General features: G+C 46.9%; 61 protein-coding genes and 2 tRNA genes (2 of these 63 cut by a window edge). 43 read left to right on the top strand and 20 right to left on the bottom strand.

Translation table 11 applies throughout. From position 1 onward, the window contains the following. Positions 1–1,792: the 5' portion of an Rne/Rng family ribonuclease gene (locus tag QUD86_RS06435; protein WP_286296045.1), read on the bottom strand. The gene continues 806 nt to the left of window position 1, outside the view; 1,792 of the gene's 2,598 nt are visible here — the first part of the coding sequence; the start codon lies at positions 1,790–1,792; its stop codon lies off the left edge, out of view. A 452-nt stretch (positions 1,793–2,244) separates the two neighbouring features. On the opposite strand from QUD86_RS06435, the gene QUD86_RS06430 reads away from it, so the two are divergent. From QUD86_RS06430 to sppA, 3 genes are read left to right on the top strand one after another with little or no spacing between them, the layout of a single operon-like run. Then, on the top strand, positions 2,245–3,306 hold the full coding sequence (locus QUD86_RS06430; protein ID WP_286296043.1) for an RluA family pseudouridine synthase: 1,062 nt from the start codon (positions 2,245–2,247) through the stop codon (positions 3,304–3,306). An 11-nt stretch (positions 3,307–3,317) separates the two neighbouring features. Further along, the gene (locus QUD86_RS06425; RefSeq protein WP_502928897.1) at positions 3,318–3,986 is read left to right on the top strand and encodes an HAD-IA family hydrolase; all 669 of its coding nucleotides are present in this window, start codon (positions 3,318–3,320) and stop codon (positions 3,984–3,986) included. Positions 3,987–4,010: 24 nt separating this feature from the next. Then, a complete protein-coding gene (gene sppA / locus QUD86_RS06420) occupies positions 4,011–4,970 on the top strand; it encodes a signal peptide peptidase SppA (protein WP_286296039.1) in 960 nt (319 codons plus the stop codon). Between the two features lie 81 nt (positions 4,971–5,051). Here the strand turns inward: sppA and QUD86_RS06415 are convergent, their stop codons facing one another. Next, positions 5,052–5,825, bottom strand: coding sequence for an SAM-dependent methyltransferase (locus QUD86_RS06415; protein ID WP_286296036.1), 774 nt, complete (start codon positions 5,823–5,825; stop codon positions 5,052–5,054). 33 nt (positions 5,826–5,858) lie between these two features. After that, the gene (locus tag QUD86_RS06410) at positions 5,859–6,473 is read right to left on the bottom strand and encodes a Maf family nucleotide pyrophosphatase (RefSeq protein WP_286296034.1); all 615 of its coding nucleotides are present in this window, start codon (positions 6,471–6,473) and stop codon (positions 5,859–5,861) included. Between the two features lie 13 nt (positions 6,474–6,486). Here QUD86_RS06410 and QUD86_RS06405 point away from each other — a divergent pair, with 13 nt between their 5' ends. From QUD86_RS06405 to nagZ, 17 genes are all read left to right on the top strand, one after another. Beyond that, positions 6,487–7,068, top strand: a complete 582-nt coding sequence (locus QUD86_RS06405) for a YceD family protein (protein WP_286296032.1) — start codon at positions 6,487–6,489, stop codon at positions 7,066–7,068. A 102-nt stretch (positions 7,069–7,170) separates the two neighbouring features. Further along, positions 7,171–7,350 (top strand): 50S ribosomal protein L32, encoded by a 180-nt coding sequence (gene rpmF / locus QUD86_RS06400; protein WP_011902241.1) that lies wholly within the window; start codon positions 7,171–7,173, stop codon positions 7,348–7,350. A gap of 82 nt (positions 7,351–7,432) precedes the next feature. Next, positions 7,433–8,446: a phosphate acyltransferase PlsX gene (gene plsX / locus QUD86_RS06395; RefSeq protein ID WP_286296020.1), complete on the top strand. Its 1,014-nt coding sequence runs from the start codon at positions 7,433–7,435 to the stop codon at positions 8,444–8,446. Beyond that, entirely contained in the window at positions 8,443–9,429 is a 987-nt protein-coding gene (locus QUD86_RS06390) for a beta-ketoacyl-ACP synthase III (protein ID WP_286296017.1), read from the top strand. Before plsX ends, QUD86_RS06390 begins: the two co-directional genes overlap by 4 nt. Before the next feature lie 71 nt (positions 9,430–9,500). Continuing rightward, entirely contained in the window at positions 9,501–10,436 is a 936-nt protein-coding gene (fabD, locus tag QUD86_RS06385; RefSeq protein WP_286296015.1) for an ACP S-malonyltransferase, read from the top strand. A gap of 27 nt (positions 10,437–10,463) precedes the next feature. After that, complete coding sequence (fabG, locus tag QUD86_RS06380; RefSeq protein WP_286296014.1) at positions 10,464–11,207, top strand: 3-oxoacyl-ACP reductase FabG; 744 nt, start codon at positions 10,464–10,466, stop codon at positions 11,205–11,207. Between the two features lie 101 nt (positions 11,208–11,308). Next, positions 11,309–11,548 carry an acyl carrier protein gene (acpP, locus tag QUD86_RS06375; RefSeq protein WP_071464736.1) on the top strand — a complete coding sequence of 80 codons (240 nt, stop codon included), beginning with the start codon at positions 11,309–11,311 and terminating at the stop codon, positions 11,546–11,548. Between the two features lie 28 nt (positions 11,549–11,576). Next, complete coding sequence (gene fabF, locus QUD86_RS06370) at positions 11,577–12,824, top strand: beta-ketoacyl-ACP synthase II (protein ID WP_286296008.1); 1,248 nt, start codon at positions 11,577–11,579, stop codon at positions 12,822–12,824. Between the two features lie 70 nt (positions 12,825–12,894). Then, positions 12,895–14,343 (top strand): DegQ family serine endoprotease, encoded by a 1,449-nt coding sequence (locus tag QUD86_RS06365; protein WP_502928858.1) that lies wholly within the window; start codon positions 12,895–12,897, stop codon positions 14,341–14,343. 145 nt (positions 14,344–14,488) lie between these two features. Beyond that, entirely contained in the window at positions 14,489–16,294 is a 1,806-nt protein-coding gene (gene lepA, locus QUD86_RS06360) for a translation elongation factor 4 (protein ID WP_286298703.1), read from the top strand. Further along, positions 16,294–17,100, top strand: coding sequence for a signal peptidase I (gene lepB / locus QUD86_RS06355; RefSeq protein WP_286296006.1), 807 nt, complete (start codon positions 16,294–16,296; stop codon positions 17,098–17,100). The genes lepA and lepB overlap by 1 nt, the downstream gene beginning before the upstream one ends. Before the next feature lie 22 nt (positions 17,101–17,122). Next, complete coding sequence (gene rnc / locus QUD86_RS06350; protein WP_286298699.1) at positions 17,123–17,896, top strand: ribonuclease III; 774 nt, start codon at positions 17,123–17,125, stop codon at positions 17,894–17,896. A gap of 2 nt (positions 17,897–17,898) precedes the next feature. Next, on the top strand, positions 17,899–18,837 hold the full coding sequence (gene era / locus QUD86_RS06345) for a GTPase Era (RefSeq protein ID WP_286296003.1): 939 nt from the start codon (positions 17,899–17,901) through the stop codon (positions 18,835–18,837). Between the two features lie 5 nt (positions 18,838–18,842). Beyond that, on the top strand, positions 18,843–19,577 hold the full coding sequence (recO, locus tag QUD86_RS06340) for a DNA repair protein RecO (RefSeq protein WP_286296001.1): 735 nt from the start codon (positions 18,843–18,845) through the stop codon (positions 19,575–19,577). 12 nt (positions 19,578–19,589) lie between these two features. After that, the gene (pdxJ, locus tag QUD86_RS06335; protein ID WP_286295999.1) at positions 19,590–20,345 is read left to right on the top strand and encodes a pyridoxine 5'-phosphate synthase; all 756 of its coding nucleotides are present in this window, start codon (positions 19,590–19,592) and stop codon (positions 20,343–20,345) included. Between the two features lie 17 nt (positions 20,346–20,362). After that, positions 20,363–20,755: a holo-ACP synthase gene (acpS, locus tag QUD86_RS06330; RefSeq protein ID WP_286298697.1), complete on the top strand. Its 393-nt coding sequence runs from the start codon at positions 20,363–20,365 to the stop codon at positions 20,753–20,755. A gap of 38 nt (positions 20,756–20,793) precedes the next feature. Beyond that, complete coding sequence (nagZ, locus tag QUD86_RS06325; RefSeq protein WP_286295997.1) at positions 20,794–21,870, top strand: beta-N-acetylhexosaminidase; 1,077 nt, start codon at positions 20,794–20,796, stop codon at positions 21,868–21,870. A gap of 78 nt (positions 21,871–21,948) precedes the next feature. Here the strand turns inward: nagZ and efp are convergent, their stop codons facing one another. Together efp and earP are read right to left on the bottom strand one after the other, a co-directional pair. Beyond that, positions 21,949–22,509, bottom strand: a complete 561-nt coding sequence (gene efp, locus QUD86_RS06320) for an elongation factor P (RefSeq protein WP_286295994.1) — start codon at positions 22,507–22,509, stop codon at positions 21,949–21,951. Positions 22,510–22,596: 87 nt separating this feature from the next. Further along, the gene (gene earP, locus QUD86_RS06315) at positions 22,597–23,667 is read right to left on the bottom strand and encodes an elongation factor P maturation arginine rhamnosyltransferase EarP (protein ID WP_286295992.1); all 1,071 of its coding nucleotides are present in this window, start codon (positions 23,665–23,667) and stop codon (positions 22,597–22,599) included. On the opposite strand from earP, the gene uvrC reads away from it, so the two are divergent. The 5 genes from uvrC to QUD86_RS06290 all read left to right on the top strand — a co-directional run bounded on the left by uvrC (position 23,666) and on the right by QUD86_RS06290 (position 27,054). Further along, positions 23,666–25,582: an excinuclease ABC subunit UvrC gene (gene uvrC / locus QUD86_RS06310; RefSeq protein ID WP_286295991.1), complete on the top strand. Its 1,917-nt coding sequence runs from the start codon at positions 23,666–23,668 to the stop codon at positions 25,580–25,582. The two genes, earP and uvrC, sit on opposite strands and share 2 nt — an antisense overlap. 36 nt (positions 25,583–25,618) lie before the next feature. Further along, on the top strand, positions 25,619–26,194 hold the full coding sequence (gene pgsA, locus QUD86_RS06305) for a CDP-diacylglycerol--glycerol-3-phosphate 3-phosphatidyltransferase (protein WP_286295989.1): 576 nt from the start codon (positions 25,619–25,621) through the stop codon (positions 26,192–26,194). A gap of 116 nt (positions 26,195–26,310) precedes the next feature. Further along, positions 26,311–26,386 (top strand) — tRNA-Gly (locus tag QUD86_RS06300). Between the two features lie 49 nt (positions 26,387–26,435). Then, positions 26,436–26,509: transfer RNA gene (locus tag QUD86_RS06295), tRNA-Cys, on the top strand. Between the two features lie 83 nt (positions 26,510–26,592). After that, positions 26,593–27,054: a hypothetical protein gene (locus tag QUD86_RS06290; RefSeq protein WP_286295984.1), complete on the top strand. Its 462-nt coding sequence runs from the start codon at positions 26,593–26,595 to the stop codon at positions 27,052–27,054. Positions 27,055–27,113: 59 nt separating this feature from the next. Here QUD86_RS06290 and lexA read toward each other — a convergent pair whose 3' ends face one another. Continuing rightward, positions 27,114–27,833 carry a transcriptional repressor LexA gene (gene lexA, locus QUD86_RS06285; protein WP_286295982.1) on the bottom strand — a complete coding sequence of 240 codons (720 nt, stop codon included), beginning with the start codon at positions 27,831–27,833 and terminating at the stop codon, positions 27,114–27,116. A gap of 71 nt (positions 27,834–27,904) precedes the next feature. Between lexA and QUD86_RS06280 the strand changes: the two genes are divergently transcribed. From QUD86_RS06280 to dnaB, 6 genes are all read left to right on the top strand, one after another. Continuing rightward, entirely contained in the window at positions 27,905–28,981 is a 1,077-nt protein-coding gene (locus QUD86_RS06280) for an asparaginase (protein WP_286295980.1), read from the top strand. A 156-nt stretch (positions 28,982–29,137) separates the two neighbouring features. After that, a complete protein-coding gene (rpsF, locus tag QUD86_RS06275) occupies positions 29,138–29,524 on the top strand; it encodes a 30S ribosomal protein S6 (RefSeq protein ID WP_100378911.1) in 387 nt (128 codons plus the stop codon). A gap of 59 nt (positions 29,525–29,583) precedes the next feature. Next, positions 29,584–29,877 carry a primosomal replication protein N gene (priB, locus tag QUD86_RS06270; protein WP_100378910.1) on the top strand — a complete coding sequence of 98 codons (294 nt, stop codon included), beginning with the start codon at positions 29,584–29,586 and terminating at the stop codon, positions 29,875–29,877. Between the two features lie 13 nt (positions 29,878–29,890). Beyond that, a complete protein-coding gene (gene rpsR / locus QUD86_RS06265) occupies positions 29,891–30,163 on the top strand; it encodes a 30S ribosomal protein S18 (RefSeq protein WP_011902267.1) in 273 nt (90 codons plus the stop codon). A gap of 13 nt (positions 30,164–30,176) precedes the next feature. Further along, positions 30,177–30,629 (top strand): 50S ribosomal protein L9, encoded by a 453-nt coding sequence (gene rplI, locus QUD86_RS06260; protein WP_100378909.1) that lies wholly within the window; start codon positions 30,177–30,179, stop codon positions 30,627–30,629. A 24-nt stretch (positions 30,630–30,653) separates the two neighbouring features. Next, entirely contained in the window at positions 30,654–32,093 is a 1,440-nt protein-coding gene (dnaB, locus tag QUD86_RS06255) for a replicative DNA helicase (protein ID WP_286295955.1), read from the top strand. Positions 32,094–32,167: 74 nt separating this feature from the next. Here the strand turns inward: dnaB and QUD86_RS06250 are convergent, their stop codons facing one another. The 12 genes from QUD86_RS06250 to QUD86_RS06195 all read right to left on the bottom strand — a co-directional run bounded on the left by QUD86_RS06250 (position 32,168) and on the right by QUD86_RS06195 (position 43,624). Further along, on the bottom strand, positions 32,168–32,434 hold the full coding sequence (locus QUD86_RS06250) for a hypothetical protein (RefSeq protein ID WP_286295954.1): 267 nt from the start codon (positions 32,432–32,434) through the stop codon (positions 32,168–32,170). A gap of 30 nt (positions 32,435–32,464) precedes the next feature. After that, the gene (locus QUD86_RS06245; protein ID WP_286295952.1) at positions 32,465–33,286 is read right to left on the bottom strand and encodes a mechanosensitive ion channel family protein; all 822 of its coding nucleotides are present in this window, start codon (positions 33,284–33,286) and stop codon (positions 32,465–32,467) included. A gap of 211 nt (positions 33,287–33,497) precedes the next feature. Then, positions 33,498–34,094, bottom strand: a complete 597-nt coding sequence (locus QUD86_RS06240) for a C40 family peptidase (protein WP_286295950.1) — start codon at positions 34,092–34,094, stop codon at positions 33,498–33,500. Next, positions 34,024–35,688: a PhoH family protein gene (locus tag QUD86_RS06235; protein ID WP_286295948.1), complete on the bottom strand. Its 1,665-nt coding sequence runs from the start codon at positions 35,686–35,688 to the stop codon at positions 34,024–34,026. The genes QUD86_RS06240 and QUD86_RS06235 overlap by 71 nt, the downstream gene beginning before the upstream one ends. A 233-nt stretch (positions 35,689–35,921) precedes the next feature. Further along, the gene (locus tag QUD86_RS06230) at positions 35,922–36,389 is read right to left on the bottom strand and encodes a peroxiredoxin (RefSeq protein WP_286295946.1); all 468 of its coding nucleotides are present in this window, start codon (positions 36,387–36,389) and stop codon (positions 35,922–35,924) included. Between the two features lie 48 nt (positions 36,390–36,437). Next, positions 36,438–37,355 carry a polysaccharide deacetylase family protein gene (locus tag QUD86_RS06225; protein WP_286295944.1) on the bottom strand — a complete coding sequence of 306 codons (918 nt, stop codon included), beginning with the start codon at positions 37,353–37,355 and terminating at the stop codon, positions 36,438–36,440. A gap of 12 nt (positions 37,356–37,367) precedes the next feature. Then, complete coding sequence (locus QUD86_RS06220) at positions 37,368–38,414, bottom strand: bifunctional UDP-4-keto-pentose/UDP-xylose synthase (RefSeq protein ID WP_286295942.1); 1,047 nt, start codon at positions 38,412–38,414, stop codon at positions 37,368–37,370. 20 nt (positions 38,415–38,434) lie between these two features. Then, positions 38,435–39,307 (bottom strand): formyltransferase, encoded by an 873-nt coding sequence (locus QUD86_RS06215; RefSeq protein WP_286295941.1) that lies wholly within the window; start codon positions 39,305–39,307, stop codon positions 38,435–38,437. Then, positions 39,308–40,255, bottom strand: a complete 948-nt coding sequence (locus tag QUD86_RS06210) for a glycosyltransferase (protein WP_286298694.1) — start codon at positions 40,253–40,255, stop codon at positions 39,308–39,310. A gap of 99 nt (positions 40,256–40,354) precedes the next feature. Beyond that, the gene (locus QUD86_RS06205) at positions 40,355–41,536 is read right to left on the bottom strand and encodes a DegT/DnrJ/EryC1/StrS family aminotransferase (protein ID WP_286295938.1); all 1,182 of its coding nucleotides are present in this window, start codon (positions 41,534–41,536) and stop codon (positions 40,355–40,357) included. A gap of 19 nt (positions 41,537–41,555) precedes the next feature. Further along, positions 41,556–43,247, bottom strand: a complete 1,692-nt coding sequence (locus QUD86_RS06200) for a glycosyltransferase family 39 protein (RefSeq protein ID WP_286295936.1) — start codon at positions 43,245–43,247, stop codon at positions 41,556–41,558. Beyond that, the gene (locus QUD86_RS06195; RefSeq protein WP_286295935.1) at positions 43,247–43,624 is read right to left on the bottom strand and encodes an Mth938-like domain-containing protein; all 378 of its coding nucleotides are present in this window, start codon (positions 43,622–43,624) and stop codon (positions 43,247–43,249) included. Before QUD86_RS06195 ends, QUD86_RS06200 begins: the two co-directional genes overlap by 1 nt. 79 nt (positions 43,625–43,703) lie before the next feature. On the opposite strand from QUD86_RS06195, the gene QUD86_RS06190 reads away from it, so the two are divergent. The 6 genes from QUD86_RS06190 to moaE are packed head-to-tail and all read left to right on the top strand — an operon-like array spanning position 43,704 to position 49,783. Next, positions 43,704–44,963, top strand: coding sequence for a pyridoxal phosphate-dependent aminotransferase (locus tag QUD86_RS06190; RefSeq protein WP_286295934.1), 1,260 nt, complete (start codon positions 43,704–43,706; stop codon positions 44,961–44,963). Further along, positions 44,960–46,270, top strand: a complete 1,311-nt coding sequence (locus tag QUD86_RS06185) for a homoserine dehydrogenase (RefSeq protein WP_286295933.1) — start codon at positions 44,960–44,962, stop codon at positions 46,268–46,270. The genes QUD86_RS06190 and QUD86_RS06185 overlap by 4 nt, the downstream gene beginning before the upstream one ends. 19 nt (positions 46,271–46,289) lie before the next feature. Beyond that, a complete protein-coding gene (thrC, locus tag QUD86_RS06180) occupies positions 46,290–47,732 on the top strand; it encodes a threonine synthase (protein WP_286295931.1) in 1,443 nt (480 codons plus the stop codon). 28 nt (positions 47,733–47,760) lie between these two features. After that, the gene (locus QUD86_RS06175; RefSeq protein WP_286295929.1) at positions 47,761–49,005 is read left to right on the top strand and encodes a molybdopterin molybdotransferase MoeA; all 1,245 of its coding nucleotides are present in this window, start codon (positions 47,761–47,763) and stop codon (positions 49,003–49,005) included. Positions 49,006–49,059: 54 nt separating this feature from the next. Further along, the gene (gene moaD / locus QUD86_RS06170) at positions 49,060–49,317 is read left to right on the top strand and encodes a molybdopterin converting factor subunit 1 (protein ID WP_286295927.1); all 258 of its coding nucleotides are present in this window, start codon (positions 49,060–49,062) and stop codon (positions 49,315–49,317) included. Position 49,318: 1 nt separating this feature from the next. Next, positions 49,319–49,783 carry a molybdopterin synthase catalytic subunit MoaE gene (moaE, locus tag QUD86_RS06165; protein ID WP_286295925.1) on the top strand — a complete coding sequence of 155 codons (465 nt, stop codon included), beginning with the start codon at positions 49,319–49,321 and terminating at the stop codon, positions 49,781–49,783. A gap of 41 nt (positions 49,784–49,824) precedes the next feature. On the opposite strand, the gene QUD86_RS06160 is transcribed toward moaE, so the two are convergent. Beyond that, positions 49,825–50,445: an alpha-ketoglutarate-dependent dioxygenase AlkB family protein gene (locus tag QUD86_RS06160; protein ID WP_286295923.1), complete on the bottom strand. Its 621-nt coding sequence runs from the start codon at positions 50,443–50,445 to the stop codon at positions 49,825–49,827. Between the two features lie 81 nt (positions 50,446–50,526). On the opposite strand from QUD86_RS06160, the gene QUD86_RS06155 reads away from it, so the two are divergent. The 4 genes from QUD86_RS06155 to QUD86_RS06140 all read left to right on the top strand — a co-directional run bounded on the left by QUD86_RS06155 (position 50,527) and on the right by QUD86_RS06140 (position 52,066). Then, entirely contained in the window at positions 50,527–50,706 is a 180-nt protein-coding gene (locus QUD86_RS06155; RefSeq protein WP_286295922.1) for a hypothetical protein, read from the top strand. A 34-nt stretch (positions 50,707–50,740) separates the two neighbouring features. Beyond that, the gene (locus QUD86_RS06150; RefSeq protein ID WP_286295921.1) at positions 50,741–50,896 is read left to right on the top strand and encodes a hypothetical protein; all 156 of its coding nucleotides are present in this window, start codon (positions 50,741–50,743) and stop codon (positions 50,894–50,896) included. A gap of 37 nt (positions 50,897–50,933) precedes the next feature. Next, positions 50,934–51,362, top strand: coding sequence for a DUF2244 domain-containing protein (locus tag QUD86_RS06145; protein ID WP_286295920.1), 429 nt, complete (start codon positions 50,934–50,936; stop codon positions 51,360–51,362). Between the two features lie 131 nt (positions 51,363–51,493). Beyond that, entirely contained in the window at positions 51,494–52,066 is a 573-nt protein-coding gene (locus tag QUD86_RS06140; RefSeq protein WP_286295918.1) for an RrF2 family transcriptional regulator, read from the top strand. Positions 52,067–52,068: 2 nt separating this feature from the next. Here the strand turns inward: QUD86_RS06140 and QUD86_RS06135 are convergent, their stop codons facing one another. Beyond that, positions 52,069–52,311, bottom strand: a complete 243-nt coding sequence (locus tag QUD86_RS06135; RefSeq protein ID WP_286295917.1) for a GIY-YIG nuclease family protein — start codon at positions 52,309–52,311, stop codon at positions 52,069–52,071. A gap of 103 nt (positions 52,312–52,414) precedes the next feature. Between QUD86_RS06135 and clpB the strand changes: the two genes are divergently transcribed. Continuing rightward, complete coding sequence (clpB, locus tag QUD86_RS06130) at positions 52,415–55,009, top strand: ATP-dependent chaperone ClpB (protein ID WP_286295915.1); 2,595 nt, start codon at positions 52,415–52,417, stop codon at positions 55,007–55,009. A 19-nt stretch (positions 55,010–55,028) separates the two neighbouring features. After that, positions 55,029–56,091: the 5' portion of an MFS transporter gene (locus QUD86_RS06125; RefSeq protein WP_286295912.1), read on the top strand. It continues 185 nt past the right edge of the window; the window shows 1,063 of its 1,248 coding nt (coding positions 1–1,063); it begins with the start codon at positions 55,029–55,031; its stop codon lies beyond the right edge, outside the window.

The following is a 56,091-nucleotide window of genomic DNA, read 5'->3' as shown; positions in this document are numbered from 1 at the left end:
CGTTGTTATTACCATTGCGGTTATTTGGATTGCGACCGCGTGGTGCGCTAGCGGCAGGCTTCACTTCAGGCGCTGGTGATGATGAAAACAGTTTCTTAATAAAGCCAAATAAACCACCGGTACTCTCAGTAGCGGTCTTTTCTGTGCGAGCAGTGCGTGGCTGGCTCATTGGAGCTGGCTGATTAGGAGTAATTCCTTTGACAGCAGCTTCAGGGCGAGCTTTAACTTCCGCATCTTTACGACTCACAGCGGTATCAGTTTCAAGTTCGCGTGCAGCTTCTTCGGCCATGACATAGCTAGCCTTTTGATCGTCAAGACGGGGATCATCATGACGTAGGCGCTCTAACTTGTAATGTGGCGTCTCTAAGTGCTTATTAGGAATCATTAAGACGTTCACTTTGAAGCGTGACTCAATCTTGATTACCTCTGCGCGCTTTTCGTTTAATAAGAACGCAGCTACTTCAACTGGTACTTGTGTATGAATAGCGGCAGTATTTTCTTTCATTGCCTCTTCTTGAATGATGCGAAGCACTTGCAATGCGGAAGATTCTGTATCACGAATATGACCAGTGCCATTACAGCGTGGGCACGTTACGTGGCTACCTTCAGAAAGGGCGGGACGTAAACGCTGACGGGACATTTCCATCAGGCCGAACTTAGAGATCTTACCCATCTGAACACGTGCACGGTCATGACGGAGAGCGTCGCGGAGGCGATTCTCAACATCTTTCTGTGCTTTGCTCGATTCCATGTCGATGAAGTCAATGACGATTAAGCCACCCAAGTCACGTAAACGGGCTTGACGGGCGATTTCATCAGCGGCTTCTAAGTTAGTGCGCGTAGCAGTTTCTTCAATATCGGAACCGCGGGTAGCGCGCGCAGAGTTGACGTCCACCGAAACTAGGGCTTCAGTATGGTCAATAACGATTGCGCCACCAGATGGTAATGGGACCGTACGTGAATACGCAGTTTCAATTTGATGCTCAATTTGAAAACGTGAGAACAATGGAACATCATCCTGATAACGCTTTACTCTTGGCAAGTTATCCGGCATCACTACCGACATAAATGCAGCGGCTTGCTCATAGATATCATCGGTGTCGATGAGGATCTCACCGATATCGGGTTGGAAATAATCGCGGATTGCACGAATCACTAAGCTAGATTCGAGATAAATCAATAATGGCGCTGAATTTCCTTTGGCTGCCTCATCAATAGCACCCCATAACTGCATGAGATAACTTAAGTCCCACTGCAGTTCAGTGGCATCACGACCAATACCGGCTGTACGAGCAATGATGCTCATTCCCTCAGATACTTCTAACTGGGACATTGCTTCGCGCAACTCTTGACGGTCTTCGCCCTCAATGCGGCGAGATACGCCACCACCACGAGGATTGTTTGGCATCAACACCAAATAACGACCTGCTAGGGAGACAAAAGAGGTGAGGGCAGCGCCTTTTTGGCCGCGCTCTTCTTTTTCTACCTGAACAATGATTTCCTGACCTTCGCGTAAGGCTTCTTTAATAGACGCATTACGAACATCAACACCTTCTTTAAAGTAGGTGCGGGCAACTTCTTTGAATGGCAAAAAGCCATGACGCTCTTCGCCGTAATTGACAAAGCAAGCTTCGAGCGAGGGCTCAATGCGAGTAATAACACCTTTGTAAATATTGCCTTTGCGTTGTTCACGACCGGCAGCTTCGATATCGATATCGATGAGTTTTTGACCATCGACGATGGCAACTCGCAACTCTTCTTGTTGAGTTGCATTAAATAACATGCGTTTCATAACACTCTCCTGATGGGGAGTGCATCGTTGCGCGCTGCGTTAGGGACAATTTAGATGCCGCTTTGGACTGGGTCCAGTAGCGGTTTTTGAGTGTGGATCAAACAAACCTAGACATACTTTGTCTAGTACACCGAACAAACTGTTATTTACCGGTGCCACACTTGACGATCGCCGCAGAGACCTCCTTTAGGCCATCAATGCAGGCGCGCGCCTGAAAACTGTCTTCTAATGCGGGTCGCGGCATACGGCACACTAACCCTGCGCCTCATTAAACGGGGGAGGGGCAACCCCGGGAGTCAATTAAGGGCGACTCCAAACTCCCCGATCCAAACCTGACTTCAGGTTGTGATCCAAGCTGATATAAATTAGCTAGAACATTGATTATACGGCACAAGTTGAATGACAATGGGGTATTGTTAAGTCCCTCGTCGAGGTGGCGAGAGAGATAAATCATGAAATTCGAACCCATTTCCCAGTCTTTAGGGCCTAAAACCCCAATTTCTTCAGTTTCCCCAACGGCTCCCACCGTCCACCTTCAGACAATCGGCCCCGAAGAAGCTGGCCAGCGTCTAGATAACTATCTCTTACGCTGGGCTAAAGGGGTGCCCAAAAGCCATGTGTATCGGATTATTCGCTCTGGCGAAGTGCGGGTGAATAAAAAAAAGGCAGAGCCAACAACCCGCTTGGTCGAAGGTGATGTTGTTCGTGTTCCGCCTGTGCGACTAGCTGAACCCGCCCAAATGGCGATTGTCAATACTGCTCAAACCAAGTCTCGGGCACAGGGCTACTCCGACAAAATGCCAATTTTGTATGAGGATGACGCTTTATTAATTGTTAATAAACCTGCTGGTTTGGCAGTCCATGGCGGATCTGGGATCGCTCTTGGGGTCATTGAGACTTTGCGAATCACTCGTCCTGAACTCAAATTTATTGAGCTTGTACACCGTTTGGACAGAGATACCTCCGGTGTTTTGCTGCTGGCCAAAAAACGGAGTGCTTTGGTGGAGTTACACCGCCAAATTCGAGAGGGTCAGACTGACAAGCGGTATTACTTATTGGCTCATGGTGAAGTTACTCAGGGGGCAGGGGTGATGCAGCTGAAATACGCTTTGCATAAATACTTATTACCCAACGGGGAGCGTCGCGTCCGTGTTGATCCGGATGGCTTGCCAAGCCATACGGCTTTACGGGTCATTAAAACGCTTAAGCGCGAGAATGCCACTATTACTCTAGCCGAAGCTCAACTCAAAACAGGGCGCACGCATCAAATTCGAGTACACCTACAGAAGCTGGGGCATTCCATCTTAGGTGATGACAAGTATGGTTTTGAGGATCAGGATAAAATGGTGAAATCAAAGCGCTTGTACTTACATGCTCACCTTGCTGGCTTTACGCATCCTCGAACTGGAGAGAAGATGCGAATCGAGTCGCCACTTCCAGTGGAATTTACGGCAATGATGAAGTTGTTTGAAGTCGCCAGTGAGAAAAGTGAAACCATTAAAGCAGCCACATGATTGAGAAATTAATGCCGGAAAGACGTTATGAACTGATTGTGTGGGATTGGGATGGCACCATCATGGATTCCACGCCAACGATTGTGGAGTGTATTCAGCAGTCATGCCGTGATTTAGGCTTTAAGGAGCCTGACGACACCCTGGCAAGCTCAGTCATTGGCTTGGGAATTCATGATTCCCTGAGAAGGGCAGTCCCCTGGATTGAGCCAGCCCACTTTCCTAAATTAACTGAGCGCTTCCGTTTTCGTTATCTAGCCAAAGATCACGAGCTCCATTTATTCTCGGGTATCCGCGAGTTGCTGCAGGACCTGCGCGCAGAGGGTTATTTGCTTGGCGTCGCTACTGGAAAATCACGTGTGGGGCTCGATCGATCCCTAGACCATCATCAAATTGGTCATTTATTTCATGAAACTCGCACTGCGGATGAATCATTTTCTAAGCCCCACCCAGGGATGCTCTTGGAATTGTCTGATGTGATGCAGGTACCAACACGGCGAATGTTGATGATTGGCGACACCACCCATGATTTAGATATGGCCGCCAATGCGGGAGTTGATGCAGTTGCGGTAACGTACGGTGCGCACCCACCAAGCACGCTGAAAGAATCGGCCTCACTTACCCATGTGGATGATGTGTCACAACTGACCCGCTGGCTTAAACAAAATCTCACCGTTAACTAGTTTGCTTAAAAGGAATTATTAGAGATGGATCAAATGCAATCTGACAGCGCTAAGCAACCTTGGGAGCGACAAGCCCTCGAGCATTTATTACTTGAAAACTTAAAAGAGACTCGCAAGGCGCGTCGCTGGAAGGCGTTCTTTCGTGTACTGACCTTACTGGTTTTTGTGGGTGTTGTTCTTGCAATCTTTGATTTTCGTCTACCTGGGCATGGCATGGGTACTGAGAAGCACACCGCACTAGTTACCTTAGAGGGTGAGATTGCTGCAAGCTCAATGGCTAATGCTTTAGATATCAACTCTTCTTTGACCTCTGCATTTGAAAATGAAAACAGTGCAGGCGTAGTGCTACGTATCAATAGCCCTGGGGGCTCACCAGTTCAGGCGGGAATGATCAATGATGAGATTCATCGTTTACGCAAGCTGTATCCCAATAAGCCGTTTTATGTTGTAGTGGAAGATATTTGTGCCTCTGGTGGTTACTACGTAGCCGTTGCTGGGGATCAAATTTTGGTTGATAAAGCTAGTCTAGTCGGCTCTATTGGGGTCATCATGGAGGGTTTTGGATTTACAGGTCTGATGGATAAGTTGGGCGTGACTCGTCGCATGATTACTGCGGGCTCTAATAAAGGCATGATGGATCCTTTCTCCAAGGAAAATCCGAAGCAAGTAGATATGATCAAAGCAATGATCGATGAGATTCATCAGCAATTTATTACGGTGGTGAAAGAGGGCAGAGGTGATCGCCTTAAAGAAACCCCCGACATGTTTTCGGGTCGAGTTTGGAATGGTGAGCAGGCGATTAAAGTGGGCTTAGTTGATGGGTATGGCACCGTCGATACAGTGGCTCGCGATGTCTTTAAGGCCCCAGATATTTTGGACTACACCATGAAAGAAAACTTTGCAGAACGTGTTGCTAAAAGATTCGGTGCCGAGGTGGGTGCCTCTGCTGGCAAAGCCTTGTTAAAGATGCCGGATCTAAAGTAAGAAACTTAAATAAGGAAGTGAAATGAATCGAGCTCAACACAGCTCAGCCAAGCTGTGCCGGGTATGGCCCGATCCAATCGATTAGGCCAGCATTAAAAATACTGCTGGCCGGTTTTGCAATAAAGCACAGGCTGCTTCATTGGGATAGCGTTTACGCCAATCGGTTATGGACAATGTCGTAATCATCTCTGATGGGAGGCTCAGGTCCATACCAAGGCAAAGTAATGTTTGAGGCGACAAGGCATTGAGGCACGCCATTAGCATGGCCGTATTGCGATAAGGTGTCTCTATCCAAATCTGAGTCTGCTGTAATTTTTTTGATTCGATTTCCAACTGCTTGAGTTTGTTAATGCGATCTTGTGCATCGTGAGGAACGTAGCCTTGGAATGCAAAGTGTTGGCCATTTAAGCCGCTAGCCATTAAGCCCAATAGGATGGCGCTGGGACCCACCATGGGTTTAACTTTGGCGCCAAGCTTATGCGCTGCTAAAACCAATTCAGCGCCAGGGTCTGCAACTCCTGGAACCCCTGCTTCTGACATCAAGCCCATATCCTTACCGGCCATCAAGGGCTTTAATAAGTCCATGGGTTTGATCGCATCCCCATATTTTGCATTGCGAGCAACTCCACGCCATTCACTCATCTGCATTTCTTGAATAGTGCATGCAAGTGGTGACACCGTGTCTACTGCCTTTAAAAAAGCCCGCGCAGTTTTAGCATCCTCCACAATCCAGTGGGTCAGTTTGGCCGTTTGAGTTATCGTTTCCCTTGGAAGTACCCACGGCAATTGCTCTACTCGCGCTTCCTCTCCCAAAGTATTGGGGATTAAAAAAAGAGTGCCTAGGCTTGTGCTCATTATTTTTTACCTGTTTTTTTGATTCAATGATTTTTATGGAATGGAAAAACCAGCATCACGAAGAAGACCGCTTAAAGCAATTAGGGGCAGGCCAATCAATGCAGTGGGATCATCGCTGCGGATGAAATCAAGCAAAGCGATTCCCATCCCCTCTGATTTTGCGCTACCGGCACAGTCATAGGGTTCTTCTGCCCTTAAATAGGCCTCTAGAGTTTCGTCAGGCAAATTACGGAATTTCACTTCCGTTGGGATATTTAAGCTTGTCTCTGATTCACCATGCATGAGGCAAAGCGCCGTATGAAAAGTTACTTTGGCACCTCGCATCAATTGCAGCTGAGCCAACGCCCGCTCAAAGTTTCCAGGCTTACCAATCGCTGCCCCATAAAGATCAGCCACTTGATCAGAGCCAATAACCCAAGCTTGGGGATGATCTTTGCTAACCGCTGTAGCTTTTGCTATTGCAAGCCTTAAGGCCAGTTCTGCGGTGCTTTCATGAGGCAATGGGGTTTCATCAACCTGCGGCGCTATGACGGTAAAGGGGATGCCAAGGCGCATCAGAAGTTCGTAGCGATAGACGGAGGTCGATGCCAATATCAATTTTTTTTCAGAATTACTCATTACTTCTGGTGCTTTCATTAAGACCATCATTTAGACTCTCACTATGAATCGTAATCAAATTTCACCTCAAGTTGAACTATCTACAGATCCAAGCGCTTTGCGCAGGGTAGATTTTTGCGCTCCCGTGTCTTACAAAGGGGCTGGTTTCTTGGAGATATCGACAATGCCACGTTTACATGTTGAGGCATCATCTGTTGTGGTGGGGGATGGCTTTGATTGGAATATCAGTACACATTTTGTAGATTCTGCTATTGCGGAACGATCACAAGTGCTTAAGCTGGATCTAAAAGGGCGAATTCATTTAATTTGCCAACGCTGCCTTCAAGATTGCCCTGTGAACTTGCTGGAAAGGCGCCAATTTGTTCTAGTAGCCACGGAAGAGGAGGCGGACGCTTTTTCCATGGAGGATGATCAACAAGAGTCCTTAGTAGCCAGCCAGCATTTCGACCTTTTAGAGCTTTTGGAGGATGAAATACTCCTCTCCTTGCCTTTAATCCCCATCCACACCGATAGTGCCTGTAAGGCCCATGCCTCCTCTTTTGGAGATTTTGGTGAGACCTCGAGTAAGACCGAGAAACAAGAAAATCCTTTTAACATATTGAAAAATATGAAGAAAAATTCTTAAAAGGGAATTTTTTGGGGTGATAGTGACTCATTTGAGGTGGTGAAAAGTCGTAGATTAATTGAAATTTCCATGCTAGAATGTCGGCTTGCTTAGGAGTTCAATATGGCCGTCCAACAGAATAAAAAATCCCCATCCAAACGTGGCATGCACCGTGCACACGACTTTTTGACCGCACCTGCTACGGCTGTTGAGGCCACAACAGGTGAGGCGCATTTGCGTCATCACATCTCACCTAATGGCTACTACCGTGGCCGTAAAGTAGTAAAAACAAAAAACGACTAATTTTTTAGTCTAAAAGATAGAAGCGGCTCCATTTAAAGCCGCTTTTTTCTTAAACAAACCAATTGTTTCAATCCACGATTTTATGAGTGTCACACTTGCCATCGATGCTATGGGCGGAGATCATGGGTTAATCGTGACCGTCCCAGCCTGTTGTGACTTTCTTGAAAAACATGCTGATGTAAGCATGATCTTAGTAGGTGATGCTGATTTGATCAGTCAAGCCCTGGATCAATTTCCCAAAGCGCCTACCGAGCGCATTCAAATTGTTGCCGCTAGCGAAGTTGTCTTAATGGATGATTCGATTGAGATAGCTTTACGCCGCAAAAAAGACTCTTCAATGCGCGTGGCTATTGTGCAAGTGAAGAACGGCGTTGCTGATGCCATTATTTCCTCTGGAAATACCGGTGCCTTGATGGCAATTTCTCGTTATATTCTCAAAACATTGGATGGCGTTGACCGCCCAGCCATTGCTGCTGCGATCCCTAATGAAAAAGGTTTAGGCACCACCATGCTTGACCTTGGTGCCAATGCCGATTGCGAGCCAATGCATTTAGTGCAATTTGCGCAAATGGCTAACGTGATGGTGCAAGTGGTGGAAGGTAAGCAAAACCCTTCTATTGGCCTTTTGAATATCGGGGAAGAGTTGATTAAAGGTAACGAGGTTGTGAAGCGGACAGGGGAACTTCTTCGCGCAAGCAGCTTAAACTTTTATGGCAACGTTGAAGGCAATGATATTTTTAAGGGCACCACAGATATCGTAGTGTGCGATGGCTTTGTGGGTAACGCTGTGCTTAAGGCGAGCGAGGGTCTCGCAAAGATGATGAGCGGCTTGATTAAAAGTGAATTTAATCGATCTTGGCTTACTAAGCTAATGGCTATCTTTGCCATGGTGCCTTTGCTGCGCGTGCGCAAACGAGTAGATCATCGGCGCTACAACGGGGCGGTACTATTGGGGTTGCGTGGTTGTGTTATTAAAAGTCATGGCTCCGCAGATCGGATTAGTTTTGGTTTTGCTCTGGACCGCGCCTATGAAGCAGCAAAAAATCGTATGGTAGAGCGGATTGCGCAGGCTTTTGTTACGGATACATTGTTATGAATACCTATTCACGAGTAGCAGGAACAGGAAGTTATCTTCCAGAGCAACGGGTGAGCAACCAAGACCTTGTCGAGCGCCTAGCAAAGATCGGTATTGAAACGAGCGATGAGTGGATCATGACTCGCAGTGGGATTGCTGCTCGTCACTTTGCAGCTGACAATCAACTCACTAGTGATTTAGCGGTGAAGGCAGCGGAAGCAGCGTTGATGAGTGCAGACTGCACCTCTGCAGATCTTGACCTGATTATTCTGGCAACCTCGACTCCGGATCATTTGGGCGGATTTCCCAGTACCGCTTGTGTTGTTCAAGATAAATTAGGTGCTCATAATCATTGCGCAGCTTTTGATGTGCAGGCTGTCTGCGCTGGCTTTACTTATGCGCTAGCAATTGCAGATGCCTTTATTCGTACAGGTAGTTATAAAAAAGTACTGGTACTTGGCGCGGAAACGTTTTCTCGTATCTTGAATTTCGAGGATCGTACTACTTCAGTTCTATTTGGGGATGGTGCTGGCGCCGTAGTCTTGGAGGCGTCTACTGAGCCTGGCATATTGGCCACTGCTCTGCATGCGGATGGTTCCCAGCGAGATATTTTGTGTGTTCCTGGTCGTGCTGGCCACGGTCAAGTGCACGGCTCTCCATTTATGACAATGGATGGGCCGGCAGTATTTAAGTTGGCAGTGAAGGTACTTGAGCAAGTTGCCCATGAGGTTCTTGAAAAAGCGAATCTCAAGCCAGAGCAGATTGATTGGTTAGTGCCACATCAAGCTAATATCCGGATTATGGAGAGTACGGCTCGCAAGATGAACATGTCTATGGATAAGGTCATTGTGACGGTGCATGAGCATGGCAATACTTCGGCTGCCTCTATTCCACTTGCCCTGGATGCAGGTATTCGGTCTGGGCAAATTCAGCGCGGTCAACATCTTTTATTAGAGGGTGTTGGCGGTGGCTTTGCTTGGGGCGCAGTGGCCATTAAGTATTAAAGAGCTACGTTCGATCTATTTATTTATCTATCAATCTGCATAACCACCCATAAAGCTTAGCGACTAATCCTATGACATTTGCTTTTGTATTTCCAGGCCAAGGCTCCCAAGCTGTTGGAATGCTCAATTCAATTTCCAGTCGTCCTGAAGTGCGCGCCACCTTACAAGAAGCCTCTGAAGCTTTGGGCGAAGATATCGCAAAGATGATTGCGGAAGGTCCAGCAGAAATGTTGGCTTTAACTACCAATACACAGCCTGTCATGCTCACGGCGGCAATTGCGTTTTATCGTGCCTGGTTGGCGGCTGGTGGCGCAATCCCTAAAATAGTCGCGGGGCATAGCCTCGGTGAATACTCCGCTTTGGTTGCAGCCGGTGTTATTTCGTTTAAAGATGCGGTGCCTTTAGTGCGCTTTCGTGCAGAAGCAATGCAGTCGGCAGTACCAGTGGGTACAGGCGGTATGGCTGCAATTCTGGGCTTAGATGATGCCCTCGTAAGCACCCTTTGCGCAGAGGCGGCAGCGCTCTCTGGCGGAGTGGTTGAGGCGGTAAACTTTAATGCGCCAGGGCAGGTAGTGATTGCTGGCGGTAGTGATGCGCTTGCCAAGGCTTGTGAGTTGTTGAAAGCGGCTGGTGCAAAGCGTGCGCTGCCCTTGCCTGTCTCAGCCCCTTTTCATTCATCTTTATTGCAGCCAGCCTCTGAAAAGCTCAAATCCTATCTCGCCAATGTTGAGTTTAATGCGCCCACTATTTCAGTTATCAATAATGTAGATGTGCAAACGTTGCAGGATGTTAACGCTATCAAGGATGCCTTGGTACGCCAAGCTGCGATGCCAGTGAGATGGCATGAAACGATTAATGCGATGGTGCAACAGGGTGTGACTCAAGTGGTGGAGTGTGGACCTGGCAAAGTACTGGCAGGCTTAACCAAGCGTATTAATGACAGTGCTATCGGTGTACCAATGTTTGATGAGGCTAGCCTCAATGATGCGCTAGCAGTAGTGAAATAATCATTCAGTAAGAACGAAAGACAAAAAATGAATCTCGACTTAAGCGGACAAATTGCACTAGTGACCGGCGCATCGCGTGGTATTGGTCAGGCGATTGCAGATGAGCTTGTGAAATGTGGTGCTAAGGTGATTGGTACAGCCACCTCGGAGGATGGGGCTAAGGCGATCAGCGCTCGTTTACAAGCAAGCGGTGGCCGGGGCGAAGTATTAAATGTCACGGATCCAAAGGCATGTGAAGCCATCATTGATTTGATCGTGAAGGATTTCGGTGGAATTGGTATTTTGGTCAATAACGCGGGCATTACTCGTGATCAATTGGCTATGCGAATGAAGGCCGAAGAGTGGACCGATGTCATCGATACTAACTTAAGTGCGGTGTTTCGTTTGTCACAAGCAGTGATGCGGCCGATGATGAAGGCACGTACGGGTCGCATTATTAACATCACCTCGATTGTTGGTCATATGGGTAATCCTGGGCAGGCGAACTATGCTGCTGCCAAAGCAGGTGTTTCTGGTATGACTCGTGCTTTAGCTCGCGAAATCGGTAGCCGCAACATCACCGTTAATTGCGTGGCCCCAGGCTTTATTGACACCGATATGACACGTGCTTTAAGTGAAGAGCAGCAAAATGCCCTGAAAGCCAATATCCCCTTAGCGCGCCTTGGCAGCCCCGAGGATGTGGCACAGGCAGTGGCATTTTTGGCCTCTCCAGCTGCGGGATACATTACTGGTAATACCTTGCATGTCAATGGCGGCCTTTATTTAGCCTAAATTTAACTAGGAATTTGGTCATTTTTTGGCGGATTTACTAATTTAGCCCGCCAAGCTGATAAAATTCTTTCATCGTTTTTTTACAACCCTTGGGGGATTTAATGGATAACATCGAACAACGCGTTAAGAAGATCGTCGCTGAGCAATTGGGCGTCGCTGAAGGAGACATCAAGAATGAATCTTCTTTTGTGAATGACCTGGGTGCAGACTCTCTTGACACTGTTGAGCTCGTAATGGCTTTGGAAGATGAATTTGGTATTGAGATTCCGGACGAAGAGGCTGAGAAGATCACTACAGTTCAGCTCGCTATCGACTTCGCTCAATCCAAAGCTCAGGGTTAATTCCCTAGCTTAGTTCAAAGCAAATACTGTGTCAGCATCAAATGGCCGACGCCGGGTAGTTGTTACCGGCTTAGGTCTGATTTCTCCAGTTGGTAACTCTGTTGATGTAGCTTGGTCGAATGTCCTAGCGGGCAAATCGGGCATTGCTACCATCACTAAGTTCGACCATACACCGCTGAGCGTGCATTTCGCTGGCGAAGTTAAGGACTTCAACGTTGAGGAATACGTGTCCGCTAAAGAAGCGCGGCACATGGATACGTTTATTCATTTCGGCATCGCCGCTGGCGCACAAGCTATTCGTGACAGTGGGATTGTGGTCACAGAAGAAAATGCAGAGCGTATTGGTGTCATGGTTGGTTCCGGTATTGGCGGTCTGCCAATGATTGAGGCTACGGGTGCTGAATTGTTGGCACGCGGTCCTCGCCGTATTTCTCCATTCTTTGTGCCGGGATCCATCATTAATATGATTTCCGGGCACTTAAGCATCTTATTTGGGCTAAAAGGCCCAAATGTAGCGGCAGTCACCGCCTGCACAACGGGTTTACATAGTATTGGTTTGGCAGCACGCTTGATTCAATACGGTGACGCCGATGTCATGGTCGCTGGTGGCGCCGAATCTACTATTTCTGCTTTGGGTGTTGGTGGCTTTGCCTCGGCTCGCGCCTTGTCTACTCGCAACGATGACCCAGCAACGGCATCGCGCCCTTGGGATAAAGACCGCGATGGTTTTGTCTTGGGTGAGGGTGCTGGCGTCCTGGTTATTGAAGAGTATGAGCATGCCAAAGCACGCGGCGCAAAAATATACTGTGAGCTTTTAGGGTTTGGTATGAGTGGTGATGCATACCATATGACTGCCCCTAATATGGATGGCCCACGTCGTTGCATGGTTAACGCAATGCGTGATGCCAGCCTGAACCCAGATCAAATTCAATATATCAATGCCCACGGCACCTCTACGCCACTGGGTGATAAAAATGAGACTGGCGCTATCAAGGCGGCCCTTGGCGATCACGCCAAGAAGGTCCTGATTAACTCTACAAAATCTATGACCGGTCACCTTTTGGGTGGCGCAGGTGGGTTGGAGTCTGTATTCACGATCCTAGCCTTGCATCATCAGAAATCCCCGCCAACGATCAATATTTTCAATCAAGATCCCGAATGTGATTTGGACTACTGCGCCAACACCGCTCGTGACGTAAAAATTGAGCATGCCGTTAAAAACAACTTTGGCTTTGGGGGTACTAACGGCACCTTGATTTTTGGCAAATTGACCTAATATCTACCTTAGTTTCTTCCCTTAATTCATTTATTTATCATTGGTTTTTACCAAGTAGGCCTATTGCATCATGAAAAAGTACTTAATTGCGCTCTTAGTTATCGTTAGTTTTGGGCAAATCCCTATGGTTTCTTCATCCTTTGCGCAGGCGCCGAGGGTATCTGTACCGGATTTCGCTGATCTCGTTGAGCGAGCTAGCCCTGCAGTGGTGAATATCCGCGTGACAGAAAAGGTGGCTGCCCAGCAATCACAGGGTGGTATTCCGGGAATGCCTGAAGATCAAGCGGAATTTTTCCGTCGCTTCTTTGGCGTGCCCATTCCGGGGTTACCAGGGGGGCCAAAGCAAGCACAACCCAACTCTGGCAAGCCACAAGAGTCTGATCGCGGCGTTGGGTCTGGCTTCATTATTGACTCAAATGGTTTAGTTCTGACCAACGCCCATGTTGTTGAGGGCGCCAATACTATTTACGTCACCTTAACTGATAAACGAGAATTTAAGGCCAAACTATTGGGGATGGATAAGCGTACTGACGTAGCCGTTCTCAAAATTGATGCTCGTGATCTGCCTAGATTACCTTTAGGTGACTCCTCAAGGGTGCGAGTGGGAGAGTGGGTTCTAGCCATTGGATCTCCATTTGGGCTTGAAAATACTGTGACTGCTGGCATTGTGTCGGCTAAGAGTCGTGACACAGGCGATTACTTGCCATTTATTCAGACTGACGTCGCCGTGAACCCAGGTAACTCGGGTGGTCCTTTAATCAATACTGCCGGTCAAGTGATCGGTATCAATTCTCAAATTTTTAGCCGTTCTGGCGGCTATATGGGCATATCTTTTGCGATTCCGATTGATGAGGCAATGCGGGTTGCGGATCAGTTACGCTCTAACGGTAAGATGACTCGCGGCCGTATTGGTGTGGCCTTAGGTGAAATGACGAAAGAAATCGCAGAGAGCTTGGGCCTAGGTAGACCTCGTGGAGCCTATGTCCGCAATGTTGAGCCGGGCGGTCCAGCGGCTGCTGGCGGCATTGAATCGGGTGATGTCATTCTCAGTTTTAATGGACGTGATATCGCCAAGTCCACTGATTTACCCAGAACTGTCGGAGAGACAAAGCCTGGCACCAGCGCGGTGGTACAGGTTTGGCGCAAAGGGGCTACGAAGGACTTAATGGTGAGCGTTATTGATACGGATGCTGGTCAAAGCCCTGTTAAGAAGGCGGATAGCTCAAATTCCGGTGCTGGCAATGTTGGTGCCCTTGGTGTGGCGGTAGCAGAGCCATCCGACGGAAAGAGGCGAGAGCTCAATATTCGTGGCGGCGTCGAGGTTACCGGCATAGGTGAAGGCCCCTTAGTCCGGGGAGGGGTCCGTCCCGGGGACGTGATTATTCGAATTGCGGATACCGACATCACGGGGGTTAAGCAATTTGAGGCTCTATTAAAGGGTTTAGATGTCAATAAAACCGTACCTATTTTTGTGCGACGAGCTGACAGCACTTTAATCATTCCGGTCAAGCCAAAATAGGCATTAATAACCCTTTTTAAGTAAAAAAATGGGCTTGGCGCCAATTTGGCGCCACCCATTACAATCAACCTAAGACGACTTTTTGCAGCGCATCATTGGGGTGCGTTCTGAAAAAGCGTTTTTTTTGAATGACTATTTAGACGCTATGGATTTAATCCGCAATTTTTCTATCATCGCCCATATTGATCACGGTAAATCGACGCTTGCTGATCGGATTATTCAGTTGTGTGGCGGTCTTTCCGATCGAGAGATGGAAGCCCAGGTTTTGGATTCGATGGATATCGAGCGTGAGCGTGGTATCACCATCAAAGCCCAAACAGCAGCCTTGTCTTATAAGTCAAAAGATGGCAACACTTACAACATCAATTTAATTGATACCCCTGGGCATGTCGATTTTTCATACGAAGTGAGTCGTTCACTGTCTGCCTGTGAGGGTGCTTTATTGGTGGTGGATGCTAGTCAAGGTGTTGAGGCGCAAACCGTTGCCAATTGCTATATGGCCCTAGAGTTGGGCGTTGAGGTTGTACCAGTACTGAATAAAATTGACTTACCTCAGGCTGATCCAGATCGCGCCAAAAAAGAAATAGAGGATGTCATTGGGATTGATGCATCAGATGCAGTGACATGCTCGGCCAAAACGGGCTTAGGCGTTCAAGAAGTTATTGAAGAAATGATCGCCCTCGTCCCGCCTCCAAAAGGAAGCCCCACGGACCCATTGCAAGCACTGATTATTGATTCTTGGTTTGATAATTATGTCGGTGTAGTCATGCTGGTACGTGTCGTCAACGGTACTCTCAAAACAAAAGAAAAAATCACCCTTATGGCAAATGGCTCAAGCCATTTAGTCGAGCATGTCGGTGTGTTTAGTCCGAAGTCTGTTGATCGTCCAGAGCTATCCGCCGGTCAAGTAGGATTTGTCATTGCGGGCATTAAAGAGTTAAAAGCCGCAAAGGTGGGTGATACTGTCACCCATTCTCCTGGACAGCAAGGTAGAGTCCCTGCCACAGGCCCGCTGCCTGGCTTTAAAGAGGTTAAGCCACAAGTATTTGCAGGCTTATATCCTGTTGAGTCCAGTGAGTACGATCAATTACGCGAATCCTTAGAAAAGCTGCAATTAAATGATGCTTCGCTGCTGTACGAGCCAGAAGTTTCGCAGGCCTTAGGCTTTGGATTTCGTTGTGGGTTCTTGGGATTACTCCACATGGAGATTGTGCAAGAGCGCTTAGAGCGCCAGTACGGTATGAATCTCATTACTACTGCGCCAACGGTGGTTTATCAGGTCGAGCATTCTGATGGTTCGATCACGCTGGTGGACAACCCTTCGAAGATGCCAGAGGCGAGCAAAGTTAACACCATTCTTGAGCCGATAGTCACGGTTAATCTTTACATGCCGCAAGAGTATGTGGGCGCGATCATTACTTTATGTGTTGGTAAGCGCGGCGTTCAAATGGATATGAACTACCTTGGTCGCCAGGTGAAACTCACATATGAGTTACCTATGGCCGAGATCGTATTGGATTTCTTTGACAAAATGAAATCTATCTCACGCGGCTATGCCTCGATGGATTATGAATTCAAGGAATATCGACCGGCTGATGTAGTGAAGGTAGATATTTTGATTAACAGCGAACGAGTCGATGCTCTGTCAGTGATTGTTCACCGTAGCAATAGCCAGCATCGTGGGCGTGAGGTAGTTGCTAAGATGCGCAATATTATTCCTCGTCAAATGTTTGATGTCGCTATTCAGGCGGCAATTGGTAGCAATATTGTCGCCCGTGAAAACGTCAAAGCCTTACGTAAAAATGTTTTAGCTAAATGTTATGGCGGAGATATCTCCCGTAAACGTAAGTTGTTAGAAAAGCAAAAGGAAGGCAAGAAGCGCATGAAGCAAGTGGGTAATGTGGAAATTCCACAAGAAGCTTTCTTAGCTATTTTGCAGGTAGACGACTAATGAACTTTGCACTCATTCTGTTTATCTTGGTGATCATTTCTGGTATTGCCTGGGTTGCTGATCGACTTTACTTCGCTCCGCAACGACGTGCTGTAGGCATCGATCGCATGCCTTTGTGGCTCGAATATACGGCAGGATTTTTTCCGGTGATTTGCGCTGTCTTTGTATTGCGCTCGTTTATTGTGGAGCCATTCAAAATTCCTTCGGGATCGATGATTCCGACTTTGCAGATTGGGGACTTTATCCTGGTGAATAAATTCACTTACGGTATTCGCTTACCAGTAATAAACCAAAAGGTAGTGGAGTTGGGCTCACCAAAACGGGGTGACGTCGTCGTCTTTCGCTATCCCCGCGATGAATCAGTGGATTACATTAAACGTGTTGTGGCTCTGCCAGGCGATACGATTCATTATCAGGACAAGCGTTTAACGGTTAATGGTCAGCCTTTGCAGTACAGCGGTGGTGAACCTTATCTCGATCCTGAAAACATGCGTTATGCCAAGCGTTTTACAGAATCCTTCCCGGCGGATTTGGGGGGTAATCGGCATGAGATTTTGAATGATCCTGATCGCCCAGCCGGCAGCTTTCCGACCGAACGTTTTCCAGGGTTTGAGAACTGCGAATATCAAAATGCGGGCCTTACTTGTAAGGTACCAGCGGGGCATTACTTCGCTATGGGTGACAACCGGGATAACAGCGCAGATTCACGTTATTGGGGATTTGTGCCCGATAAAAACATTGTGGGTAGAGCTTTCTTTGTTTGGCTTAATCTCGGTAACTTAGGTCGTATCGGTGGCTTTGAGTAAGGCCATGAATGCTCGAGCCGTGATGGCAACTGGTCCTTTGCAGGCCCAGTTGGGCTATACCTTTAAAAAATTAGAGTTGCTTAATCAGGCCCTAACGCATCGTAGTCATAGCAAGAAAAATAATGAGCGTTTAGAGTTTTTAGGAGACTCCATTCTTAATTGCGTCGTCGCAGAAATGCTCTACGAGCGCTATGCAGATTTAGATGAGGGTGACCTTTCACGTGTGCGTGCTAACTTAGTTAAGCAGCAGGCTCTGTATGAGATCGCTCAATCACTCTCCTTATCAGACTATCTACGTCTGGGGGAAGGTGAGCTCAAGAGTGGCGGATTTCGTCGACCATCCATTCTGGCTGACACGTTAGAGGCTGTTACTGGGGCAATCTTCTTGGATGGTGGATTTGATGCTGCCAAAATCTGTTTGCGTCGGCTCTATTCGATTATTTTGGCTAATGTAGATCCTAAGACTTTAGGAAAGGATGACAAGACTTTGTTGCAAGAGTGTCTGCAGAGCTATCAGTTGCCTTTGCCAACCTATAACGTTACCGGAACTACTGGCGCGGCACACAATCAGCAATTCGAGGTGGAGTGTTTAATTCCCAGCTTGAAGGTATCGGTTAAAGGTGACGGCGCGTCACGTCGCGCTGCGGAACAATCTGCTGCAAAACTGGCATTAGTGCTGGCACAAAAAGCCTTGCTACAGGAGCTGGGTAAGCCGAAAAAAACGCGCGCTGCAAAAAAGAATGCAGCAAAAAAAGTAGCAACAGAAGAGCAGTTAAATCTTAAGCTGAAGGGCTAATCGTGTTTAGATGCGGCACCATCGCCATTGTTGGGCGGCCTAATATGGGTAAATCTACCTTATTGAATGCCTTGGTTGGCCAAAAAATAAGTATTACTTCTCGTAAGGCGCAAACCACACGCCATCGTATTTTGGGAATTCAGAATCGCGAGGAGGCGCAGTTTATCTTTATTGATACGCCGGGCTTTCAGACTAGGTTAATGAATACATTAAACAAGGCTTTGAACCGCACAGTGACCACTGCATTGCAAGATGTCAATGTTGCTTGTTATGTCGTTGAGGCTGGATACTTTGGTGAGGATGATAAAAAAGTATTGCGCTTATTGCCTAACGATTTGCCAGTGGTACTAGTGCTTAATAAATTGGATTTATTCAATAGTCGTTTTCAGACGCCTTCTGAGCGTGATCAAGCCTTGCTCAATTTTATGAAAGAAATGAGCCAGCCTTGGAGTGACCTTGGTGGTCACGAGGATCAAAACAAGTGTGAGTTTTCCGAGATTGTTCCGATGAGTGCAAAAAGCCTTGGGGACGTCCAGCGCTTACTTGATGTACTCGAGGGCTACCTGCCTGAAGGCGAAGCTGTTTACGATGGTGATACGGTCACTGACCGTAGTGAGCGTTTTTTGGCAGCAGAAATCTTACGTGAAAAAGTATTTCGTTTCACAGGTGAGGAGCTCCCTTACACCAGCTCAGTTGTGATTGATCAATTTAAGATGGATGGCAAAATGCGCCGTATTGCAGCAACCATTCTAGTAGATCGAGATAGTCATAAGGCGATGATTATTGGTGCAAAAGGTGAGCGCTTAAAAAAGATTTCTACCGATGCTCGTATTGATATGGAAAAATTATTTGACGGCAAGGTATTCTTAGAAACTTGGGTCAAGGTAAAGCGAGGTTGGGCGGATGACCGCGCCGAATTGCGAGCACAGGGTCTAGAGTAAATTCTATGGCTTCTATTCGGGTTGCTGATGAACCTGCTTTTGTCCTGCACAGCATTCCTTATAAGGAGACCAGTTTAATTCTGGATGTTTTTACGCGGCAGTATGGTCGTATGGCCTTGATTGCTAAAGGTGCTAAGCGCCCACACTCTGTATTGCGCCCAGTTTTACAGCGATTTCAGCCTCTGTTAGTTTCCTGGAGTGGTAAATCAGAGCTCAGAACGTTGACTAAATCAGAGTGGGTAGGCGGCACCCCCTCTCTGGTGGGCGATGCCTTACTTTGTGGTTTTTATCTCAATGAATTGCTGGTGAAATTTCTAGCGCGTGAAGATGATTACGAAAGACTGTATGACCACTACACCGACACCATCTCTGCACTGTCTAATCTCGAGTTTCAATCTAAGGGTTTAGAAGAAATTCTGCGTCCATTTGAGTTAACGCTGCTGCAGGAGACGGGTTATGCTGCAGCCTTAGATCGCTGCGTCGAGACCAACAGCGCCCCGATATCGAGTGAGCAGTATGTCTATCAACCCGAGCGTGGTGTGAGGCCAGCACAGAGTGATGATCCCGGCCATTGGCCCGTTCTTAGCGGCAGATCTTTGTTGGCCATTACTGTGGGTGACTTTTCTGATGTGGATACTCTTGCTGAGAGTAAGCAGCTGATGCGATTTTTACTGGGCCTACATTTGCAAGATCAAGTGTTGACAACCCGTCAAATTTTAATTGACCTCAAGAAAATCTAGTAATCTATTGATATGCATACGACATCAACTACTATCTCAAAACTAGAGCTCGGAATCAATATTGATCACGTGGCTACTGTGCGCAATGCACGTGGCACTGTTTATCCTGATCCTTTAAAGGCCGCTCGTTTGGCAGAAGAAGCAGGAGCCGATTTAATTACCTTACATTTGCGTGAAGATCGTCGCCACATTAAAGATGCAGACCTATTAGCCTTACGTCCTTTAATTAAAACCCGCATGAACTTAGAGTGCGCCGTTACTCCAGAGATGATTCGTATTGCCTGTGAGGTGAGGCCTGATGATGTTTGCCTAGTTCCTGAGAAACGCGAGGAAGTCACTACTGAGGGCGGCCTTGATGTGTTGACCCATTTTGATATTGTGAAAGCGGCTACCGCTCAACTCAAAGCAGCCGGTATTCGGGTATCCCTCTTTATTGATCCAGAACAAAAGCAAATACAAGCCGCTAAAGATGCGGGGGCTACTGTAGTGGAATTACACACGGGTCGTTATGCGGATTTGAATGGCGATCAACAGAAGCAGGAATTAGAGCGCATTCGTAAAGCCGCGCAGTTTGGTGTGAGTATTGGTTTAAGGGTTAATGCCGGGCACGGTCTGCATGAAGGTAATGTAATACCTATGGCCGGTATTCAAGAGCTATCGGAGCTCAATATTGGACATGCCATTGTTGCCGAGGCCTTGTTTAAGGGTTGGCAAAAGGCGATTACAGATATGGCGTTGCTCATGGCCCAAGGCCGCGCGCACGCTTAACGGATTTTTATCTCCCCATGATTATTGGTATTGGTACAGATATCTTGCAGATTGAACGCCTTCAGGCTGCTTATGATCGAACTCAAGGGCGTCTTGCTGAAAAGGTATTGGGGCCCGATGAGATGATCGTCTTCAAACAACGTCTTACTAGAAATCACAAGCGAGGCATTGCTTTTTTAGCCACACGCTTTGCCGCTAAGGAGGCTTTCTCCAAGGCTATTGGTCTAGGCATGAGAATGCCTATGACATGGCGCTCCTTGCAAACACTCAATGAGCCAAGTGGTAAACCGATCACCTCTTACCTAGGGGCTCTGGCAATATTTATGCAAGAGCGTAATTGGGAGGCTCAGGTAACTGTTAGTGATGAGTTGAATATGGCAATTGCGCATGTCATCGTTATTCAAAAGTAAACATAGATAAGCAATCCTTTTAATATTGAAGAGTATCAATGAGTAAATCTACTATGAAGCCGGGCCCTATTACCCTAGATGTCATGGGTCTTGAACTGAATGCAGAGGATTGCCGCCGCATAAAACATCCCCTGACTGGTGGCGTTATTTTGTTTGGTAGAAACTTTGCCAATCGTCAGCAGCTGAGTAAGCTGACGGCACAGATCAAAAGTTTACGCCCCGATGTATTGATCTCCATTGACCATGAGGGTGGACGGGTACAGCGTTGTAGGGTTGATGGTTTTACGCACCTACCAGCCATGCGTCGATTAGGTGATTTGTGGACGGCCAAGGCTAAAGGTATCTATCCTGCTCAATCTGCAGCTACTGCAATGGCTGCAGCCACTGCTTGTGGTTATGTTCTTGCTTCTGAATTGCGATCTTGTGGTGTGGACTTTAGTTTTACCCCAGTCTTGGATTTAGATTTTGGTCGTAGCGCAGTCATTGGCGATCGCGCTTTTAGTCGTGATCCACAAATTGTATTTGCCTTGGCTAAAAGTCTTAATGAGGGTTTGCGCTTGGGCGGCATGGCCAATTGTGGAAAGCATTTTCCGGGTCATGGTTGGGCTGAGGCCGATTCTCATGTGGCTATTCCAGTAGATGAGCGTTCATTAAATGAGATCCTCAATGATGATGCCAAGCCCTATGATTGGTTAGATTTAAGTTTATCGGCTGTCATGCCAGCGCATGTGATTTATCCAAAGGTAGATAAACATCCCGCTGGATTTTCTAAGGTTTGGTTGCATTCTGTATTACGTCAAGACTTGGGATTTGAGGGGGTAATCTTTAGTGATGATCTATCGATGGAGGGTGCTAGTGTTGCGGGCTCTGTTGTGAAAGGTGCCCAATTAGCGCTTGATGCTGGATGTGATGCGGTGCTCATTTGTAACCGCCCCGATCTCGCCGATCAATTACTCAATGAGCTCACGGTGACAAAAGCGAAGCAAGCTGAGTCGATGACTCGTTTAAATCGTCTGATGCCTCAATCTACAGCGCTATTGTGGAGTCCTCTACAGATGGAGGCTGAGTACCAACACGCTAAGGGCCTACTCAAGCAGCTTAAGCTTATTCAGTAATCAATAGTCGATAAGCCATGCAGCATTAAAAAAGCCCGGCATGCCGGGCTTTCTGCTGATGAGTTTAGGCGCTGCCGATCAGTTGGCGCGACTACGGTATTCACCGGTACGAGTATCGATTTCGATCTTGTCGCCTGTGTTGCAAAACAAAGGCACTTGTAGCTCGTAGCCTGTAGCTAATTTTGCCGTCTTTAGTACCTTGCCTGAGCTGGTGTCACCTTTGACTGCTGGCTCTGTATAAATAATTTCACGAACCAAAGAATTCGGCATCGCTACAGAAAGAGCCTTACCTTCATAGAATACAACTTCACATGGCATACCTTCTTCTAGGTAATGCAATGCATCACCCATGAAATCAGATTCCACTTCGTACTGGTTGTATTCGGTATCCATAAAGACATACATTGGATCTGCGAAGTAAGAGTAGGTGCACTCCTTCTTATCAAGGATCACAACGTCAAACTTGTCATCCGCTTTAAATACGCCTTCGTTTGGCGCTCCAGAAAGCAAGTTTTTAAATTTCATTTTCACAACAGAAGAGTTGCGGCCTGAGCGGCTGTATTCTGCTTTTAAAATGACCATGGCATCGGTGCCGATCATTACTACGTTACCTACGCGGAGTTCTTGTGCTGTTTTCATCGTGCTAGTCCTGATTGCAGAGTAAATGATCTGCGGTTTGTCTCAAAAACAAGATTGTAACCGCCCAGCAGCCTAATCTGCACAAGATCAGGCTACAAAGCTAAGTAGACGGGCAGCTAGACCACCATCAGCCTGTTTTTTCAGTAAATCAGCGCGCCAAGCCTGCGCATGGGTATTCCAAGGCTCTAAAGAGCGCATCCACTGGCTGGGTAGAGCCCATGTCATTGCAGCGGTAATTGCGATTCTCAGATCTGGCGGACTCTCCTTTAAATATAAATCCAGAAAAGCGGCCAGTTTGACTTCATGAGCGCGATCCTCTTGTGGGTAGATGTTCCATATAAAGGGCTTGCCTGCTAGTTGTGCCCGAATAAAGGAATCCTCCCCTCGAACGATGTTGAAGTCGCATTGCGAGAGTACCCAGTCGTATTCATCTTGGGATACAAAGGGAATAGAAATCAGTTTGAGGCAATCGGGGAGTGTGATGGTGTTGCCGGCACTCAGTCTTAATTGCTCTAACTGACCATGCGTTAAGACAATATCTATGTTTTCACCCAATGCGCCAAGGTCGCTTAGCCACTTTAGTAAAGGGGCGCTTGGATAGCAGAAGATGCTAATCCGCCTGGTATTAGGCCGTAATTTTGACCAGCCTTTTTTAAGACTTTGCGGTGTGGGCGCTTTAACTAATTCCGACAGATTCGGAATGGGGTCGAGCAAAATACCGCCGGCATTCGTCTGAAAGCCTGGAAAGAAAAAATATTTAGAAAGGCCGTGCCCCTGCGGGGAAGCCTTTCCATGAAAATCCACCACCCAAGGTTCGGCACTGAGATACTCTAAGTTAATGATGATGGGCTTTTTGGGGGCAATGAGAAGGCCTGCAACATAACGCTCGGGTAATTTGCATCCAAAAGCCTCTATAACAATATCGGGCGTAATAATGGGGCGGCGATTATGATCTAAGCTTGCTTCCCAGGGTAGTAATTGGATCGATCGTTTGAGTTGATCATCCACACCAGAAGCGAGTAAATTAAGAGTTTGCAGGTCGTCACAAAAAATACGCACTTCTTGGCCGTGAAGGCTTGTTAAGCTTCTCGCTAGACGCCAGCAAACACCAGCATCACCATAGTTATCGACGATTTGACAGAAAATATCCCAACGCATGAGTAATTCGCTTTTTGAAACCCTTTATCAGGATGTTAAACGGCTGCCCGGATTGCCGGGGGTCTATCGTTTCTTTGATGAAGCGGGACATATTTTGTATGTCGGTAAAGCGCGCCACCTCAAAAAACGGGTCTCTAGCTACTTTCAGCGAACGCAGCTTTCGCCCCGTATTCAGTTGATGGTGGGCAAGATTGCTCGCTATGAAACTACGGTAACACGCTCAGAAACAGAAGCATTAATTCTTGAGAACAATCTCATTAAGGAGTTGGCCCCGCCTTTTAATATCTTATTTCGAGATGATAAATCGTATCCGTATGTGATGTTAACAGGGCATCAATTTCCGAGATTAACTTCCTATCGAGGAAAGATTGACAAGCGGAATCAATATTTCGGGCCATTCCCCAATTCATGGGCGGTACGGAACAGTGTGCAAATTTTACAAAAAGTCTTTCGCCTGCGCACCTGTGAAGATTCAGTATTTAAGAACCGCAGTCGCCCCTGTTTGTTGCATCAAATTCATCGTTGTAGTGCACCATGCGTAGGGCGCTTGAGTGTTGAGCAATACGGCCAAGACGTAGCGCAAGCAAGTCGTTTCCTAAAGGGAGATCACGGCCGAGTCTTATCTGAGCTTGAAAAAGAAATGCACGTCTACAGCGAAGCAATGGAGTTTGAGATGGCTGCAGTCTTAAGGGATCGGATTGCTGATCTCTCTGGTGTCTTACAGCAACAATCGATGGATACAGTAGCTGATGGTGAGGGTGATGTGGATGTCATTGCCGTTGCGCAAATGGAGGGTGTCGTTTGTGTGAACTTGGCCATGATTCGAGGTGGGCGTCATTTAGGCGATCGCGCTTATTTTCCGAAAGGCTTACGCTCCCAAGCGGGTGAGTTACCTCCGCCCACAGAAATTTTAGAGGCGTTCATTGCTCAGCATTATTTAGAAGACAAAGTGGAGGATAGTGAAGCTACGACTAATCTCATACCCCCAGTCCTTATATTGAATCACCCTTTACAAAGAGCAGGCGATGATGGGGTGGTATTAGATGAGGCGCCTCCAGAAAGCTTGCATGATCTTCTGAATGCGCAGGCGGGTAAGCGCATTACGTTTTTACATCAACCTCAAGGACAGAGGCGCCACTGGCTTTCAATGGCAGAAGGGAACGCCAAGATTGCTATCGCTAAACGGCTAGTAGAGACTGGCGGTCAATTAGCCAGAGCAAGGTCGTTAGCTGATATTTTAGGGCTCGAGTTAGAAAGTCTAGAGCAACTTCGAATTGAATGTTTTGATATAAGCCACACCTCAGGCGAGGCAACGCAAGCTTCTTGCGTGGTGTATGCAAAAAATACGATGCAAAATAGTGAGTACCGTCGCTTTAACATTAACGACATCACGCCGGGCGATGACTACGCAGCGATGCGCCAAGTATTGCAGCGACGCTATGCAAATTTTCAGGAGCTGCCGGTTGAGAAATTGCCTCAAGTCATTCTGGTGGACGGAGGTAAAGGTCAGGTAGAGATGGCAAGACAAGTACTTTCTGAATTCGGTATGGATATTAGTTTGATTGTGGGTGTTGCCAAAGGGGAAGGGCGTAAGGTTGGCCTAGAAACCTTAATATTTGCTGATGGCCGTAAATCTCTAGAGTTGGGTATTGATAGCCCCGCCTTATTGCTGGCTGCCCAAATTCGAGATGAAGCCCATCGCTTTGCTATTACAGGGATGAGGGCGAAGCGCGCAAAAGCCCGAACGGTCTCACAGTTGGAGGAGATTGAGGGTATTGGCGCAAAGCGTCGCCAAAAGCTGCTCGCCCGCTTTGGAGGGCTGCGCGGTGTATCTAATGCCACGATTGAGGAACTAGCTGGTGTCGAAGGCATATCTACGGCCTTGGCTGGGCAAATTTATCGACAGCTACATTGACTTCCCCAGACCAGTCCATTGGTTTATCCTTGAGTTATGCCTTTTAATCTACCTATTGCGCTGACTTGGTTGCGCGTTGCCGCAATCCCGCTTTTGGTTGCAGTGTTCTATCTTCCCAATGGCTGGCTTTCTCCCTTTGAGAAAAATATTGTTGCCACGATTATTTTTGTATTCGCTGCACTGACTGATTGGTTGGATGGTTTCTTGGCGCGCCGCATGAAGCAGGAGTCGGCGTTTGGTCAATTTCTTGATCCTGTGGCGGATAAGCTCATCGTTGCTGCCTCGCTATTAGTACTGCTCAATATGGATCGCGTTCAGGTCTGGGTGGCCCTCATTATTATTGGACGTGAAATCACCATCTCCGCTCTTCGGGAGTGGATGGCGCTCTTGGGAGCTGGAAAAAGTGTTGCCGTTCATCTGGTGGGGAAGTTAAAAACGACTGCACAACTGATCGCCATTCCTTTTTTATTGCTGAATGACACTTTATTTGGTTGGCTAGATTGCGCCCGATTAGGGACTTGGCTTATTTGGATTGCTTGTTTTTTAACGCTTTGGTCGATGTTCTATTACTTGAAGAAGGCCTTACCTCAGCTGATTGATAAAGCCCAATAAAGGCTGTCGCCTCAATTTATAAAAGGCTCTAGCAAATAATGCAGGCCTAATGTTGCTTGTCTTTGCAAGTATTAGTGACCTTTGGCCAAATGTTTGTTAAACTGTCGCCCTGTTATGCGGGAATAGCTCAGCTGGTAGAGCGATACCTTGCCAAGGTATAGGTCGGGAGTTCGAACCTCCTTTCCCGCTCCAAGTTCGATGGGAAGCCCTGAAAAGCTTCCCATTTTTGATTTTAGTTTCTGGCGCGTTGGCCGAGTGGTTAGGCAGGAGCCTGCAAAGCTTCGTACGGGGGTTCGATTCCCTCACGCGCCTCCAGTGATTTAGTTTGGCGGTGATGATATTGCACCTAAAATATTTTAAGAAAAGTATTTCGTCATATCTATTATTGGAGCAAGAGCATGATTCAATTACGTCAATTAAAAACCATTGCTGCAATGGCAGTAGCTGCATTGCTGTTGCCTGCCTGTGTATCCTCAGGCGATTCGCCAACCGGCACTCCAAGTGAAGTACAAGAAATACAAGCACAACTGTTGGGTGACATGCCTTTACCTGCGGCATCCAGGATTATTGGCTCTGATTCGCTAATCATTGGGCGCGGCGATAGTTGGGTGGGTCGAGTTGTCTTATCGGGCGTGCAATCTCCCACAGACATTTACGCCTTCTTTCAGGCGGAATACCCCAAGGTAGGTTGGACGACGATTAGTGCGGTGAAGTCTAAGACTAGTATTTTGGTTTTTACTAAAGGTGATCGCACATCTACGGTGGAAGTGACTGAGGGTTCTTTTGCTGGTCCAAAGACCATCATCACTATTACCGCATCGCCTAAAAATGCCAATGTGATTGCGCCGATTAAAAAGTAACTTTTCCCTGCAATTGAAAAAGGCCTCTTAATGAGGCCTTTTGTTTTAGAGTCTGCGGCTTACAGCCCGCCAGCCCGAATTAACCCAACTGCCTGTCCTTCAATAGCAAAATTTGATTGACGGCTATCCACGAGAATATTTTTGAAGTCAGGGTTTTCAGCTTGTAGCTCCACCACCATACCGCCTGCAGTTTGCTTTTGGTTCCAACGTTTGACGGTAACTTCATCGTCTAGACGAGCAACAACAATATCGCCATTGCGAACTTCAGTAGTTTTCTTTACTGCCAAGTAATCGCCATCCAAAATCCCTGCATCACGCATGCTCATTCCGACAACTTTCAGCAAGTAGTCTGCACCCTTGCTAAATAAGCTTGGGTCAATCGGTACTTGTTTTTCAATATGCTCGATGGCCATGATGGGAGAGCCTGCAGCGACACGACCAATAAGGGGGAGTGTGAGTTGTTGAAGCGCGCCAGAGGGCAAAGACATCTGGCGATATTTATTTGGATTATGCGATTGATTAAAGCGCTGTGGAATCCGAATGCCACGAGAGGTTCCTGGGGTCAACTCGATATAGCCTTTTTTTGCCAAGGCTCGTAAATGTTCCTCGGCTGCGTTAGCCGATGCAAACCCTAGTTGGGTGGCAATTTCTGCCCGCGTAGGTGGGGAGCCGCTTTCATCAATGGCATTGGTAATTAAGTCCAGAATCTGACTTTGGCGTGAAGTCAGTTTTGGGAGGGCAGTCAGCTCCTCAGTAAATTCGACTGTATTTATATCCATACTGGGATTGTATACAGCACAAATTGATAATTCAAGGAGTTTAGAGGGGAAGAAGCAGAAGATAATGCGATATGAGTCTATATTCACCAAATACTGAGCAATCCCCCCATATCTTGATTTTAGGTATGGGCGGCACTATTGCAGGGATTGCCCCAAACCCTGAGCAGAACCCCTTGCAATACCGTGCTGGACAGGTCGATATTCAAGATCTAGTCAGTCAGATTGAAGAGGCTGTTCCTGCTGGCTTAAAGCTGATTACTCGCCAAGTCGCTAACATCAATAGCCGAAATATGAGCGAAGAGCTTATGACGGAGCTTGGTTTGGTGGTTCAGCAGGCCCTCAATGATGCTGCGGTAAAAGGGATAGTCATTACTCATGGCACCGATACGATGGAAGAGACGGGTCTATTTCTTCAGGCGACATGTGGAAAATTAGCGCTTAAGCAAAGTAAGAGGGTGATTGTGACTGGCTCTATGCTTCCGAGTAACGCACCACATGCTGATGGACCATCCAATCTACTGGATGCCCTAAGGTGGGCATCCACCCCGCCCGAAAACTGTCCGGGCGGAATTTATGCGGTGCTCAGTGGGCGCGGTTGTTTGGCGATGGATTTATCAAAACGCCATGCTACAGCCTTGAATGCCCCCATACAGAGCTCCCCCTCTAGCTCTGTAACCTTGATTAACCCCTCATGGCTTTCTGGAGTGAAGGCGGTTCAGGCTGCCTGGATCGAAGATTTTCCGATTCCTGGTGCGGGTGATTGGCCCTGGGTAGAGATTTTGACCAGTCATGCCGGTGCTCGCAGTCAAACTATTAGTCACTGGCTTACAAGCAAGGTTGAGGGATTGATTCTGGCGGGCTCTGGCTCAGGGGGGTTTCACGATGCCTGGAAAATCCCTTTAGAAGGGGCCCTTTCAAAACAAGTTGCCTTAGTTAGAACGAGTAGGACGGGGGCTGGGGATACTTTAGCCAATATCCCAGAAATAGATTTAGCGGGATGCATGGCTTCAGGGGCGCTTTCTGCTCCCAGGGCCAGAATTGCCTTGCAACTGGCACTCTACGCAGCACAGCAAGCAAAAATAGCCGGTAAAGCCCTGACTTGGCAGGATTTTTTTGCTAGAATAGCGAACTTACCAGTAATTCGGTAGGGCAGTAAAAATAGCAGTAAATATGCAGTAACAATGCAGTTAATTCGTTGTAAGCAATACCTACAATTTGTTACTACCTTGTCACACTGGCGCTCATTTCACAACCATCAGAAATGAGTAACAACACCAGGTGACTTTATCCTTAAGGAGTGTTTGATGCGTCATTATGAAATCGTCTTTATCGTCCACCCGGACCAAAGCGAGCAAGTACCTGCAATGATTGATCGCTACAAAGCGACATTAGCTGCAGCCGGTGGCAAGGTCCATCGTATCGAAGATTGGGGTCGTCGTCAGATGGCTTACATGATTGATAAGCTTGCTAAAGCCCATTACGTTTGTATGAATATTGAGTGCGACCAGAAAACACTGGATGAGCTCGAGCATGCATTCAAATTTAACGATGCTGTTTTGCGTCACCTCATTATCAAGACGAAGAAAGCTGAAACTGAGCCTTCGATCATGATGAAAGAAGTGAATCGTGAAGAAGCGCGCAAATCAGCTCAAACCGAAGCTCCTGCAGTTACTGCAGCAGCAGCGGCTTAAGTTAGAAATTTGAAGAGGAAGACAAGGATTAGAGAGCGGATCAGAGTATTGGAGCGGCTTTGAATCATTTCAGCCTTACTGCACTCTTGGTATCCAAAGACGCCATTCGATTTACCCCAGCCGGAATACCCGTCATGCATTGCCAGCTAGAACATAGCGGCGAAGTTAGCGAAGTAGGAGTAGCTAGGAAAATTCAGATGAACGTTGAAGCCATAGCAATCGGCCCAATACAAAAGGGTCTAGAGCAAATGGATTTAGGAGCCCAGGCAGTATTTGAAGGATTTTTAGCGCCAAAGTCTCTACGCAATCAAAGACTAGTTTTCCATATCACCCATATTCAATTGAAAAATTAAAGAGGAAATCATCATGGCGTTTGGAAAGAAACCCGATTTCAAAAAGAAACCAGCTCAGAACCCATTGTTCAAGCGTAAGCGTTACTGCCGTTTCACTGTTGCTGGTGTAGAGCAGATTGACTACAAAGATGTCGATACATTGAAGGACTTCATTGGCGAAAACGCCAAGATCACTCCTGCACGTTTAACAGGTACAAAAGCAAAGTATCAGCGTCAACTAGACACTGCTATTAAGCGTGCTCGTTACTTGGCTTTATTGCCATTCTCCGATCAACACAAGAAATAATTAGGAGCCCTCAATGCAAATTATTCTTCTAGAAAAAGTAATCAACTTGGGTAACCTTGGCGACATCGTTCGCGTTAAAGATGGTTACGCTCGCAACTTCCTTATTCCTCAACGCAAAGCCCGTCGTGCTACTGAAACAGCTATTGCTGATTTTGCAGTTCGTCGCGCCGAGTTAGAGAAGTTAGCTGCTGAGAAATTAGCTGCTGCGCAAGTGGTCAGCACAAAGCTCAAAGACTTAGTTCTCGAGGTTCGTCAAAAAGCGGGTGTCGACGGTCGTTTGTTTGGTTCTGTAACCAATCATGACATCGCTGATGCTTTAAAAGCTAAAGGTTTTGTGATTGAAAAGGCTTCTGTACGTATGCCTACTGGCCCATTAAAAATGGTTGGTGATCACCCTGTAGCGGTTGGAGTTCATACCGACGTTGTGGTCGACATCACTATTCGTGTTGTTGGTGAGCAAGCGTAATTTTTTAATCAGTAAGCTAGCCTCATGGCTGAATCCCGCACCCGTCCCCTTATGCCTAATTCCGGCATGATGGGGTCTGGGGATCCAGTCATTCAGGCTTTAAAAGTACCACCACATTCTGTAGAAGCCGAGCAGTCTTTGCTCGGCGGTCTGCTGATCGATAACGCAGCCTGGGATCGCCTAGGCGGAGTGTTAACAGATAAAGATTTCTATCGCCCTGAACATGCTTTGATCTATAAGGTCATTCAACGTTTGGTTGGTGATAATCATCCTGCTGACGTCATTACTGTTCATGAGGCTGTTAAGTCTGAGCAGGGTGGTGATTTGGTTGGGATAGATTACCTAAATTCCCTAGCGCAAAGCACACCAAGTGCCGCAAACATTAAAGGCTATGCCGATATTGTGCGTGATCGCAGTATTCTGCGTCGCTTGATTGAAGTATCTGACAATATTGTCAACTCCGCATTTGTCCCCGAAGGGCGTTCTGTCAGAACACTGTTGGATGAGGCGGAATCTCGTATTTTGCAAATCGGTGAAGAGGGTAGTCGCAAAGCTGACTATCTTGAAATTGAACCCCTTTTAAGAACTGTTGTTGCCCGTATTGATGAGCTTTACAACCGTCAAGGCGGCAGCGATATCACTGGTATTGCCACTGGTTTTATTGACCTGGACAAGCAAACGAGCGGCCTGCAAAAAGGTGACCTCGTCATTGTTGCTGGAAGACCCTCCATGGGAAAAACTGCGTTCGCCTTAAATATTGCAGAGAACGTAGCATTAGCCGAAGGTCTACCAGTCGTGGTTTTCTCGATGGAGATGTCAGGTGAGCAGCTGGCTTCTCGTTTGTTGGGCTCTGTAGGGCGCGTTGACCAAAGCAGAATGCGAACGGGAAAATTACAGGACGATGAGTGGCCACGCGTTACGGATGCGATCGCACGACTCAGTAATACCCAAATTTTGATTGATGAGACTGGCGCTTTATCGAGCCTAGAGTTGCGCGCGCGCGCGCGGCGGATTGCTCGCAATTTCGGTGGCACGCTAGGCCTCGTTGTCATTGACTACTTGCAGCTCATGAGTGGATCAGGTTCTGAGAATCGTGCAACAGAAATCTCTGAGATTTCACGCTCCCTCAAATCCCTGGCAAAAGAATTGCAATGCCCGGTTGTTGCCTTGTCACAGTTAAATCGTGGTCTTGAGCAACGTCCCAATAAGCGGCCAATCATGTCTGATTTGCGAGAGTCGGGTGCGATCGAGCAGGATGCTGACTTAATTATGTTTATCTATCGTGATGAGGTTTATCACCCAGATACGACAACTGATAAAGGAATGGCAGAGATCATCATTGGCAAGCAGCGTAATGGACCGATTGGTACTGTACGATTAAGCTGGCAAGGTCCTTATACCAAGTTTGATAATTTGGCAGCAGGTTCTATCGGCTACTCTAGTGGTGGGTACGAACCTTTCTAAGTTCCATGACCACGTAAAATAAAAAAAGCCTCGCATTGATAGCGAGGCTTTTTGCGACTAATATGCAATAAAGCTTAAGCGCCTTCGCATTTCTTGATGGAGGCTGCTTTAGCTGCGCCATAGAGTGGCTTTCCATCTTTGCTCACTGCCTTGGCTTCACAGCCTTTATCAATCGCTGCGCCACCCATACATTTTTTAATGGATGCATCTTTAGCGGCTCCGTATAAAGGCTTACCTTCCTTACTAACTGCATTCGCTTCGCAGGCTGCTTTATCGGCTAATGCTATAGAGGGAATGGCAAAGCTTAGGGCAATACTCAAAGCGATGATGATTTTCTTCATTTTGACTTCTCCTGGTTGGTTATTGCGAAATTAAATTTGTTTCATGATCATATTTTGTGAGGCAATCGGCGCCGGGAAGCCGGCAGCAGTCAATGATTCACTCATGACGCGATTGCTATCGAAATACACCTGCCAATAATGATCGTTACTGCAGTATGGCCGCACTGCCAATACCGGGCCAACCAGATTGAATTCTAAAATATTGACCTCCACGGCTGGATCTTGCAATACATTCGGTATGGCGGAGATCTTTTCACGTAATAGCTGCATTGCAGCTATTTGATCGGCAGCCCCAGAAATCTGGCATTTGAGATCAACGCGGCGATAAGGACTATGACTAAAGTTCTGAATAGTACCGCCCAAAATATTGGTGTTACCAATCATGGTGGCGATATTGTCAGGGGTATAAATAGTCGATGAAAACAAGCCAATCTCTTTGACTATTCCTGTAACACCACCGGCAGTAATAAAGTCACCGACTTTAAAAGGGCGAAGCACAATCACAAATACACCCGCTGCGAAATTAGACAGTAGGCCGGCCCATGCCGCGCCGATTGCAATACCGGCAGTTGCTATTAAAGCGGCAAAGCTGGTTGTCTGAATTCCAAAATAACCCAAGATGCCAATCACCAGCAGAATATTTAAGGTAACCGAAACAACGGAACCAACATAACGAAGAATCGTTGGATCTAGATGCTGCTGCTCCAATCCCCTGCGAAGAATGTTTAAGGCAACTCCAATTAACCATCTACCAATAACCCAAAAGATAATGGCGGCTAATATCTTGAGGCCAACATCTGTGCCAACTGTTACTAAAATCTGTTGAATGTGATTTAAATCAATGTCTTGCATTAGGATTTTCCTGATGATTAAGTAAGGAGTTTGTAAATAATAATAACTATTATTTCTGATTATTAGTTAAAGAGGTATTAGCCTTGGAGTGAATGGGCTCTTACCTTAAAACTCGAATATTTACTCTCTATGCATATAAGTAGCGGCATGTAGCTGTTATATGATCTAAACGGGAAGGCAGTCATTGCTACTTAGATGGCGGGCTTGTAATTTAGTTCAGTTGATTTGCTGAGGTTAATCTTCTGGCCTCAGTAAATCGAGCGGCCCAATAAGGTGTCGTGATGTATTCCAGGCGTACTGTTCCACCCGCGCTTGGCGCATGCACGAATCTACCTTGCCCAACATAAATTCCGGCATGGGAGTATTTTTCACCTGTCGTATTAAAAAAGATGAGGTCACCTGGTGCGGGGGCTTGGTTGTCGACACTTTTGCCTTTGCTGCTCATCTCCTGAATAGTGCGAGGCAGTTTAATGTTTGCCGATTTGTTGTAAACGTAAGCAATAAGACCGCTACAGTCAAATCCTGCCTTAGGATTATTCCCCCCATATCGATAGGGAACACCTACCAAGCCTATCGCAGCAATAGAAATATCTTCTGTTCCAGCGCTAGCATCTTGTTTAAATTGACTCACCTTGCTGGCATTGGAGCGGGCATTGAATGAGCTGCAGCCTTGTATTCCGAATATGAGACTGATGGTGATGCCGCACCCGATCAGAGTGCGGCATAAGGAGGTTTGCTTAGAGTGCTTCAGCAGCATGATCTGCAAGGCGAGAACGTTCACCACGGGCCAAGGTGACATGACCACCATGACGCCAGCCTTTGAAACGATCTACAACATAGGTCAGACCTGAGGAGCCTTCAGTGAGGTAAGGTGTGTCGATTTGAGCAATATTTCCAAGGCAAATAATCTTGGTTCCAGGTCCGGCACGCGTTACCAGAGTTTTCATTTGCTTAGGCGTTAAATTTTGCGCTTCATCAATGATGACAAACTTGCTTACAAAAGTTCTACCTCGCATAAAGTTCATGCTCTTCACTTTAATTCTTGAGCGAATTAATTCTTGGGTGGCAGCGCGACCCCATTCACCAGCATTATCTTCATTACGCTGTAAGACCTCAAGGTTGTCATCAAACGCACCCATCCAAGGCTGCATCTTCTCTTCTTCGGTGCCCGGTAGAAAGCCGATATCTTCGCCAACGGGGACAGTTGCACGCGTGATGATGATTTCGTTATAGCGCTTGCTATCCAGAACCTGTTCTAGACCTGCTGCCAATGCAAGAAGTGTTTTTCCGGTACCCGCTTGACCAAGCAAAGTAACGAAGTCTACCTCAGGGTTCATGAGAATATTCATCGCAAAGTTCTGCTCACGATTTCGTGCCGTCACACTCCAGACATTGTTTTTCTGGTGTGAATAATCCTTCAAAGTTTGTAGTAATGCAGTCTTGCCGTTGATCTCTCGTACCTGAGCATAAAAGGGTGTTGAGCCATCCGGATTTTCTTGGTAAACAAATTGATTGACCAGCATGCTTTGAACGGTGGGGCCGGATACTCTATAAAACATCGTGCCAGATCTTCCATCGGCCCAGCTTTCCATGTCTTTACCGTGCTTTGGCCAAAAGTCTGCTGGTAGCGCTAAAACACCCGAGTACATCAAGTCACGATCTTCGAGAACTTGGTCGTTAAAGTAGTCTTCTGCAGGCAATCCTAAGGCACGCGCTTTAATGCGCATGTTGATATCTTTTGATACCAACACTACCTCTTGGCCTTTACGTGTTTTTTGAAGTTCGCTCACTACTGCCAGAATAAGATTGTCCCCCTTACCCTCAGGAAGACCCTCTGGTAATGTCAGCGTAGTTAATTTAGTCTGAAAATACAGTCGGCCCGATACGTCTTGGTTACCTAGTTTATTCAGAGGGATACCTTCATCCAATGTGCCACTAGTTCCAGCCACTAATTGATCTAGTGACCTACTGACAGTGCGAGCATTACGAGCAACCTCAGTCATTCCTTTTTTGTGATTGTCTAATTCTTCCAGAGTGGTCATCGGAAGAAATAGATCATGCTCAGAGAACCGGAATAAAGAACTTGGATCATGCATGAGCACGTTGGTATCCAGGACAAACAGACTTGGAGGCCCGGAACGAGTCATGCGCCTTTGTTTTTCTGGGGCAATGACAGGTTTATTTCCAGTACGCTCTATTCGTGGGGGACGTTGATCACTCTTCATTTGCTCGAGCACAACCTCTACCTCAGAAAAATCTTCAGCATCATTCGCCCAAGCCGGACTATCGCTTTCCAGCACAAGTGTTTTTACCGGGGCGGGAGGCCTCTTCAAATTAGGAGTGTCCTTAGCGCTCAGCTTGACTTGACCAGCAATTTGAGTGGGAATGGGGGGTAATGGCATGTAACTCTCCTAAAAGAAAAAACCGCCATGCAAATTGCAGTGACGGTTTATAGCGAAATTCACTTTAAAACGATCGATTAAACGGGGTGAGGCGCTCATTAGGCTTGTACTGTGATGTCCAAGCTGCTGAGTTAAGCGAACCACTGATCTTCCACATCGCTTTCGGTGCATATTACTAACTTTACCCCAAATCGAAGTCTTTGCAAGTGCCCCGGATGAAATTGTTCTAAAAATTAATTTGTTTCCTGAGCTGCCTGTAATACCTCTGTCACATGTCCCGGAATCTTGAGGCCGCGCCACTCTCTCACTAAAGTACCTGAGGAATCAAAAAGGAAGGTGCTACGCTCAACACCGCGTACCTGCTTGCCATACATATTTTTCATTTTCATAACGCCAAAAAGTTGGCAGAGGATTTCTTCTGTATCGGCGGCTAACTCAAAAGGCAGTTCTAACTTACTACGAAAATTTTCGTGAGATTTTAGGGTGTCTCTAGAAACGCCAACGATCAAAGTATTAGCTTGAGTAAAGGCTTCAATGTTGTCTCGAAACTCACCAGACTCGGCCGTACATCCTGGCGTCATATCTTTAGGATAAAAGTAGATTACTAACTTCTTGCCTTTCGCAGAATCTGGCGTAAAGGTTAGATTCGACGTTGCTGGAATTGCGCATGGAGGCATTGGCTTACCAATTGCTACAGTCATGATAATTTCTTTCTTTAATTTTTTCTAATGTTGTATTTTTACTGTAACTTAAGTTGCTTGCAAAATCAGCTCACCACTTCGATTGGCAATCTCACCCCACGTTACCGGTTGAACGGCGAGTTTATCAAGTTGTTTAGTTGCTTCCCAGGACTGATGAAGCTCTCCCACTGTGACTAAATCATGCCCTTGATTTAACCAGCCCGCCAATAGCTGCTCGAATGCGGGTAATAGTTTCTGCCCCTCAAGCTCGGCATGCAGGGTGAATACTTGATCATTCGGATTGCTTTGGGTGATCTTCAGTAGCTTTTGAACAGCGTCGAATGCGTTATCGCCATCAATTCCAATGAGCTCATCAAAGGTTGGCAAAGTGGTTGGATACTGTACATGCTTAGCTTTCCCTGATGGCAACATCAAGCGATAAGGCATGAGATTGGGTGCAGATCTTCCATCTGAGGAGTACTTCAGCCCCCATTGATCCAGTTGCTCAAATGCGGCTTCATTCATTTGCCAGCCGGCAGCGCCATAGGTAGCGGGTACATGCCCAAAGATCTTTACAAAGCGATCCCAGCTTTTTTGCATTTGGGTTTTTGTCCAATGGGCATCTTTGTTACGGACAGCATCATGCCAGGCAGTATGGTCCCAGGTATGAATCCCGGTTTCATGCCCAGCCAAATCGATTGAGCGCATTTCATCGGCCGCTTGCTTGCCGATATCGGGACCGGGGAGCAGAACGCCATAAAGCAGTGTTTTGATGCCGTAATGCTCAACAACAGAGGTTCTGCTGACCTTTTTCAAAAATCCTGGACGAAAGACCCGCTTAAGGGCCCAACCGGTATGATCTGGTCCCAAGCTAAATAGAAAGGTAGCCTTTAGGCCAAAGTGCTTGAAGGTGCGCGCTAAATTAGGGGCGCCTTCTTTAGTCCCGCGTAAGGTATCAACATCAACCTTGAGTGCAATTTTTGCCATAGACCGGTTTACTTATTCGCTGTCGACTAGGTGGCGTGCTTTTTCTACATCGTTTCGATAAGCTTCAAAAATATTCTTGAGGGCATCGTCCATGGAGGTAGTTGGCTTCCAGTCGAGTTCATTCATGGTGTTGTCGATAGCAGGTACTCGGTTTTGTACGTCCTGATAACCCTCGCCATAGTAAGCGCCTGAGGTCGTCTCTAGAACCTTGACATCATTTGCCGTCTTTGCATACTCTGGAATACTGCGTGCAATCGCTAACATTTGATTAGCGAGATCACGAACAGAAAAATTATTTTTTGGATTGCCAATGTTATAGATTTTGCCGTTAGCAACACCATCTTTATTATCGATAATGCGCATTAATGCATCAATACCGTCGTCAATGAAAGTAAAAGCGCGCTTCTGGGCACCACCATCTACTAAGTTAATGGGTTCACCACGAACAATGTGACCTAAGAACTGAGTGACAACACGTGAGGAGCCTTCCTTGGCAGTGTAAATACTATCGAGGCCGGGGCCGATCCAGTTAAATGGGCGGAAGAGCGTAAAGCGCAAGCCTTCCATGCCATAGCCCCAGATGACCCGATCCATTAGCTGCTTGGAGCAGGCATAGATCCAGCGTGGTTTATTGATGGGGCCGTAAACCATATTCGATTCAGCGGGATCAAATTCACCATCTTCACACATGCCATAAACTTCAGACGTAGATGGAAAAACTAAATGTTTTTTGTACTTCACTGCTGAGCGAACGATAGGTAAGTTGGCTTCAAAATCGAGCTCAAATACTTTCAATGGCTGCTGAACATAGGTAGCGGGTGTAGCAATAGCTACCAAGGGCAAGATCACATCGCATTTACGAATGTGATACTCAACCCATTCCTTGTTAATTGTGATGTCACCTTCGAAGAAATGCATCCGTGGATGGTTGACTAAATCACCAAGACGATCATTTTGCATATCCATGCCGTAAACATCCCAATCGGTTGTCTCTAGGATGCGCTTAGATAGATGATGTCCAATAAAGCCGTTTACACCAAGAATGAGTACTTTTTTCATTTTTACTGCCTCGTTTTAAGCTAATGTGTTTTGCTGGGAGACCACTCTAATATTGCTATCGATCTTTGGTCGCCACAAACGCCGAATACTTGATTATCAACCACTTGGATACCGGGTGTCCCAAGATCTAGCTCGGCCGGAAAAGGCCCCTCCAGGCTTGTTTTAGCAACAATCATCGTTCTTCCTTGCCAGTCTGTAAAAGCACCTGGATAGGGTGGGGCGACAGCTCTGACGAGATCATGTATCTGTTTAGCTGTCTGCGCCCACAAAATCTGCCCATCGGAGGGCTTGCGGCCACCGAAATAACTACCCTGGGACAGATGATTGTGTTTTCTTGGAACCTGGCCTTGCATGAGTTCCGGCAGCGCTTGCTTGAGAACCGTTACTGCTGCCTGACTCACCTTGCTAAAAACTTCAGTAGCGTTTTCATCATGTCCAATAGTTACCGCAGATTGACCAACAATATCGCCCGCATCTGGCTTGGATTCCATGACGTGTAGCGTGGCACCAGTTCGGGTTTCACCATGCAAAATGGCCCAATTGACTGGCGCTCGTCCTCGGTATTTCGGGAGTAGGGAGCCATGCATATTCAGGGCGGCAATCTTGGCGCAAACTAAAATATCGGCTGGAATCATATAGCGATAATAAAAAGAGAATACATAATCCGGGGCCAATGCAGTAATCTGCGGAATAAGTTTTTTGAGTTCGCTCGCTTCTGGCGTGACATAAGGAATATGCCGTTCTTGGCAGAGTGCTAGAACACTCCCAAACCAAATATTCTCATCGGGATCATCCTGATGAGTAATAACAAGGCCTACCTCAACCCCTGATGCAAGGAGCTCCTTCAGGCAATTGACGCCAACGTCGTGATAAGCAAAAACGACTGCGCGCAATTATTTTTTCTCTAAAACAGTTTGTACAACATAGCGGGGACGCTGTCGTACTTGTTGATAGATGCGGCCAATGTACTCACCGAGTAAGCCTAAGCCAAATAGCATGACGCCAATCAAAAAGAAGGTTAGAGCAAATAAGGTAAAGACCCCCTCTACCTCCGCACCTAAAATAAATCGGCGCACGAGTAAGTAGATGAAGAGACTGCCAGCGGCCATGGCCAGCAACATACCTAAAATAGAAAAGATTTGCAGTGGCATTACAGAAAAGCCTGTAACCAAGTCAAAGTTTAAGCGTATCAATTGATAAAGGCTGTACTTAGATTCACCGGCGAAGCGCTCTTCATGCTTGACGGAAATCTCTTTAGGATTAGCGGAGAAGGTATAGCCGAGCGCTGGAATAAAGGTATTGCTTTCATCACATTGTCGAACGAGGTCAACAATACGTCGGCTGTAGCCGCGCAACATACAGCCTTGGTCGGTCATTGTGATGCGGGTAATTTTTTCACGTAAATGGTTCATTGCGCGTGAGGCAATTTTTCTAAAAAAACTATCTCGGCGATCGGCGCGAATGGTGCCAACATAATCATGGCCATTGAGCAGCTCATGGGTAAGAGCATCAATCTCTTCGGGCGGATTTTGCAGATCAGCATCTAGAGTAATGATGTATTGACCGCGGGCATATTCAAAGCCAGCCATGATCGCCATGTGTTGGCCAAAGTTGCTATAAAAAAGCACGGCGCGAGTTACATCAGGTCTAAGCTCGACTTGCCTAGCTAAAATCCCTGCCGAACGATCTTTACTGCCATCATTTACAAAAACAACTTCATAGGCAAGATTGCGCTTAGAGGCAAGCGTATCTAGGGCGGGATATAGGCGGTCAAAGAGTGCTTGTAAGCCATCCTCCTCGTTATATACGGGGATCACAATGCTCAGTACGGGATTGCTCACTTGGGTCGCTAAATTTGCAGTCATCCCCTAATTTTGCCTGATCTTAGTATTTCCACTCAATTCTGAAGAATTCGCCGTCTCAGAACTCACTTCCAGCGCTTACTTATTTGTATATTTCTTCAAAATGCCTACCAGGGCAACGGCGATGCGACCGATATCTTCATCAGCCATTCCAGGGAAGAGGGGTAGGGTCAAAATGGAGCGACCGATACGCTGCGCAATCGGAGTATCGCTAAGTTGATAACCTAGATTGTTGTAGAGCGTAAATCCAGTAATGGCTGGGTAATGAACGCCGGTACCGATACCAAGGTCTTTCAGCTCCGTCATCACTTGTGCGCGATCCACTTGTAGTTGCTCTAGCGGCAACACGACCTGAAACATATGCCAGTTCGTATCGCCAAAGTTTTCTACCGGCAATTCTAAGGGGAGGTTCTCCAAACCAGCAGCTTTGAGTTCACTGCGAATCGCATCAAAATATTGGCGGGCTAGCGCACCTCTTCTTGCTTGAAATTTGGGAAGCTCTAAAAGTTGATGTAGGCCAATCACGGCGTTAACGTCAGTGAGGTTATCTTTACCGCCCAGCACGTCTACATCCATTGCGTCGATACCATGGCGAGTAAGACCCTGTAATCGAAACTTCTCGGCGAGCTTGGCTTCTTCAGTGTTATTAAATACGAGGCAACCTCCCTCAATAGTCGATAAGTTCTTATTCGCCTGAAAACTAAAGCTCACCAGATCACCGATACTCCCGATTTTCTGTCCATGCCATTGCGATCCAAATGCTTGCGCTGCATCTTCAATCACCCGTAGCTGATGCGTTTTTGCAAGGCTATACAGTTGATCCATATCAACGGGCAGCCCTGACAAATAGACTGGCATGATGGCACGTGTTTGGGGGGTTATCGCCTGTTCTACCTTATTCAAATCAATATTGCGGGTCACGGGGTCAATATCTACAAATACTGGCGTTGCCCCAACACTGAGAATCACATTTGAGGTGGCAACCCAGGAGATTGGGGTAGTGATGACTTCATCACCCGGCCCAATACCGGCTACCTGTAGTGCAATTTTCATCGTGGCCGTGCCATTGGCGAAGCAACGTACGGGACGCCCGCCAAAGTAGTCACTCAAGGCTGCTTCAAACTCCGCTAATTTAGGGCCAGAAGTAACCCAGCCTGAGCGTAGTACCTCAGCAACGGCATCGATCGTCTCTTGGTTGAAATGCGGCCTAGTAAAGGGGATGAAGGGAGTAATGGGAAGTGTTTTTTCGTGACTCGACATGGCGGGCTTTCAGATTGAATTATGGAGCAGGGTTAACAGCTTCAGGATGCTTCACAATCACTCGTCGCGAGTCTCTACCCACCTCTTGCATCGGCACATTGAGCTTTTGCAATTCCGTATATTGCTCGGGAACCATCAATGCATACGCTGTTACGTCTTCTTTCCATCGCTCAATAAATGATGCCAGTGTTGGCATCCATAAATCGGGTTGCTGTTGCACGCCAAATGTAAGCTCATCTGAAAACTCCACCATGATCATGGTCTTGCCTAAATAAAAAGGTACCGTGTGATCGAGGATTCTGACGGAATAAAAATTAGTATTTTCAGGGATGCCTGCTTTCACCTGCTTAACTAAGTCGATCCCAGAGACAGCGCGCCCCAGAGTTTCGTGTCCCGTACCCGCAATAAGAGCGCACAAGAAAAAGCCACTTGCAAAACTGCTGATGCTGGCCAAGCTATTACGCTTACTTTGCGCGAATGCCAGCAAACTAAATGACATTAGCGTGATCAGTGCCGCAATAACCCAGTAGGTGTATTGAGCGTATGACTCAACTTCATCAGGTCTGGCTTGTCTACCAACTTCACCTAAGAAGAAAAATCCAACACCGCCCAGAACAACAAAGCACAGGGTTTGCACTTGCCAAGGTAGCCCGAGCCCTTTGTTAAGCTCCAAGCGGCGATCTAAGCTGTTGCCTACTAAAAGGGCTAGGGCTGGGAAAATGGGGATGATGTAACCGGGAAGCTTGGATTGAGAAATACTAAAGAATCCAAGAATGACAACAAACCAGCAAGTTAACAACCAGGCGCTAGAAAACTCGCGATTGCGCTCTTGCCATGCCTGCTTAATGGACCCAGGAATTTGGGCTATCCACGGCAAAAATCCCAGTAGAAGTAAGGGGAGAAAATAGTAGATCGGGCCAGTTCTGCTGTGTGCAGTTTGCGTAAAGCGCTGCAGGTGCTCATGAATAAAAAAGAACTCTAAAAACTCGGGATTGCGTTGCGCAATCAATACAAACCAAGGTGCAGTAATCACGAGAAACAGTAATGTCCCGCTAACAATATGAAGGCGTTCCCAAATTTTCCAGTCCCATGCCGTAACGGAGTAGAAGACAAAAACCATGCCTGGGATAGCTACGCCAATTACCCCCTTAGATAGCGTTGCTAGGGCCATAAATGCCCAACAAGCCCACATCCAATTTCGACGAGCGTGCTGATGCGCGGAAGTTTGAGCCAATAAAAGACTGCATAAAGCGGCGACCAAAAACGCTGAAAGCCCCATATCCAAAGAATTCACATGACCGCTGATGACCCACATTGGGCTAGATGCCAGTACGAGTGCCGCTAAGTAGCCCGCCCGAGGGCTAAAGATGCGGGCACCCGTAAAACCGACAAATAGGATGGTGAGAAAACCAGTTAATGCAGTCCAAAGTCGAGCTTGCCAGTCGCCGATTCCAAAAAGATTGAATGCGGCGGCAGTAGCCCAAATTTGGAGGGGGGGTTTCTCAAAATACTTGTAGCCGTTGTACCTAGGGGTAACCCAATCGCCCGTCACGAGCATCTCTCGAGCAATTTCAGCATAACGGCCCTCATCAGAGGGGATGAGGTGGCGAAAATTAAGGGTTCCGAACCATAGCAAGCCGTAGATCAGAACCAGAATCAAGAGGGTTGCTGGATTGAAGGCGGCAGACTGCCTACTTTGGCCAAATTGCATTAGTCGGCTTCCACAATTAGCGCCAACAGCACTTGGCGGCTTTCACCTACCAAGATGTTGTAGGTTCGGCAGGCTGCCTGAGAATCCATCACTTCAAAACCAATTTTGGCATCAATAAGTGTTTTTAGGAGCTCTGGCTTAGGAAAGCGCTGGCGTTTACCGGTGCCGATGAGGATTAATTCGGGCTTCAAACTAGCCATTTGAGAGAAATCAGTTGCAGTGAGGTCATCAAACGTAGTGACCGGCCAATCCAATATGCCCCCGCCTGAGCTGACTAAAACCGCATGGCTGTATGGGGTCTTATTGATCTCTACATAGCCATCACCGTAACCGGTAATAGTATTAATACCAGAATGGGGGTCTGATTGAAGCTTCATAAGGGACTCTCTGTCATAATTAAGGGATTATAGCCAGCTGTTTTTTCCTAGATTTCAAGAACTTAACTCTGAATTTACTGTGAAACCGATCCTTAAGTCCGAAAAACTCAATCATGTCTGTTATGACATCCGTGGACCTGTGCTGGAGCTTGCTCAGCGTATGGAGGAAGAGGGTCATAAGATCATTAAATTAAACATCGGCAATGTAGGTGTTTTTGGCTTTGATCCCCCTGAAGAGATTCAGTTGGACATGATTCGTAATTTGGGTAATGCCTCAGCCTACTCCGATTCCAAGGGAATTTTTGCTGCTCGCAAGGCAATCATGCATTATTGCCAAGAAAAAGGGATTCGAGGCGTCACTTTGGACGACATCTATACCGGCAATGGAGTTTCTGAATTAATCGTTTTAGCAATGAATGCCTTGCTTAACAATGGCGATGAAGTGTTGGTGCCAGCCCCTGACTACCCTTTATGGACTGCCGCAGTAAGCTTATCTGGCGGCACACCGGTTCACTATCTCTGTGATGAGTCAAAAGATTGGGCGCCAGATTTAGCCGATCTGCGCAAGAGAATTACGCCTCGCACTAAAGCGATTGTGGTGATTAATCCTAACAATCCAACGGGCGCCATTTACTCTACTGAGGTTTTAAAAGAAATCACGGAAATTGCTCGTGAGCATGATTTGATTCTGTTCGCTGATGAGATTTACGACAAGATGTTGTATGACCAAGAGAAGCATGTTTCCCTAGCGTCGTTATCTACCGATGTTGTCACCATCACCTTTAATGGCTTATCCAAAAACTACCGCTCCTGCGGCTATCGCGCTGGTTGGATGGTTGTCTCCGGTGATAAAGAAATGATTCGTGACTATGTTGAGGGCCTGAATATGCTCTCATCTATGCGCCTTTGTGCCAACGTTCCTGGCCAGTATGCGATTCAAACGGCTTTAGGTGGCTATCAAAGCATTAATGATTTGGTGGCTGAAGGTGGTCGCTTAGCGAAGCAGCGTGATCTTGCCTGGAAGCTCATTACCGAAATACCCGGCGTCACTTGTGTGAAGCCAAAGTCTGCCCTGTATTTATTCCCTAAGCTTGATTCGCAAATGTATCCAATTGAAGATGACCAGCAATTTATTGCGGACTTACTTAAAGAAGAAAAAGTGTTGCTGGTGCAAGGTTCCGGATTTAACTGGGGCAAACCAGATCATTTCCGTTTAGTGTTCTTGCCCCATGAGGATGTACTTAAAGAGGCGATAGGTCGTCTTGCACGTTTTCTGGAGCGTTATCGTCAAAAACATAGCCGCAAAGTAGCTAACTCAACAGTATCAAAGGCGTTATGAAACCGATTCAAGTAGGCCTATTAGGCATTGGCACTGTAGGTGCTGGCGTATTTACAGTATTGGAACGCAATCAAGAGGAAATCGTGCGTCGTGCAGGTCGCGGTATCCGAATCCATACGGTTGCCGATCTCAATGTCGAGCGCGCAAAAGAATTGGTTCAGGACCACGCTCAAGTAGTCAGTGATGCGCGTGCAGTCATTAATAATCCTGAAATAGACATTGTTGTAGAGCTTATCGGCGGCTACGGTATTGCCAAAGACTTGGTGCTTGAAGCGATTGCAGCAGGCAAGCATGTCGTTACGGCGAATAAGGCCCTGATTGCCGTTCACGGTAATGCTATTTTTAAAGCAGCGCATGCAAAGGGTGTAATGGTGGCATTTGAAGCGGCAGTGGCTGGCGGAATTCCGATCATTAAATCGCTACGCGAAGGCCTCACTGCAAATCGCATCGAGTGGATTGCCGGCATCATTAACGGCACTACCAACTTTATTTTGTCAGAGATGCGTGACAAAGGCTTAGATTTTGCAACTGTCCTTAAAGAGGCTCAGCGCCTAGGTTATGCAGAGGCAGATCCCACTTTTGACATTGAAGGTGTAGATGCTGCTCACAAAGCGACCATCATGAGTGCGATTGCTTTTGGTATTCCTATGCAATTTGAAAAAGCACATGTGGAAGGCATTACGAAGTTAGATGCGATCGACATTAAATATGCCGAACAGCTGGGTTACCGCATTAAGTTACTAGGTATCGCTAAGAAAACTTCAACAGGTGTAGAGCTACGGGTGCATCCCACACTCATCCCAACCAAGCGTTTAATTGCAAACGTTGAGGGTGCGATGAATGCGGTGCAAGTGTTTGGTGATGCGGTAGGTACCACTTTGTACTACGGCAAGGGTGCTGGCTCAGAGCCAACTGCCTCAGCAGTGATTGCTGACCTGGTAGACATTGCCCGTTTACACAGTGCAAGCCCTGAGCATCGCGTTCCTTATTTAGCCTTCCAGCCAGATGCAGTGCGTGATATTGCCGTCTTGCCAATAGGTGAAATTACTACCAGCTACTATCTGCGATTACGCGTAGCTGATCAGGCCGGAGTGTTGGCTGACATTACCAAGATCTTAGCTTCCCACAATATTTCGATTGATGCTCTATTGCAAAAAGAGGCAGATGAAGGCGAAAGTCAAACTGATCTTGTAGCGCTGACGCACGAGACTAAAGAAAAGCATATGTTGGCAGCTATTCGTGAAATTCAGAATCTGAAAACAGTAGCGGGTGAGGTTATTAAGATCCGTTTAGAAAATTTGTCATAGAAAAGATTGATTACAAAACATGCGTTACCAATCTACTCGGGGCAATAGCCCACAGCAATCCTTCCTAGAAATTCTGCTTGGCGGCTTAGCCCCAGACGGAGGCTTGTACTTGCCAGTGGAATACCCACAAGTGAGCCCAGCACAATTAGATTCATGGCGAAGCTTGTCTTACGCAGACCTGGCATACGAAGTATTAAGCTTGTATTGCGATGACATCCCTGAAGAGGATTTACGTGCTTTGTTGCGTAAGACCTATACAGAGCAAGTCTATTGCAATGGACGTAAAGCGGACAATGCAAAAGATATTTCACCCTTACATTGGCTGGGAGAAGAAGGTGGTACTCGCTTAGGTTTGTTAAGTCTCTCTAATGGACCTACTTTAGCTTTTAAAGATATGGCGATGCAGTTGCTTGGTAATCTTTTCGAGTATGCCCTGAGGCGCTCAGGACAAAAACTGAACATCTTGGGTGCAACCTCTGGTGATACTGGTAGTGCGGCTGAATATGCCATGCGTGGCAAAGAAGGCGTGAACGTTTTCATGCTTTCACCTCGTGGCAAGATGAGCGCGTTTCAATCTGCGCAAATGTATTCTTTGCAAGACCCCAATATTTTTAACCTGGCAGTTGCCGGTGTATTTGATGACTGTCAGGACATTGTTAAAGCCGTTAGTAACGATCATGCCTTTAAAGCGAAGTATCGTATTGGCACAGTTAACTCGATTAATTGGGGCCGTGTTGTTGCGCAAGTGGTGTATTACTTCCAAGGTTACTTACTAGCTACTCAATCAAGTTCAGAAAAAGTATCGTTTACGGTGCCCTCAGGAAACTTTGGCAATATTTGTGCAGGACATATTGCCCGTATGATGGGATTGCCAATCGCCCATTTAGTTGCGGCCACTAACGAAAACGATGTACTGAATGAGTTTTTCACTACTGGCGTGTATCGCGCACGAAAGTCAGCAGAGACCTTGCATACTTCAAGTCCATCAATGGATATTTCTAAGGCCAGTAATTTTGAGCGCTTTGTGTTTGATCTCGTTGGTAAAGACGGCGCACAAACTGCGGCGATGTTTAAACAAGTGGATACCGCTGGTGGCTTTGATATTTCTCAAGAAGTCATTTTTCAAGAGATGGGGCAGTACGGTTTTCAATCTGGCCGAAGCACCCATCAAAATCGCCTAGATACGATACGAAATGTAGATCAGCAATACAACATCATGATTGATACGCATACTGCCGATGGTGTGAAGGTCGCAAGAGACTACCTAGAGCCCGGGATTCCGATGATTGTTTTGGAAACGGCACTTCCTATTAAGTTTGAAGAGACGATCGAGATAGCTTTAGGTCGCCCTGCCGAGTGCCCAGAAGCGTTTAAGGACATCAAGTCTAAACCTCAGTGGGTCGAAAATATAGATGCAGATGTCAATCAAGTCAAAACATTCCTTGCGACGCATCTCGATTAATTTAGTAAGCCAGTTTACTCATTAACTCATGACCAAAAAGCCCCCGATGTTGACTGCGCATGAGGCCTTAGAGCATCTTCTGTCACAGGCCAAACCAGTAGAAGGGCAAGAAACCGTTGCGATGCAATCGGCTTTGGGTCGAGTTCTTGCGCAAGACGTCAATAGCTTAGTGGATGTACCGCCAGTCGATAACACTGCCATGGACGGCTACGCAGTGAGTAGTCTTGATACGGCGACACCAGGAAGCATGCTCAAAATTGGGCAGCGTATTCCTGCGGGGTCAATGGGGGTTCAATTAACTCCCGGCACTGCTGCTAGGATATTTACAGGCGCCCCAATACCCTTGGGTGCCGATGCAGTAGTGATGCAGGAAGACTGCATCATCTCTGAAACGCATTCCGATCAGGTTCAGGTAACAATCGCACCAACTGCTGGTCAGTGGATTCGGCGTCGTGGTGAAGATCTCACAGCAGGGAAAACGGCGCTTACTGCAGGTACTTTTTTGCGTCCTCAAGAGTTGGGTGTAGCAGCTTCGGCTGGTTTGACCCACTTGGATGTCAAGCGCCGCGTGAAGGTAGCCGCTTTTTTTACAGGGGATGAGTTATCGCTTCCTGGGCAGCCGCTCAAGCCGGGGGGTATCTACAACTCCAATCGCGACACTTTATTGGCCTGCCTTAAATCACTGGGTTGCGAGCCAACGGACTTAGGCATTGTTCCGGATCGTCTTGAGTCCACTCGTGACGCTTTGCGAAGAGCAAGTCAGGATCATGATTTGATTATCACCTCTGGCGGCGTATCGGTTGGCGAGGAAGATCATATTAAGCCAGCAGTTAGCGCTGAAGGCCGTTTAGATTTATGGCAAATTGCGATTAAGCCAGGCAAGCCTTTGGCTTTTGGTGCGGTACGTAAGTCGGGTCAGTTAGATGGTGGTGAGGCCTGGTTTATGGGTTTGCCGGGCAACCCCGTTTCTAGCTTTGTCACCTTTTTATTGTTTGTGAGGCCCTTCATTCTGAAGCTTCAAGGGCGCCCAGTAGTGACACCGCAGTCTTATCCTATGCGCGCTGATTTTAATTGGCCCAAGGCTGATCGTCGTAATGAGTTCTTGCGCGTAAAAATCAATGCCCAAGGCGGCTTAGATTTGTTTCCTAATCAGAGCTCTGGGGTGCTTACCAGCGCCTCGTGGGGCGATGGATTGCTTGATTGCCCGCCGGGTCAGATGATTCAGGTTGGTGATATGGTTAAGTACATTCCATTTAATGCGCTACTGACTTAGCAAAACCCCGACTCCGACCTCAACCCCAACCCCGATCTGAACCCTAAGCTTTCCATGAAACTCCAATTACGATTCTTTGCCTCTTTGCGTGAAGGCCTTGGCCTCTCAGAAGAAAGTATTGTCGTTGCTGACCACATCAAAACGATTGCAGACTTAAGGGCCTTTTTAATACTTCGCGGTGACCCATGGGCTGAAGTGCTGGCGAGCAGCAAAGTGATTCGCTGTGCCCTGAACCAGCAAATGGTCAATGACACTACTCCTTTGGAGGAGGGGGCTGAAGTAGCCTTCTTTCCTCCAGTGACTGGCGGATAGGATGTCAGGGACCATCATTCGTATTCAGGAGGCGGACTTTGACCTTACTGGTGAAATCTCAGCATTGCGTAAAAATGATCCCCAGGTAGGTGCAGTGGTCACTTTTTTAGGCACCGTCAGAGATATGAATGACGGCAGCCAAGTGCAAGGCATGACTCTAGAGCACTATCCCGGGATGACTGAAAAAGCCCTTGAAGACATCGTTACGCAAGCAAGATCGCGTTGGGATATTCGTAAAGCATTAATTATTCATCGCGTGGGCCCACTACTACCGGAAGATCAGATCGTTTTGGTGGCAGTAACTAGCGCACATCGAGGTGAAGCCTTTTCAGCCTGCGAGTTCATCATGGATTACCTCAAAACCGAAGCTCCTTTTTGGAAAAAAGAAGAGACGCCTGAGGGTGGTCGATGGGTAGATGCCCGAGTGTCCGATGACACTGCAATCGCTAAATGGAATAAAGCTTAAAAACTAAAGCCAAAAACCGAAAGACCAGTCATTTATTAATCTCACCGTATTTTTCGGAATGTCAGATTAATTCGGGGAGCCACCAGTGTCTTTGTTTTTAATAGGCTATGGCGCCAGTGCTCCTGAATCGGGGAGCGCATGATCAGCAAGCTGCCATGCTCTAAAAATAAAGCAACGGTTTCTTGATCATCTCGATGACGAAAGGCGAGCTTTCTTCTTCCGCCAAGGCTAAATGAAGCGATTGGCATATTGGAATCTAATTCTTTTTCATTATCGCTATGCCAGCCCATACCTTCGTCACCGCTGTGGTAAAGGTTGGCTAGACAGGAGTTAAATTGACATCCCGACAACGCTTCTGCTTTTGCTTTAATCAGCAATAGCGCTGGGGTCCAGGCTTGAGGCTGACGTTCAATTCCGGAATAGGTATAACTGCAATCAGGATCTCCTATCCATGCCACTTTTCTGCGGGTCGTCACTAGCTTACCGAACATCATAACTTGATCTGGCTGCCATAAAACAGACTCGATGAGAGTCTGAAACAAGTCGTCAGCTTGGTCTGGAGGAAAGACGGTGCTAAGGTAGTGTGCTTGGCCATCCCTTGTTAATACGGGTATCAAGCTGCCAGAGCCCAGATCTTCAAGGGGTAAATTTCGTGCATTCATTCGTTAGGGTGGGTAAGAGCAGGAATTTGATAAAAACTCTAGAATAGACTTAATTGTTTATTTTAAGGTTCAGTGAGGTTAATGATGAAACCACCGGCAGGATTTTGTTGTGGATCGGGCGTATGCATTATTAATGATGCAGGAGAGTGCTGGTGCGGCCAGATCTGGGACGGGGAAAAAATGAGTGCACCAAAGCTCATCATGAAGGACAGCAATAGCGTTGAGCCTCCCTCGGTAAATGACAGCACCAAGGCCAGTTGACCTACTAAATAATCTATTTGATTTGGAGAATAAAATGATTCAAAAATTACGTATTAAGTTGGCCCGTTGGATTTTAGGAAAGCACTGCCCATGCTATCAAATGGGGCATCACTCAATGGTTGACTTTCAGCAACGTAGCGCTGATCAAATTGAGAAAGCCAGAAATATGAAAAGTGCTTCTACTAGTTAGTAGCCACACCAAACCCAGCACCAGCAAGTGAGATGAAATGAAAATCTGGCGAATGCGACGTAATTGCGCATTGTCCCCCCGTCAGTTGCTGCAATTTTATTTAGCGCTGGTCTGCCTTTCCTTGACGGTTGGCATTGGGTTTTTTCTCGTTGGGGTAAAAATGATTTTGGTGTTCACAACCATTGAAATCACTGCAGTAACGCTTGGATTTTTAATTTATTGCCGCCATGCACTCGATTTTGAAGAGATTGAAATCAATGGAAATCGCTTAATAGTTAAAAAATTTATTGCCTACAAAGAAACTTGTTTTGAATTCAATACGCAGTGGGCTAGAGTGGTTCCTCCGTTAGAGCACCAGAAAGTATTTTATATCGAACAATCAGAGCAGCGGGTTGAGTTAGGTCAGTTTTTACGGCCAGAGCCTCTAAGAATGTTGATTTCTGAATTAAGGCCTCGCCTCGCTTAATCGCATCCAAACCATCATCTGAAAAGGGTTACTAAGGCAGCCTCAGCAGCTAGATGAAATTAGTTTCATACTGAAATCTCGTGATTCAACTCACCTTTATTAATTAATATTACATTTCTGACAAATTCAATATGGATATCACAACAGCAGTAAAGGCAGCCCTCAATACTTTGGTGGATATCGCCTCTCACTCAAACAGTGCTAGGCCCGTAACTGGATTGGAGTTAGCTCAGCGACAAAATCTGTCGATCAGCAGAATAGAGCTTTTACTCAGCGCACTACGTGCGGCTGGAATAGTGAAGGGCACCAAGGGACGTCGTGGGGGCTATATCTTGCTGCAAGACCCTGGAATGGTGACCATCAAGGATGTTGTTTTAGCGATGAATTACATCAAAAAACGTAAGGTTGAGGCATGCGACATTGCCAGCGAACTATATCAATCCTTGGAAGCCTACATGCTTAGTTGCATGGCTAATGTCACTCTGTCTTCTGCAATCAAAGACTATGTTCCTCGCTTTAGTGAGATTCAGTCTGCACCAGAGCGCCTATCATTTATTAATCCCAAGACTAAGCCTGAAAAATTGGCTAAGGGTGAGGTGCAAAGGGTCGTTAAGACTACCTTCAAGAAAGTGGAGCAAGTGCCACTCGGACCAAACTCAATCTTTAGTTTTGGCGATTACTTGCAAAGATCAAGCGCCTGCTAAATTTAGGCCTCGAAAAACGCCCGCTTTTGGGAGCGAGGCAAGCGTTTTAATCTTGCTTCTGCCTTCGAGGCTTCAGATCGATCCGGGTGACTTTGGGTTGCTATCACTGCTACCGGCCGACGTGAACGGGTATAGCGGGCTCCTTCACCTGAGTTATGGGCCTCTAACCGATGCTCTAGGCGATTGGTAATGCCAGCGTAATAACTGCCATCAGCGCACTCTAGGAGGTAAACAAGCCAAGTCAAAGTAGGGTTAAATTCGCTTTTAAGTAGGGTAATACACTTGAAATTTTCAATAATGTCCTTATATTCTATAGGTAGATATCTACAGATCCAATAAGGAATCAAAATGAGAATAGATAAGTTCACGACTAAATTTCAAGAAGCGCTCAGTGAGGCACAAAGCTTAGCTCTCTCTAAAGATAACCAATTTATCGAGCCAGCGCATCTGCTCATCGCCATGCTGCGAGATTCTGATGGTGGCGCAAAAAGCTTACTCACCCGTGCCGGTGTCAATGTAGCCAGCCTAGAAAAAGCTTCTGAGAGGCTGATTAACAATCTTCCTGGAGTGCAGGGCACAAATGGCGAAGTGCAGGTTGGCCGTGACTTAGGCAATTGGTTTAACTTGTGTGAAAAAGAAGCCACGAAACGAGGCGATCAGTTTATTGCGGGCGAACTATTTTTATTGGTAGTGGCTGACGATAAAGGTGAGCTTGGCAAGATTGCACGTGAGAACGGCTTGAATCGTAAATCATTAGAGGCGGCTATTGATGTAGTCCGCGGAGGAGAGTCAGTGAACAGTGCCGATGCTGAAGGACAACGGGAAGCCCTTAAAAAATATACAGTGGACTTAACTGAGCGAGCACGCTTGGGTAAGCTAGACCCAGTGATTGGGCGGGATGATGAAATTCGTCGCACCATTCAAATACTGCAGCGTCGCGGCAAAAATAACCCTGTATTAATTGGCGAACCTGGGGTTGGCAAAACTGCGATTGTAGAGGGTTTAGCGCAGCGGATTATTAATGGCGAGGTACCCGAAACCCTAAAAGAAAAGCGTGTCCTGGTATTAGATATGGCGTTACTTTTGGCGGGCGCTAAATATCGGGGTGAGTTTGAGGAGCGCCTGAAAGCAGTGTTAAGTGATGTTGCTAAAGATGAGGGTCGCACGATTATCTTTATTGATGAGATTCATACGATGGTGGGGGCTGGTAAGGGCGATGGCGCTATGGATGCGGGCAATATGCTCAAGCCGGCCTTGGCTCGTGGTGAATTGCATTGTATTGGCGCCACTACCTTAGATGAATATCGTAAATATATTGAGAAAGACCCTGCTTTAGAGCGCCGGTTCCAAAAAGTCATGGTGGAAGAGCCCACTGTAGAGGCAACGATTGCCATCTTGCGTGGCTTGCAAGAGCGCTATGAGCTGCATCATGGTATTGAAATCACGGATCCGGCGATTGTGGCGGCTGCTGAGCTTTCTCATCGCTATATTACAGATCGCTTCTTGCCCGATAAAGCGATTGATCTAATAGATGAAGCAGGCTCTCGTATTCGTATGGAGATTGACTCTAAGCCAGAAGTCATGGATAAGCTAGAGCGCCGTCTCATTCAGCTGAAGATTGAGCGGGAGGCCGTCAAGAAGGAAAAGGATGATGCCTCTAAAAAACGCTTAGCGTTAATTGAAGATGAGATTTTGCGCTTAGGTGCCGAGTATGCTGACTTAGAAGAGATTTGGAAGGCGGAGAAGGGCGCTGTCTTAGGCGCAGCGCACATCAAGGAAGAAATTGAAAAGGTACGCGCAGACATAGTGAAGCTGCAGCGTGCAGGTAAGCTGGAGCAAGTTGCTGAATTGCAATATGCTAAATTGCCAGAGCTAGAAGCTAAGCTGAAATCTGCCGCTGCTGCAGAGGCTAATATTAGTAAAGATGGCGTAGTTAAAAATAAGTTGTTGCGTACTCAGGTAGGAGCAGAAGAAATTGCCGAGGTAGTTTCTCGTGCAACTGGTATTCCGGTGTCCAAAATGATGCAGGGTGAGCGCGATAAATTACTCAAGATGGAGGAGTTACTTCATCATCGAGTAGTAGGCCAAGAAGAGGCTATTCGTGCGGTATCAGATGCGATCCGTCGTTCACGTGCGGGCCTTGCTGAAGAACATCGTCCCTATGGCTCATTCTTATTCTTGGGGCCAACGGGCGTTGGAAAGACCGAGCTTTGTAAGGCTCTGGCCGGTTTCTTATTCGATAGCGAAGAACACCTCATTCGTATTGATATGAGTGAGTTTATGGAGAAACATAGTGTTGCGCGTTTAATCGGAGCGCCCCCTGGTTATGTAGGTTATGAAGAGGGCGGCTATCTAACGGAGAAGGTGCGACGTCATCCTTACTGCGTCATCTTGTTTGATGAAATTGAGAAGGCGCATCCAGATGTGTTTAATGTACTACTGCAAGTATTGGATGATGGTCGCTTAACAGATGGTCAGGGGCGCACAGTCGATTTTAAAAATACCGTGATTGTGATGACTAGTAATATCGGTTCGCATCTCATTCAGTCTATGGTCGGTAAGAAGCAGATTGAGATAAAAGATGCAGTCTTTGAAGAGCTTAAAACGCATTTCCGTCCAGAGTTTCTCAATCGCATTGACGAGATCGTTGTGTTCCACGGCCTAGATAAGGGCAACATCGCCGATATTGCGAAGATCTTACTTAAAAACTTGTCTGACCGGCTTGCGAAAATCGATATGCATCTTGATGTTACCGATGCGGCCCTAGCGAAGATTGCAGAAGTAGGGTTTGATCCGGTGTTTGGGGCAAGACCGCTAAAAAGAGCGATTCAGCAATATATCGAGAACCCCGTTTCGAAGATGATTCTGGAGGGAAAGTTTGGTCCTGAAGACACCGTACCAGTCGATATCGATCAAAAGGGTGACTTTATCTTCACTAAGTAATTGGCAGTAAACTCGGTACATGATTGATGCGCTACAAATAAGGCGTGCCAGTGATGTCCGAGTAGTTGGTTTAATTAGCTTGGCTCACGGCAGCTCCCACTTTTTTCATTTAATTTTGCCGCCGATGTTCCCATGGCTCAAAGCAGAGTTTGGCTTTAGTTATGCAGAGCTAGGCTTGTTAATGACGATTTTCTTTGTCGTCTCCTGCATCATTCAGGCAGCTTCTGGATTTTTAGTCGATCGTATCGGCGCTCGCCCAGTACTGTTTGTTGGGGTTGGGCTACTTGCCCTTGCTGCATTAACTTACTCGCAAAGTAATGGGTACGCTATGTTGGTGATGGGTGCAGTGATTGCTGGTTGCGGTAATGGTATTTTTCACCCGGTGGATTACACCTTAATCAATCATAAAATTTCCCCGCCAAATTTGCCTTATGCATATTCTATTCATGGCGTAACCGGTTATCTGGGCTGGGCTGCTGCCCCAGCCTTTATGGTTGCAATGGCAACGCTTGCTGACTGGCGAATTGCCTTCTTATCGGCCGCGGTTCTTGAGGCGTTAATACTCTTAGTGCTGTGGTTAAGCCGTGAACGGCTCATTGATAATGTAAAAGAGCGTCAAGCAGAATCTGCGGCTACTCATGCTGCCGCAAACCCCGGCACTGGGGCTCTCACTACTTTTGCTTTTCTAAAGCTACCTGCCGTATGGCTGTGTTGGATTTTCTTTTTCTTTAGTATGTCCGCCACTACCGGCATGCAGTCATTTGCCCCGAGTGCTCTTTTTCAAATTTATGCGCTACCTGTCAGTGCGGGTAATTATTTTTTGACATTAATGTCTTTGGGCGGAGCCGGTGGGATGCTGCTGGGTGGTTATTTTGCTAAGCGTTTTGCTAATCCGGAGCGCATCATCACCATCTGCTTTACGAGTAGTATTTTGATGGGTTTATTGTTGGCGACAGGGTGGGTTCCCTTTGATGGAATTGTCATTCCCTTTATTGTTATCGGTGCCGGCTTAGGTATTGCTGCACCTTCAAGAGATTTGATGATTCGTACCGCTACTCCAGCAGGGGCATCTGGCAGAGTCT

This window comes from Polynucleobacter sp. TUM22923 (genome assembly GCF_030295705.1).
Classification (GTDB): Bacteria; Pseudomonadota; Gammaproteobacteria; order Burkholderiales; family Burkholderiaceae; genus Polynucleobacter.
The sequence above is the reverse complement of the archived record's forward strand: the minus strand, read 5'-3'. Positions and strand labels throughout refer to the sequence as shown.

Excerpts from the sequence above, each read along its gene's own strand:
- QUD86_RS06430 (WP_286296043.1), top strand. The coding sequence starts at position 2,245 with ATGAAATTCGAACCCATTTCCCAGTCTTTAGGGCCTAAAACCCCAATT.
- QUD86_RS06425 (WP_502928897.1), top strand. The coding sequence starts at position 3,318 with ATGCCGGAAAGACGTTATGAACTGATTGTGTGGGATTGGGATGGCACC.
- sppA (WP_286296039.1), top strand. The coding sequence starts at position 4,011 with ATGGATCAAATGCAATCTGACAGCGCTAAGCAACCTTGGGAGCGACAA.
- QUD86_RS06415 (WP_286296036.1), bottom strand. The coding sequence starts at position 5,825 with ATGAGCACAAGCCTAGGCACTCTTTTTTTAATCCCCAATACTTTGGGA.
- QUD86_RS06410 (WP_286296034.1), bottom strand. The coding sequence starts at position 6,473 with ATGATGGTCTTAATGAAAGCACCAGAAGTAATGAGTAATTCTGAAAAA.
- QUD86_RS06405 (WP_286296032.1), top strand. The coding sequence starts at position 6,487 with ATGAATCGTAATCAAATTTCACCTCAAGTTGAACTATCTACAGATCCA.
- rpmF (WP_011902241.1), top strand. The coding sequence starts at position 7,171 with ATGGCCGTCCAACAGAATAAAAAATCCCCATCCAAACGTGGCATGCAC.
- plsX (WP_286296020.1), top strand. The coding sequence starts at position 7,433 with ATGAGTGTCACACTTGCCATCGATGCTATGGGCGGAGATCATGGGTTA.
- QUD86_RS06390 (WP_286296017.1), top strand. The coding sequence starts at position 8,443 with ATGAATACCTATTCACGAGTAGCAGGAACAGGAAGTTATCTTCCAGAG.
- fabD (WP_286296015.1), top strand. The coding sequence starts at position 9,501 with ATGACATTTGCTTTTGTATTTCCAGGCCAAGGCTCCCAAGCTGTTGGA.
- fabG (WP_286296014.1), top strand. The coding sequence starts at position 10,464 with ATGAATCTCGACTTAAGCGGACAAATTGCACTAGTGACCGGCGCATCG.
- acpP (WP_071464736.1), top strand. The coding sequence starts at position 11,309 with ATGGATAACATCGAACAACGCGTTAAGAAGATCGTCGCTGAGCAATTG.
- QUD86_RS06365 (WP_502928858.1), top strand. The coding sequence starts at position 12,895 with ATGAAAAAGTACTTAATTGCGCTCTTAGTTATCGTTAGTTTTGGGCAA.
- lepA (WP_286298703.1), top strand. The coding sequence starts at position 14,489 with ATGGATTTAATCCGCAATTTTTCTATCATCGCCCATATTGATCACGGT.
- lepB (WP_286296006.1), top strand. The coding sequence starts at position 16,294 with ATGAACTTTGCACTCATTCTGTTTATCTTGGTGATCATTTCTGGTATT.
- rnc (WP_286298699.1), top strand. The coding sequence starts at position 17,123 with ATGGCAACTGGTCCTTTGCAGGCCCAGTTGGGCTATACCTTTAAAAAA.
- recO (WP_286296001.1), top strand. The coding sequence starts at position 18,843 with ATGGCTTCTATTCGGGTTGCTGATGAACCTGCTTTTGTCCTGCACAGC.
- pdxJ (WP_286295999.1), top strand. The coding sequence starts at position 19,590 with ATGCATACGACATCAACTACTATCTCAAAACTAGAGCTCGGAATCAAT.
- acpS (WP_286298697.1), top strand. The coding sequence starts at position 20,363 with ATGATTATTGGTATTGGTACAGATATCTTGCAGATTGAACGCCTTCAG.
- nagZ (WP_286295997.1), top strand. The coding sequence starts at position 20,794 with ATGAGTAAATCTACTATGAAGCCGGGCCCTATTACCCTAGATGTCATG.
- efp (WP_286295994.1), bottom strand. The coding sequence starts at position 22,509 with ATGAAAACAGCACAAGAACTCCGCGTAGGTAACGTAGTAATGATCGGC.
- uvrC (WP_286295991.1), top strand. The coding sequence starts at position 23,666 with ATGAGTAATTCGCTTTTTGAAACCCTTTATCAGGATGTTAAACGGCTG.
- earP (WP_286295992.1), bottom strand. The coding sequence starts at position 23,667 with ATGCGTTGGGATATTTTCTGTCAAATCGTCGATAACTATGGTGATGCT.
- pgsA (WP_286295989.1), top strand. The coding sequence starts at position 25,619 with ATGCCTTTTAATCTACCTATTGCGCTGACTTGGTTGCGCGTTGCCGCA.
- QUD86_RS06290 (WP_286295984.1), top strand. The coding sequence starts at position 26,593 with ATGATTCAATTACGTCAATTAAAAACCATTGCTGCAATGGCAGTAGCT.
- lexA (WP_286295982.1), bottom strand. The coding sequence starts at position 27,833 with ATGGATATAAATACAGTCGAATTTACTGAGGAGCTGACTGCCCTCCCA.
- QUD86_RS06280 (WP_286295980.1), top strand. The coding sequence starts at position 27,905 with ATGAGTCTATATTCACCAAATACTGAGCAATCCCCCCATATCTTGATT.
- rpsF (WP_100378911.1), top strand. The coding sequence starts at position 29,138 with ATGCGTCATTATGAAATCGTCTTTATCGTCCACCCGGACCAAAGCGAG.
- rpsR (WP_011902267.1), top strand. The coding sequence starts at position 29,891 with ATGGCGTTTGGAAAGAAACCCGATTTCAAAAAGAAACCAGCTCAGAAC.
- rplI (WP_100378909.1), top strand. The coding sequence starts at position 30,177 with ATGCAAATTATTCTTCTAGAAAAAGTAATCAACTTGGGTAACCTTGGC.
- dnaB (WP_286295955.1), top strand. The coding sequence starts at position 30,654 with ATGGCTGAATCCCGCACCCGTCCCCTTATGCCTAATTCCGGCATGATG.
- QUD86_RS06250 (WP_286295954.1), bottom strand. The coding sequence starts at position 32,434 with ATGAAGAAAATCATCATCGCTTTGAGTATTGCCCTAAGCTTTGCCATT.
- QUD86_RS06245 (WP_286295952.1), bottom strand. The coding sequence starts at position 33,286 with ATGCAAGACATTGATTTAAATCACATTCAACAGATTTTAGTAACAGTT.
- QUD86_RS06240 (WP_286295950.1), bottom strand. The coding sequence starts at position 34,094 with ATGGTGGTCATGTCACCTTGGCCCGTGGTGAACGTTCTCGCCTTGCAG.
- QUD86_RS06235 (WP_286295948.1), bottom strand. The coding sequence starts at position 35,688 with ATGCCATTACCCCCCATTCCCACTCAAATTGCTGGTCAAGTCAAGCTG.
- QUD86_RS06230 (WP_286295946.1), bottom strand. The coding sequence starts at position 36,389 with ATGACTGTAGCAATTGGTAAGCCAATGCCTCCATGCGCAATTCCAGCA.
- QUD86_RS06225 (WP_286295944.1), bottom strand. The coding sequence starts at position 37,355 with ATGGCAAAAATTGCACTCAAGGTTGATGTTGATACCTTACGCGGGACT.
- QUD86_RS06220 (WP_286295942.1), bottom strand. The coding sequence starts at position 38,414 with ATGAAAAAAGTACTCATTCTTGGTGTAAACGGCTTTATTGGACATCAT.
- QUD86_RS06205 (WP_286295938.1), bottom strand. The coding sequence starts at position 41,536 with ATGTCGAGTCACGAAAAAACACTTCCCATTACTCCCTTCATCCCCTTT.
- QUD86_RS06200 (WP_286295936.1), bottom strand. The coding sequence starts at position 43,247 with ATGCAATTTGGCCAAAGTAGGCAGTCTGCCGCCTTCAATCCAGCAACC.
- QUD86_RS06195 (WP_286295935.1), bottom strand. The coding sequence starts at position 43,624 with ATGAAGCTTCAATCAGACCCCCATTCTGGTATTAATACTATTACCGGT.
- QUD86_RS06185 (WP_286295933.1), top strand. The coding sequence starts at position 44,960 with ATGAAACCGATTCAAGTAGGCCTATTAGGCATTGGCACTGTAGGTGCT.
- thrC (WP_286295931.1), top strand. The coding sequence starts at position 46,290 with ATGCGTTACCAATCTACTCGGGGCAATAGCCCACAGCAATCCTTCCTA.
- QUD86_RS06175 (WP_286295929.1), top strand. The coding sequence starts at position 47,761 with ATGACCAAAAAGCCCCCGATGTTGACTGCGCATGAGGCCTTAGAGCAT.
- moaD (WP_286295927.1), top strand. The coding sequence starts at position 49,060 with ATGAAACTCCAATTACGATTCTTTGCCTCTTTGCGTGAAGGCCTTGGC.
- moaE (WP_286295925.1), top strand. The coding sequence starts at position 49,319 with ATGTCAGGGACCATCATTCGTATTCAGGAGGCGGACTTTGACCTTACT.
- QUD86_RS06160 (WP_286295923.1), bottom strand. The coding sequence starts at position 50,445 with ATGAATGCACGAAATTTACCCCTTGAAGATCTGGGCTCTGGCAGCTTG.
- QUD86_RS06155 (WP_286295922.1), top strand. The coding sequence starts at position 50,527 with ATGATGAAACCACCGGCAGGATTTTGTTGTGGATCGGGCGTATGCATT.
- QUD86_RS06150 (WP_286295921.1), top strand. The coding sequence starts at position 50,741 with ATGATTCAAAAATTACGTATTAAGTTGGCCCGTTGGATTTTAGGAAAG.
- QUD86_RS06145 (WP_286295920.1), top strand. The coding sequence starts at position 50,934 with ATGAAAATCTGGCGAATGCGACGTAATTGCGCATTGTCCCCCCGTCAG.
- QUD86_RS06140 (WP_286295918.1), top strand. The coding sequence starts at position 51,494 with ATGGATATCACAACAGCAGTAAAGGCAGCCCTCAATACTTTGGTGGAT.
- clpB (WP_286295915.1), top strand. The coding sequence starts at position 52,415 with ATGAGAATAGATAAGTTCACGACTAAATTTCAAGAAGCGCTCAGTGAG.